General features: G+C 60.5%; 49 protein-coding genes and 3 pseudogenes (1 of these 52 cut by a window edge). 26 read left to right on the top strand and 26 right to left on the bottom strand.

The genetic code is table 11. The annotated features are described in order from the left end of the window. Window positions 1-151 precede the first annotated feature (151 nt). Window positions 152-796: an orotate phosphoribosyltransferase gene (gene pyrE, locus J1D76_RS15385; RefSeq protein ID WP_421139103.1), complete on the bottom strand. Its 645-nt coding sequence runs from the start codon at window positions 794-796 to the stop codon at window positions 152-154. 80 nt (window positions 797-876) lie between these two features. On the opposite strand from pyrE, the gene J1D76_RS15380 reads away from it, so the two are divergent. Next, entirely contained in the window at window positions 877-1,656 is a 780-nt protein-coding gene (locus J1D76_RS15380; protein ID WP_003176915.1) for an exodeoxyribonuclease III, read from the top strand. A 75-nt stretch (window positions 1,657-1,731) separates the two neighbouring features. Here the strand turns inward: J1D76_RS15380 and gltS are convergent, their stop codons facing one another. The 3 genes from gltS to rph form a co-directional block, all read right to left on the bottom strand. Then, the gene (gene gltS / locus J1D76_RS15375; RefSeq protein ID WP_421139102.1) at window positions 1,732-2,937 is read right to left on the bottom strand and encodes a sodium/glutamate symporter; all 1,206 of its coding nucleotides are present in this window, start codon (window positions 2,935-2,937) and stop codon (window positions 1,732-1,734) included. Between the two features lie 359 nt (window positions 2,938-3,296). Then, entirely contained in the window at window positions 3,297-3,665 is a 369-nt protein-coding gene (locus J1D76_RS15370; protein ID WP_421139101.1) for a DUF4870 domain-containing protein, read from the bottom strand. 28 nt (window positions 3,666-3,693) lie between these two features. Beyond that, complete coding sequence (rph, locus tag J1D76_RS15365; protein WP_421139100.1) at window positions 3,694-4,416, bottom strand: ribonuclease PH; 723 nt, start codon at window positions 4,414-4,416, stop codon at window positions 3,694-3,696. Window positions 4,417-4,684: 268 nt separating this feature from the next. Here rph and J1D76_RS15360 point away from each other — a divergent pair, with 268 nt between their 5' ends. The 8 genes from J1D76_RS15360 (at window position 4,685) to J1D76_RS15325 (ending at window position 11,193) form a co-directional block, all read left to right on the top strand. Further along, the gene (locus J1D76_RS15360) at window positions 4,685-5,548 is read left to right on the top strand and encodes a YicC/YloC family endoribonuclease (protein WP_421139099.1); all 864 of its coding nucleotides are present in this window, start codon (window positions 4,685-4,687) and stop codon (window positions 5,546-5,548) included. 12 nt (window positions 5,549-5,560) lie between these two features. Continuing rightward, entirely contained in the window at window positions 5,561-6,181 is a 621-nt protein-coding gene (gene gmk / locus J1D76_RS15355) for a guanylate kinase (protein WP_421139098.1), read from the top strand. A gap of 167 nt (window positions 6,182-6,348) precedes the next feature. Then, a complete protein-coding gene (rpoZ, locus tag J1D76_RS15350; protein WP_007921129.1) occupies window positions 6,349-6,612 on the top strand; it encodes a DNA-directed RNA polymerase subunit omega in 264 nt (87 codons plus the stop codon). Between the two features lie 57 nt (window positions 6,613-6,669). Further along, window positions 6,670-8,775: a bifunctional GTP diphosphokinase/guanosine-3',5'-bis pyrophosphate 3'-pyrophosphohydrolase gene (gene spoT, locus J1D76_RS15345; protein WP_421139097.1), complete on the top strand. Its 2,106-nt coding sequence runs from the start codon at window positions 6,670-6,672 to the stop codon at window positions 8,773-8,775. 24 nt (window positions 8,776-8,799) lie between these two features. Beyond that, window positions 8,800-9,180 (top strand): RidA family protein, encoded by a 381-nt coding sequence (locus J1D76_RS15340; protein WP_003229509.1) that lies wholly within the window; start codon window positions 8,800-8,802, stop codon window positions 9,178-9,180. A gap of 67 nt (window positions 9,181-9,247) precedes the next feature. Continuing rightward, a complete protein-coding gene (locus tag J1D76_RS15335; RefSeq protein WP_421139096.1) occupies window positions 9,248-9,988 on the top strand; it encodes a hypothetical protein in 741 nt (246 codons plus the stop codon). A 192-nt stretch (window positions 9,989-10,180) separates the two neighbouring features. Continuing rightward, window positions 10,181-10,438, top strand: a complete 258-nt coding sequence (locus J1D76_RS15330) for a hypothetical protein (RefSeq protein WP_421139095.1) — start codon at window positions 10,181-10,183, stop codon at window positions 10,436-10,438. Beyond that, window positions 10,435-11,193 (top strand): Fic/DOC family protein, encoded by a 759-nt coding sequence (locus tag J1D76_RS15325; RefSeq protein ID WP_421139094.1) that lies wholly within the window; start codon window positions 10,435-10,437, stop codon window positions 11,191-11,193. Before J1D76_RS15330 ends, J1D76_RS15325 begins: the two co-directional genes overlap by 4 nt. Before the next feature lie 25 nt (window positions 11,194-11,218). Here J1D76_RS15325 and J1D76_RS15320 read toward each other — a convergent pair whose 3' ends face one another. The 3 genes and pseudogenes from J1D76_RS15320 to J1D76_RS15310 form a co-directional block, all read right to left on the bottom strand. Then, window positions 11,219-11,602 carry a helicase gene (locus J1D76_RS15320; RefSeq protein ID WP_421139093.1) on the bottom strand — a complete coding sequence of 128 codons (384 nt, stop codon included), beginning with the start codon at window positions 11,600-11,602 and terminating at the stop codon, window positions 11,219-11,221. Between the two features lie 238 nt (window positions 11,603-11,840). Continuing rightward, a pseudogene (locus J1D76_RS15315) lies at window positions 11,841-11,984 on the bottom strand (type VI secretion system baseplate subunit TssG); the annotation flags it as partial. After that, a pseudogene (locus tag J1D76_RS15310) lies at window positions 11,948-12,781 on the bottom strand (type VI secretion system baseplate subunit TssF); the annotation flags it as partial. The pseudogenes J1D76_RS15310 and J1D76_RS15315, both read right to left, overlap by 37 nt. Here J1D76_RS15310 and J1D76_RS15305 point away from each other — a divergent pair. Together J1D76_RS15305 and J1D76_RS15300 are read left to right on the top strand one after the other, a co-directional pair. After that, a pseudogene (locus J1D76_RS15305) lies at window positions 12,782-13,144 on the top strand (DUF2931 family protein); the annotation flags it as partial. It lies immediately after the preceding pseudogene. After that, complete coding sequence (locus J1D76_RS15300) at window positions 13,131-14,027, top strand: DUF2931 family protein (protein WP_421139092.1); 897 nt, start codon at window positions 13,131-13,133, stop codon at window positions 14,025-14,027. The pseudogene J1D76_RS15305 and the gene J1D76_RS15300, both read left to right, overlap by 14 nt. Before the next feature lie 212 nt (window positions 14,028-14,239). Here the strand turns inward: J1D76_RS15300 and J1D76_RS15295 are convergent, their stop codons facing one another. The 3 genes from J1D76_RS15295 to J1D76_RS15285 all read right to left on the bottom strand — a co-directional run bounded on the left by J1D76_RS15295 (window position 14,240) and on the right by J1D76_RS15285 (window position 16,047). Then, window positions 14,240-14,515: an HU family DNA-binding protein gene (locus J1D76_RS15295; protein WP_003213368.1), complete on the bottom strand. Its 276-nt coding sequence runs from the start codon at window positions 14,513-14,515 to the stop codon at window positions 14,240-14,242. A 194-nt stretch (window positions 14,516-14,709) separates the two neighbouring features. Further along, on the bottom strand, window positions 14,710-15,858 hold the full coding sequence (locus tag J1D76_RS15290) for an NAD(P)/FAD-dependent oxidoreductase (protein ID WP_421139091.1): 1,149 nt from the start codon (window positions 15,856-15,858) through the stop codon (window positions 14,710-14,712). Window positions 15,859-15,879: 21 nt separating this feature from the next. Beyond that, window positions 15,880-16,047 carry a rubredoxin gene (locus tag J1D76_RS15285; RefSeq protein ID WP_003177199.1) on the bottom strand — a complete coding sequence of 56 codons (168 nt, stop codon included), beginning with the start codon at window positions 16,045-16,047 and terminating at the stop codon, window positions 15,880-15,882. 225 nt (window positions 16,048-16,272) lie between these two features. On the opposite strand from J1D76_RS15285, the gene J1D76_RS15280 reads away from it, so the two are divergent. Both J1D76_RS15280 and ubiA read left to right on the top strand, forming a co-directional pair. Continuing rightward, on the top strand, window positions 16,273-16,812 hold the full coding sequence (locus J1D76_RS15280) for a chorismate--pyruvate lyase family protein (RefSeq protein WP_421139108.1): 540 nt from the start codon (window positions 16,273-16,275) through the stop codon (window positions 16,810-16,812). Further along, window positions 16,812-17,702, top strand: coding sequence for a 4-hydroxybenzoate octaprenyltransferase (gene ubiA, locus J1D76_RS15275; RefSeq protein ID WP_421139090.1), 891 nt, complete (start codon window positions 16,812-16,814; stop codon window positions 17,700-17,702). The genes J1D76_RS15280 and ubiA overlap by 1 nt, the downstream gene beginning before the upstream one ends. Before the next feature lie 54 nt (window positions 17,703-17,756). On the opposite strand, the gene J1D76_RS15270 is transcribed toward ubiA, so the two are convergent. Continuing rightward, on the bottom strand, window positions 17,757-18,143 hold the full coding sequence (locus J1D76_RS15270) for a hypothetical protein (RefSeq protein ID WP_421139089.1): 387 nt from the start codon (window positions 18,141-18,143) through the stop codon (window positions 17,757-17,759). Window positions 18,144-18,296: 153 nt separating this feature from the next. Here J1D76_RS15270 and phoB point away from each other — a divergent pair, with 153 nt between their 5' ends. From phoB to J1D76_RS15255, 3 genes are all read left to right on the top strand, one after another. Then, window positions 18,297-18,986 (top strand): phosphate regulon transcriptional regulator PhoB, encoded by a 690-nt coding sequence (gene phoB, locus J1D76_RS15265; protein ID WP_095943416.1) that lies wholly within the window; start codon window positions 18,297-18,299, stop codon window positions 18,984-18,986. Window positions 18,987-19,061: 75 nt separating this feature from the next. Beyond that, complete coding sequence (phoR, locus tag J1D76_RS15260; protein ID WP_421139107.1) at window positions 19,062-20,348, top strand: phosphate regulon sensor histidine kinase PhoR; 1,287 nt, start codon at window positions 19,062-19,064, stop codon at window positions 20,346-20,348. A 123-nt stretch (window positions 20,349-20,471) separates the two neighbouring features. After that, window positions 20,472-21,812 carry a hemolysin family protein gene (locus J1D76_RS15255; protein WP_421139088.1) on the top strand — a complete coding sequence of 447 codons (1,341 nt, stop codon included), beginning with the start codon at window positions 20,472-20,474 and terminating at the stop codon, window positions 21,810-21,812. Between the two features lie 100 nt (window positions 21,813-21,912). Here J1D76_RS15255 and J1D76_RS15250 read toward each other — a convergent pair whose 3' ends face one another. From J1D76_RS15250 to J1D76_RS15205, 10 genes are all read right to left on the bottom strand, one after another. Then, on the bottom strand, window positions 21,913-22,812 hold the full coding sequence (locus tag J1D76_RS15250; protein WP_421139087.1) for a peptidoglycan DD-metalloendopeptidase family protein: 900 nt from the start codon (window positions 22,810-22,812) through the stop codon (window positions 21,913-21,915). A gap of 90 nt (window positions 22,813-22,902) precedes the next feature. Continuing rightward, window positions 22,903-23,214, bottom strand: a complete 312-nt coding sequence (locus J1D76_RS15245; protein ID WP_421139086.1) for a helix-turn-helix domain-containing protein — start codon at window positions 23,212-23,214, stop codon at window positions 22,903-22,905. Window positions 23,215-23,218: 4 nt separating this feature from the next. Further along, window positions 23,219-23,542, bottom strand: a complete 324-nt coding sequence (locus tag J1D76_RS15240; RefSeq protein ID WP_421139085.1) for a type II toxin-antitoxin system RelE/ParE family toxin — start codon at window positions 23,540-23,542, stop codon at window positions 23,219-23,221. 225 nt (window positions 23,543-23,767) lie between these two features. Then, window positions 23,768-24,685, bottom strand: a complete 918-nt coding sequence (locus J1D76_RS15235; RefSeq protein WP_421139084.1) for a response regulator — start codon at window positions 24,683-24,685, stop codon at window positions 23,768-23,770. A gap of 167 nt (window positions 24,686-24,852) precedes the next feature. Then, a complete protein-coding gene (gene phoU, locus J1D76_RS15230; RefSeq protein WP_008045526.1) occupies window positions 24,853-25,614 on the bottom strand; it encodes a phosphate signaling complex protein PhoU in 762 nt (253 codons plus the stop codon). Between the two features lie 110 nt (window positions 25,615-25,724). Then, on the bottom strand, window positions 25,725-26,558 hold the full coding sequence (pstB, locus tag J1D76_RS15225; RefSeq protein WP_160388642.1) for a phosphate ABC transporter ATP-binding protein PstB: 834 nt from the start codon (window positions 26,556-26,558) through the stop codon (window positions 25,725-25,727). 190 nt (window positions 26,559-26,748) lie between these two features. Continuing rightward, window positions 26,749-28,419, bottom strand: a complete 1,671-nt coding sequence (pstA, locus tag J1D76_RS15220) for a phosphate ABC transporter permease PstA (RefSeq protein WP_421139083.1) — start codon at window positions 28,417-28,419, stop codon at window positions 26,749-26,751. A gap of 15 nt (window positions 28,420-28,434) precedes the next feature. Next, on the bottom strand, window positions 28,435-30,468 hold the full coding sequence (locus J1D76_RS15215; protein WP_421139106.1) for an ABC transporter permease subunit: 2,034 nt from the start codon (window positions 30,466-30,468) through the stop codon (window positions 28,435-28,437). Window positions 30,469-30,880: 412 nt separating this feature from the next. Next, on the bottom strand, window positions 30,881-31,882 hold the full coding sequence (locus J1D76_RS15210; protein ID WP_421139082.1) for a phosphate ABC transporter substrate-binding protein PstS: 1,002 nt from the start codon (window positions 31,880-31,882) through the stop codon (window positions 30,881-30,883). Between the two features lie 233 nt (window positions 31,883-32,115). Next, window positions 32,116-33,414, bottom strand: coding sequence for an MFS transporter (locus tag J1D76_RS15205; protein ID WP_421139081.1), 1,299 nt, complete (start codon window positions 33,412-33,414; stop codon window positions 32,116-32,118). A 363-nt stretch (window positions 33,415-33,777) separates the two neighbouring features. Between J1D76_RS15205 and J1D76_RS15200 the strand changes: the two genes are divergently transcribed. Further along, complete coding sequence (locus J1D76_RS15200; RefSeq protein ID WP_007942704.1) at window positions 33,778-34,182, top strand: acyl-CoA thioesterase; 405 nt, start codon at window positions 33,778-33,780, stop codon at window positions 34,180-34,182. A 57-nt stretch (window positions 34,183-34,239) separates the two neighbouring features. After that, the gene (locus J1D76_RS15195; RefSeq protein WP_421139080.1) at window positions 34,240-35,139 is read left to right on the top strand and encodes a D-hexose-6-phosphate mutarotase; all 900 of its coding nucleotides are present in this window, start codon (window positions 34,240-34,242) and stop codon (window positions 35,137-35,139) included. Between the two features lie 111 nt (window positions 35,140-35,250). Here J1D76_RS15195 and J1D76_RS15190 read toward each other — a convergent pair whose 3' ends face one another. The 5 genes from J1D76_RS15190 to J1D76_RS15170 all read right to left on the bottom strand — a co-directional run bounded on the left by J1D76_RS15190 (window position 35,251) and on the right by J1D76_RS15170 (window position 39,060). Further along, window positions 35,251-35,787 carry a DUF3299 domain-containing protein gene (locus tag J1D76_RS15190; protein ID WP_421139079.1) on the bottom strand — a complete coding sequence of 179 codons (537 nt, stop codon included), beginning with the start codon at window positions 35,785-35,787 and terminating at the stop codon, window positions 35,251-35,253. An 87-nt stretch (window positions 35,788-35,874) separates the two neighbouring features. Further along, window positions 35,875-36,120, bottom strand: a complete 246-nt coding sequence (locus J1D76_RS15185; protein WP_008018299.1) for a GlsB/YeaQ/YmgE family stress response membrane protein — start codon at window positions 36,118-36,120, stop codon at window positions 35,875-35,877. A 106-nt stretch (window positions 36,121-36,226) separates the two neighbouring features. After that, on the bottom strand, window positions 36,227-37,309 hold the full coding sequence (locus J1D76_RS15180; protein ID WP_421139078.1) for a 5-(carboxyamino)imidazole ribonucleotide synthase: 1,083 nt from the start codon (window positions 37,307-37,309) through the stop codon (window positions 36,227-36,229). 11 nt (window positions 37,310-37,320) lie between these two features. Further along, complete coding sequence (gene purE / locus J1D76_RS15175) at window positions 37,321-37,812, bottom strand: 5-(carboxyamino)imidazole ribonucleotide mutase (protein WP_007942709.1); 492 nt, start codon at window positions 37,810-37,812, stop codon at window positions 37,321-37,323. 330 nt (window positions 37,813-38,142) lie between these two features. Continuing rightward, window positions 38,143-39,060 (bottom strand): LysR substrate-binding domain-containing protein, encoded by a 918-nt coding sequence (locus J1D76_RS15170; protein WP_421139077.1) that lies wholly within the window; start codon window positions 39,058-39,060, stop codon window positions 38,143-38,145. Window positions 39,061-39,240: 180 nt separating this feature from the next. Between J1D76_RS15170 and J1D76_RS15165 the strand changes: the two genes are divergently transcribed. From J1D76_RS15165 to J1D76_RS15130, 8 genes are all read left to right on the top strand, one after another. Then, window positions 39,241-40,665, top strand: a complete 1,425-nt coding sequence (locus J1D76_RS15165; RefSeq protein WP_034152112.1) for an aspartate ammonia-lyase — start codon at window positions 39,241-39,243, stop codon at window positions 40,663-40,665. A gap of 449 nt (window positions 40,666-41,114) precedes the next feature. Then, window positions 41,115-42,563 carry an alanine/glycine:cation symporter family protein gene (locus tag J1D76_RS15160; RefSeq protein ID WP_421139076.1) on the top strand — a complete coding sequence of 483 codons (1,449 nt, stop codon included), beginning with the start codon at window positions 41,115-41,117 and terminating at the stop codon, window positions 42,561-42,563. Window positions 42,564-42,684: 121 nt separating this feature from the next. After that, on the top strand, window positions 42,685-43,689 hold the full coding sequence (locus J1D76_RS15155) for an asparaginase (protein WP_421139075.1): 1,005 nt from the start codon (window positions 42,685-42,687) through the stop codon (window positions 43,687-43,689). A gap of 162 nt (window positions 43,690-43,851) precedes the next feature. Then, window positions 43,852-44,859: an AraC family transcriptional regulator gene (locus tag J1D76_RS15150; RefSeq protein WP_421139074.1), complete on the top strand. Its 1,008-nt coding sequence runs from the start codon at window positions 43,852-43,854 to the stop codon at window positions 44,857-44,859. A 233-nt stretch (window positions 44,860-45,092) separates the two neighbouring features. Continuing rightward, window positions 45,093-46,124 (top strand): histone deacetylase family protein, encoded by a 1,032-nt coding sequence (locus J1D76_RS15145; protein WP_421139073.1) that lies wholly within the window; start codon window positions 45,093-45,095, stop codon window positions 46,122-46,124. A gap of 11 nt (window positions 46,125-46,135) precedes the next feature. Beyond that, window positions 46,136-47,236, top strand: a complete 1,101-nt coding sequence (locus tag J1D76_RS15140; RefSeq protein WP_421139072.1) for a polyamine ABC transporter substrate-binding protein — start codon at window positions 46,136-46,138, stop codon at window positions 47,234-47,236. A 154-nt stretch (window positions 47,237-47,390) separates the two neighbouring features. After that, window positions 47,391-51,983 (top strand): hypothetical protein, encoded by a 4,593-nt coding sequence (locus J1D76_RS15135; protein ID WP_421139071.1) that lies wholly within the window; start codon window positions 47,391-47,393, stop codon window positions 51,981-51,983. Window positions 51,984-52,005: 22 nt separating this feature from the next. Continuing rightward, window positions 52,006-55,349, top strand: partial view of a hypothetical protein gene (locus J1D76_RS15130; RefSeq protein WP_421139070.1) — the 5' portion only. It continues 1,195 nt past the right edge of the window; only the first 3,344 of its 4,539 coding nucleotides appear in the window; its start codon is at window positions 52,006-52,008; its stop codon lies off the right edge, out of view.

The raw sequence follows: 55,349 nt of genomic DNA, 5'->3' as shown, positions 1-55,349 counted from the left end.
TACAGACAAGGTCAGGAGCAAATCCTGCCTTCAGGAGCGATCGGCCTCCCCCAGAAACGCACTTGCTGTTGTATGACGCCTTGAGCGTAACCTTTCCCCTTGGAGTCAGGGCCAACATACAAGGAGCTGGTTTGCCAGCGAAGCTTTTGGATCAAACGCCGAACTGGGCGCGGTAGGCTTCCACGGCGGGCAGGTGCTGCTTGAGCTGCGGATCATCGGCCAGGAATTCCAGCACCTGGTTCAGCGAAACGATGCTGATCACCGGAATGCCGAAGTCGCGCTCGACTTCCTGGATCGCCGATAGCTCACCGTTGCCGCGCTCCTGACGGTTCAGGGCAATCAGCACGCCGGCGGCCTTGGCGCCGTCCTGAGAAGCGATGATTTGCATCACTTCACGGATCGCGGTGCCGGCGGTGATCACGTCGTCGATGATCAGCACTTCGCCGGTCAACGGTGCGCCAACCAGGCTGCCGCCTTCGCCGTGGGCCTTGGCTTCCTTGCGGTTGAAGCACCAAGGCAGGTCACGGTTGTGATGCTCGGCCAGCGCTACGGCTGTCGTCGCCGCCAACGGGATGCCCTTGTAGGCCGGGCCAAACAACACGTCGAAAGGAATGCCGCTCTCAACGATGGCAGCCGCGTAGAAACGCCCCAGCTGCGCCAGGGCCTTCCCTGAGTTGAACAGGCCGGCGTTGAAGAAGTAAGGACTGGTGCGCCCGGACTTCAGGGTGAACTCACCGAAGCGCAAAACGCCGCGATCGATGGCAAAACGGATGAAATCGCGCTGATACGCTTGCATGAAAAACCCCAAATACCACGGATTTAGCTAATTAGCTTGACGCCGTGTATCATACACGCACGCGATTTTTGGGGCCATTTATGCGGATCATCAGTGTGAACGTCAATGGTATTCAGGCGGCAGTCGAGCGCGGTTTGCTCAGTTGGCTGCAAGCACAGAATGCCGACGTCATCTGCCTGCAGGACACCCGCGCCTCCGCCTTTGAACTGGACGATCCAGCCTTCCAACTGGATGGATACTTCCTTTATGCCTGCGATGCCGAAGTCCCCGCCCAAGGTGGCGTGGCTTTGTATTCGCGGCTGCAACCGAAGGCTGTCATCAGCGGTCTCGGTTTCGAGACGGCCGACCGCTACGGGCGCTACCTGCAAGCCGATTTCGACAAGGTCAGCATCGCGACCTTGCTGCTCCCTTCGGGGCAGAACGGCGATGAAGACTTGAACCAGAAGTTCAAGCTAATGGACGACTTCGCCCGTTATCTGGATAAACAGCGACGCAAACGCCGCGAGTACATTTATTGTGGCTCGCTGTACGTGGCGCAACAGAAGCTGGATATCAAGAACTGGCGCGACAGCCAGCAATCCCCGGGCTTCCTGGCACCTGAACGTGCCTGGATGGACGAGATTGTCGGCAACATGGGTTATGTCGATGCCTTGCGTGAAGTCAGCCGTGAAGGCGACCAGTACAGCTGGTGGCCGGACAACGAACAGGCGGAGATGCTCAACCTCGGTTGGCGCTTCGACTATCAGCTGCTGACCCCGGGCTTGCGCCGCTTCGTACGTAGCGCACGCCTGCCACGCCAGCCGCGGTTCTCGCAACACGCGCCGCTGATCGTGGACTACGACTGGACGCTGACCATCTAAGTGATTTTTCACTGATGGAGAGTCGAAAAAAATGCCCGTATCGCAAGATACGGGCATTTTTATGCGCTCTACACGTTAAGCCGCAGCGAAAAACGGCAGCGCAAGGTACAACTTGATCACGATGACGTTAACAATGTCGATGAAGAACGCGCCCACCATGGGCACCACCAGGAACGCGATCTGCGAAGGCCCGTAGCGCTGCGTCACCGCTTGCATGTTGGCAATGGCCGTTGGCGTCGCGCCCAATCCAAAACCGCAGTGTCCCGCCGCCAGTACCGCGGCGTCGTAGTTACTGCCCATCATCCTGAATGTCACGAATATCGCGAACAAGGCCATGACCAATGTTTGCGTAGCCAGGATGATGAAGATCGGCAATGCCAGTGCAGCCAGGTCCCATAACTTAAGCGACATCAGCGCGATCGCCAGGAACAGCGACAAACTGACATTGCCCAGCACCGAGACTTCTCGCTCGAATACTTGATACACCCCAAGTGCCGACAGCCCATTGCGTAAAAGCACGCCCACGAACAACACACAAACGAACGTCGGCAATTCAAAGGAAGTTCCCTGCAGCCAACCATTGAGGAGTGAGCCTGCCAGCAGGCTGACGGCGATCAGGGCCAATGTCTCGACAAGCGAAAACGAAGTAATCGAGCGTTCTTTGTTCGGCTGTTCAAAGCCCTTGGGCAACCGTGGCTTTTCCTGCCCGCATCCGGGGGTCTGGACACGGCTGATGAGCAAGCGGGCAACAGGCCCACCAATCAAGCCGCCCAGCACCAGGCCAAACGTTGCGGAGGCCATGGCCAGCTCGGAGGCAGACGTCAGGCCAAACTTCTCACTGAACGTCGCACTCCATGCCGCACCGGTACCGTGACCGCCCGCCAGCGTAACCGAGCCCGTCAGCAAGCCCATCAACGGATCAAGCCCCAAAGCGGTTGCGAGCCCGATGCCCATGGCATTCTGGATGACCAGCAGCCCGACAACCGCCAGCAAGAAGACCCCAACGACACGCCCGCCCTTCTTCAGGCTGGCGAAGTCTGCGCTCAAGCCGATCGTGGCAAAAAACGCCAACATCAAAGGCGTTTGCAGCGAGGTATCAAAGCGGACTTCAACATCCAGGGTTCTCAACGCCAAAAGCCCCAAGGCAACCACCAGGCCGCCTGCTACAGGCTCAGGGATATTGTAAGTACGTAAAAAACCGATACGTGTGACCAGTGCGCGCCCCAGCAAAAGCACTAAAGAGGCGGCGACAAGTGTTCCGTAAAAATCGAGCTGAAGCATTCTGGGTATTCTTTCTTATATATTCAGGGGCGAACTTTTTTCCTGGACACGCCTCTTGAACAGGTTGATTTGTCTCAACACTGGCTGGCATTAAATTCAGAGGCCGTCAATGGTCCGAATATATCGAAATATTTCAAGATGAATATTACTTGGGGCAACCTTATCAATCGCCAACTCTCATTGCCAAGCATACAAGCCCTGCCAGGCTTTGCAGTTTGTGTCTAAACGTGTAGAAAAATAGATATACAAAATCAAAGAGTTCACAAAGTCTTACGCAAAACAAAGATTAATCTGATGGCAAAAAACAAATGCCCCGACGAGTCAGGGCATTTGTTTTTTAACTATGCATCAAAGAAGCGTTACTTGATCAACCGCCAAGTGAAGGGATATCGGTAAGGTTGCCCTTCATTGGCCTTTACCCCGGCGATGATCGTCAACACCAGCGCACCGATGGCGATCAGGCCAAACAGGAAGAACCCGATAATCACCACCATCAGCAAGAAGCAAATGGCCGAGGCGATGGCCACCGTGAGCTGGAAATTCAGCGCTTCCTTGCCCTGCGCATCGATGAACGGGTCCATGTCGCGCTTCATCTGCCAGAGGATCAGCGGGCCGATGATCGTGCCGAACGGAATCCAGATCCCCAGCAAGGCGGACAAGTGACAAAACATCGCCCACTGCCGAACCTCTTTGCTCGGGACGGGAAGCAGCTCTTGCTCGTCACTCATGATGTCCTCCTCGCCTGGAGCGATGCGGTCAGTCGGCCAGTGCAGCCTTTTGCAGTTCGAAGATCTCGTTCATGCCTTTCTTGGCCAGTTCAAGCATGGCGTTCAGCTCTTCAGGCTGGAACGGCGCGCCTTCGGCAGTGCCCTGGACTTCGATGAAACCACCAGCGCTGGTCATCACCACGTTCAGGTCGGTTTCGGCAGCGGAGTCTTCCAGGTAGTCGAGGTCGAGCACCGGCTCGCCCTTGTACATGCCGACCGAAACAGCGGCGATCATTTGCTTGATCGGGTCACCGCCCTTCAGGCCGCCACGCTTCTTGATCACTTTCAGGGCATCGATCAGTGCAACCATGGAGCCGGTGATCGAGGCGGTGCGGGTGCCGCCGTCGGCCTGGATCACGTCGCAGTCGACGTACAGGGTGACATCCCCCAGCTTGGTCATGTCCAGCGCAGCGCGCAGGGAACGACCGATCAGGCGCTGGATTTCCAGGGTGCGGCCGCCTTGCTTGCCACGGCTGGCTTCGCGCTGGTTACGCTCGCCGGTGGCACGCGGCAGCATGCCGTACTCGGCGGTCAGCCAGCCCTGGCCCTGGCCTTTGAGGAAACGCGGCACGCCCGGTTCGACGCTGACGGTGCAGATGACCTTGGTATCACCGAACTCGACCAGTACAGATCCCTCGGCGTGTTTGGTGTAGTTGCGGGTGATGCGGATCGAGCGAAGCTGATCGGCAGCGCGACCACTTGGACGTGTCATAGGGAATACCTGTACGGAGGACGGAAAACTGCGGAGCATTATAGAGCCGCTGGCCGCGCCTGGGCACTTCTAAAAAAATCCGCCGACGATTGAAGGCTCTGAACCGCGCACCGGCGAAGGCCTTGCGCCGTTTGTCACAGCGTGTGTTTGGGCGCACCCGTGCCACTGCGCTACAATCCTGCGCCTTTGCTGCCAGTCGGCTTTAATTCATTGATAGCGGATGCCCGGAACCCCGGTTCTACGCCGATCCGCCTTGCGAGGTACCGCCATGGTGCACAGCATGACCGCCTTCGCCCGCGTCGAAAAAGCCGGCGTCCAGGGCACCCTGAGCTGGGAACTGCGTTCGGTCAACAGCCGCTACCTGGAACCCCACCTGCGCCTGCCGGAGTCCTTTCGCGACCTCGAAGGCGCGGTCCGTGAAGCCCTGCGCCAGGGCGTTTCGCGCGGCAAGCTCGAATGCACCCTGCGCTTCACTGAAGAAAACACCGGCAAGGCCCTGCAAGTAGACCAGGCCCGCGCCGCGCAACTGGTCGCCGCCGCCGAAACCATCGCCGGCCTGATCAAGAACCCGGCAGCGCTGAACCCGCTGGAAGTCCTGGCCTGGCCTGGCGTACTGGTGGGCGACGCCACCGATCCGCAAGCCTTGAACGCCGAAGCGCTGGTGCTGTTCAACCAGGGCCTTAAAGAACTCAAGGCCGGCCGCGAGCGCGAAGGTGCGGAGCTGGCGCGGTTGATCAACGAACGCCTGACGTCCATCGAAGAAGACGTGGTGACCCTGCGCGAACTGGTCCCGCAAATGCTCGCCACCCAGCGCCAGAAGGTCCTCGACCGCTTCGCCGATATGAAAGCCGAGATGGACCCGCAGCGCCTGGAGCAGGAAATGGTCATGCTCGCGCAAAAAAGCGACGTCGCCGAAGAACTGGATCGCCTGAGCACCCACATCATCGAAGTTCGCCGGGTGCTTAAGTCCGGCGGCGCTGCCGGTCGGCGCCTGGACTTCCTGATGCAGGAGCTCAACCGCGAAGCCAACACACTGGGCTCCAAAGCCTTCGACCCGCGCAGCACCCAGGCAGCGGTCAACCTCAAGGTGTTGATCGAGCAGATGCGCGAACAAGTGCAGAATATTGAGTAAGGCAACCCCGACATGACCCACAGCACTGGCACCCTGTACATCATTTCCGCCCCTTCGGGCGCGGGCAAAAGCAGCCTGGTCAAGGCATTGACCGATGCCAACCCGGAAGTCCGCGTCTCGGTTTCCCACACCACCCGCGCCATGCGCCCGGGCGAAGTGGACGGCGTGAACTATCACTTCGTCTCCCGCGAGCAGTTCGTGAAGATGATCGAGCACGGCGACTTCCTCGAGCGCGCCGAAGTGTTCGGCAACCTCTATGGCACCTCGCAAAGCCATTTGCAGCAGACCCTGGACGAAGGCCACGACCTGATCCTGGAAATCGACTGGCAAGGCGCCGAGCAAGTACGCAAGCTGATGCCGCAGGCCCGTTCGATCTTCATCCTGCCGCCGTCATTGCAGGCCCTGCATCAGCGCCTGACCAATCGCGGCCAGGACAGCGACGAAATCATCGACGGCCGCATGCGCGAAGCCGTCAGCGAAATGAGCCACTACGTCGACTACGACTACCTGATCATCAACGACGATTTCGCCCACGCGCTGCATGACGTGAAGGCGATTTTCCGCGCCAATCAGCTGATTCAGAAGCGCCAGCAGCAGCGTCACGGCAAATTATTGGCCGAATTGCTCGGTTAATCAGCGCTTCCCAAAACCGCTGCGAGGGCTTTACATTGGCACTTGCAGCGCGTTGAAGGGCTTGGTCAAAAAATCAGCGCTTCCCTAATCGCTGGTGATTTTTTAAACTGTTGAGTCCGCTCGCCCATCCGGGCAGCGCGCATATTGCATTTGCTACGAGGAAGACCATGGCCCGCGTAACCGTTGAAGACTGCCTAGAACACGTGGATAACCGCTTTGAGCTGGTCATGCTCTCTACCAAGCGTGCCCGTCAACTGGCCACCGGCGGCAAAGAGCCGAAAGTAGCGTGGGAAAACGACAAGCCTACCGTTGTCGCCCTGCGCGAAATCGCTGAAGGCCTGATCGACTACGCCGCTATCGCTGAAGCTGAAATCGTTGAAGACGAACCGCTTTTTGCTGCGTTCGAGGACGAGTCCAACGAGGCCGTCTAAGCCTATGCCTGGTCGACGTAGCACGGCGCGGGATAAAAGCTTACGGCAGGAGACATCATGCCGAGCATAGACGCCCTCGCCGATCGCTTATCGACCTACCTCGGCAAGGACCAGGTCAACCTGGTCCGCCGAGCGTATTTCTACGCCGAACAAGCCCACGACGGCCAACGCCGCCGCAGCGGCGAGGCGTACGTCACGCACCCGCTCGCGGTGGCGAATATTCTTGCCGACATGCACATGGACCATCAGAGCCTGATGGCTGCAATGCTGCATGACGTGATCGAAGACACCGGTATTGCCAAAGAGGCGCTGCAAGCGCAGTTCGGCGAAACCGTGGCCGAACTGGTCGACGGGGTCAGCAAACTGACCCAGATGAACTTCGAGACCAAGGCCGAGGCACAAGCCGAAAACTTCCAGAAAATGGCCATGGCCATGGCCCGCGACATTCGCGTGATCCTGGTCAAGCTGGCCGACCGCCTGCACAACATGCGTACCCTGGAAGTGCTGTCCGGCGAAAAGCGCCGGCGCATCGCCAAGGAAACCCTGGAAATCTATGCGCCCATCGCCAACCGGCTGGGCATGCACGCCATCCGCATAGAATTCGAAGACCTCGGCTTCAAGGCCATGCACCCGATGCGTTCCGCGCGGATCTACCAGGCCGTCAAGCGCGCCCGGGGCAACCGCAAGGAAATCGTCAACAAGATCGAAGAATCCCTCAGCCACTGCCTGGCCATCGATGGCATCCAGGGCGAGGTCAGCGGTCGCCAGAAACACCTCTACGGCATCTACAAGAAAATGCGCGGCAAGCGTCGGGCCTTCAACGAGATCATGGACGTGTATGCGTTCCGGATCATCGTCGACAAGGTCGATACCTGCTACCGCGTGCTGGGCGCTGTACATAATTTGTACAAACCGTTGCCAGGACGCTTCAAGGATTACATCGCGATCCCCAAGGCCAACGGCTATCAGTCGCTGCACACCACGCTGTTCGGCATGCACGGCGTACCGATCGAGATCCAGATCCGCACCCGCGAAATGGAAGAGATGGCCAACAACGGCATCGCCGCCCATTGGCTGTACAAATCCAGCGGCGAAGAGCAGCCAAAAGGCACTCATGCCCGTGCCCGCCAGTGGGTCAAGGGCGTGCTGGAAATGCAGCAACGCGCCGGCAACTCCCTGGAATTCATCGAAAGCGTGAAGATCGACCTGTTCCCGGACGAGGTCTACGTGTTCACGCCCAAAGGCCGGATCATGGAGCTGCCAAAAGGCTCGACGGCAGTCGACTTTGCCTACGCGGTGCACACCGACGTCGGCAACAGCTGCATCGCCTGCCGGATCAACCGTCGTCTCGCGCCGCTGTCCGAACCGCTGCAGAGCGGCTCCACAGTCGAGATCGTCAGCGCTCCTGGCGCGCGACCGAACCCGGCGTGGCTCAACTTCGTGGTCACCGGCAAGGCGCGTACGCACATCCGTCACGCGCTGAAGCTGCAACGCCGCTCCGAGTCCATCAGCCTCGGCGAACGCCTGCTGAACAAGGTCCTCAACGGTTTCGACAGCGCGCTGGAGAAAATCCCGGCCGACCGCGTCAAGGCGATGCTCGTCGAGTACCGCCTCGAACTGATCGAAGACCTGCTTGAGGACATCGGCCTGGGCAATCGCATGGCCTACGTGGTGGCCCGCCGGTTGCTCGGCGAAGGCGAACAACTGCCAAGCCCCGAAGGCCCGCTGGCGATTCGCGGCACCGAAGGCCTGGTGCTCAGCTACGCCAAGTGCTGCACGCCGATCCCGGGCGACCCGATTGTCGGCCACCTGTCCGCGGGCAAAGGCATGGTCGTGCACCTGGACAACTGCCGCAACATCAGCGAAATCCGCCACAACCCGGAAAAATGCATCCAGCTCTCGTGGGCCAAGGACGTCACCGGCGAATTCAACGTCGAGCTGCGCGTCGAGCTGGAACACCAGCGCGGCCTGATCGCCCTGCTGGCCAGCAGCGTCAACGCCGCCGACGGCAACATCGAGAAAATCAGCATGGACGAACGCGATGGTCGCATCAGCGTGGTCCAGTTGGTGGTCAGCGTGCACGACCGCGTGCACCTGGCCCGCGTAATCAAGAAACTGCGCGCCTTGACCGGGGTGATCCGCATCACCCGCATGCGCGCCTAAGCCCACCCTCACAAGGAGTCCTTCATGACCAAGACTGTTATCACCAGCGACAAGGCCCCGGCCGCCATCGGTACTTACTCCCAGGCGATCAAGGCTGGCAACACCGTCTACATGTCGGGTCAGATTCCCCTGGACCCAAAAACCATGGAACTGGTTGAAGGCTTCGAAGCCCAGACCGTCCAGGTGTTCGAGAACCTCAAGGCCGTCGCCGAAGCTGCTGGCGGTTCGTTCAAGGACATCGTCAAGCTGAACATCTTCCTTACCGACCTGAGCCACTTCGCCAAGGTCAACGAGATCATGGGCAAGTACTTCGACCAGCCTTACCCAGCGCGCGCCGCCATCGGCGTGGCCGCCCTGCCAAAGGGTTCGCAAGTTGAAATGGATGCCATCCTGGTCATCGAGTAATGCGTACGGCGCAGCCCGAGGCTGCGCCGACTGCTCTGCTGTAAAGAAAGCTTGAAAGGATTCCACCATGCGCAACGCGCTTGCTCTCTCGCTGCTCGCCCTGTTTTTGGGCGGATGTGCCAGCAACCCTGCCGACCGTGACATCAGCGGCACCTGGATCAACCAGGTGGCGATCGATGCGGCCGCCAAAGGCGTCCCCCTGCGCGAAGCGCTCCAGGCCAATGGCCCGAACCTGGAATGGGACATCAACACCAAGGCCGGTCAGGCCCGCTACACCAACGGTTTTGAAAACGTCGACGGCAAGCTCTCGGGTGAAGAATCCGGCGCCTGGAAAGTCGACTTTTATGGCAGCTCGGCCAGCGAACTGAAACGTGACGGCAAGCAACTGAGCCAGGCCGCCACCGACAACGAAGCCGAACAGCTCTTCGACCGTGCGCAGATTCCCGTGCCGGAGGGCGCACCGATTGGCGCCAGCTTCGAGCGTGCCCTGTATACGGCCTACATGGGTGGCAGCTGGATAATCGTCAGCGGCCCCGGTGAAGGCAGCACGGTGCAATTCCAGGCCGACGGCCAGGTGACTGGCCTGCCGGACGCCGATCGCTACGCCCTGTGCCTGGCCGGTGATTGCGCCTCGATGAGCGGCGGCAATGACAACATGTGGCTGCAACTCAACGGCCAGGGCAATGCCTGGATCTTTGCGCGCAAGGGCAAGGAACTGGAGATTTTCCCGGCCGTAAACCGGGCCCAGGCGGACGAGATGCCTTCGTTCATGCCGGGCGAGCGCAAGTGGTTGCTCGAGAAGCAGTAACCCGCCGCACCTGCACCCCCATCGCGGGCAACCCCGCCCCCACAGCGATTACCTGAACCCTGTGGGAGCGGGCTTGCCCGCGATGCATTTGTGGCAAACGCGCCCGCCCCGTTCATCTGCCCAGCCCCGGTTGCTGCAACGACAAAAATCAGGTGCCCTGCTATGATTTGCCTGCCAACAGAGGGCTTTGCGATGTCCCAATCAGCGGCTGTCAGTGTTGCAAATCAAGTCCGCCAACTTGCCAAAGACCACAAGATTACCGCCGAACCTGACGGCATGAGCCGCATGGCCGTGACCATCACTTGCCTGGCGGGCGACATCGTCCAGCTCGATGGCGTCGAACAATTGCTGGTCAATCTCAAGAAAAAAGGTGCCCTGAGCAAGTCGGAGGCCTTGGCGCTGCAAGGGCGTTACCTGCAGGAGAGGCGCTCGAAGAAACGCAGCGCATGACGTTCGATCCTTTCGGCGATTTCGACACGGCGGGCTACCTGCAAAATTCGCTACAGCTCAAAGACCCGACTGACGTCAAAGAGTCAGAGCATTTCGCGTTCGAATTGAGCATCGAAGAGGCCTTGGCCCATCTGGCCAAGACGAAGCCAATCGATTACGAATCGGTCCTGAAAATCCACGAAATCCTCTTCTCCGGCTTCTACCCCTGGGCGGGCAAAGACCGCAATGAGTTGGTCCCACACCTGGCCGTCTTCAAGGGCTTGCACGGCGACCCGCGAGCCACGGTGTTTGAGCATCCCAACGCCATCAGGTTGTCGGTCGACTATGCGCTAGTGCTTGCCGCAGACCACCAGCGTTTCAGAGAGCGCCCCGGCGAAGTCATGGGCCAACTGGCGTTCGCCCACCCCTTTCTAGACGGCAATGGGCGCACGATCCTGTTGGTGTTCATGGAGCTGTGCTATCGGGCCGGGTTCGCCATCGACTGGTCGAAGACCACCAAGGACGATTACCTGCGGGCACTCAGTGACGAAATTCGAGAGCCTCGCGAAAGGCACCTCGATCGTTACCTGAAACCCTTCGTTGTCGACATTGCCAGTCGAGACGAGTGGCCTGCGACCATCAGCAGCATCCGGGGCCTGGATGGCCTGGACAAGGAAGGCATCACCTACGAGAGCCTGGATGACCCGCAGGTCCAGCAAATCTACAAGACCTACCGGGCGCGACCGCTCGACCCATCAGGCCCGCAGGAGTCGTAAGGCTGAACACTGCAGGCGAATAGCCTCAAGCCTTGGGCTTGGCCTTCTTCGGCTTCAAATACTTGGTCAGCCCCTGGAACCAGATCACCAGCGCCGGGTTGCCCTTGATCTGGATCGACTTGTCCTGAATCCCCGTCATGAACGCCAGTTGCTTGTTCTTGGCCTGCATCGTGGCAAAACCGTAGGCAGCGTCTTTGAAGGCAATGGCGAACGCGGGCTCGGCGTGCACACCCGATTGACTGGTGATGCGCTGGTCCTTCACGCGGAAATGCCGCGCCACTTTGCCGTCCTGGGTCTGCAACTGAAACACCAGGTCCTTGTCACCCAATTGCTGCTGGAACGCCGGATTGGTCCGGCTGGCCTTACCCATCAGCAAACCCAGCATCCACAGCAGAAAACGAAATTTCATGCGCACAGCCTCAAGAGAAAAATGAACGGCTGGCGCAGTGTAGCGACTAAACCAAAGAACGCCACTATCGAGTTACGTTTGAAGACGATGACGTGATTTTTGACGCTGATGACTACCAAGTCACAAAACAATTGTTCCATGAAGTCATCACCCGCGGTTACAGCAACGGGGCAGCCAACGTCGAGAGTTGCGGTGAAAAATCTCCCTTAGCCGAGCAACCGTGATCTTTCGTTCAGGTATACAGATCGTCTTCGCCTAGAAGCGGGTGCGCCGAACGTAGTCGGTCCATGACCAGCAACACGGCCTGAAACAGCGAGTACTCGCGTATTGTCCGGGTCAGCCCGCTTAAAGCAGGGGCTGCAGACCCATGCGGGGTGTCCATTGGTACACCTCTCCCTGTGTGCTGATGACCCGCAACTCGTGATACGAATTGAGGCTGGCGTAGAGCGCGAAAAACTCGTTCAGGACCGAGGCGAACACAAACAGGTCGCCTTCGCCGATGTACCCTTGCGGGTTGATGGTCAGCTCGGTGCGCAGTCCACGTACCGGCAATCCCTTGTGCAAGCGGTCGACAGGCTGATGTCTGATCGAGATCAATCCGTCGAGCAGACACTTGCTGACCTTCTGAGCTTGCTGGTCGTAGTAACGCGGCAGGTCGTAGGTTTCGAGAATCACCTTCAGCGCATCGACATCGGCCAGCGACAGATAGTTGAGAGACATGTTGCTGATCAGCTTCCAAAGGAAGTCGCGGTTCAGCGGTGGCGCATAACTCGACGTAACCGGTGTGATATTGCGAAAGCTCAGGAACTCGGGGGTCTGATCACCCATCATGCAGATGTCGCCGACATTGAGCTTGCACGGCAGGTTCTGGTTGGTGCACACCAAATCGATCGACAAGGTTTCCTGGGCGTCGGCATGACGGATATCGAAGCTGAGGTAGGTATCGAGACCGTCGTGCAATAACGAGGGACGCTGACGGACGCTGTAATGCGGGCGGCTGGTGGGGACATCAAAACTGGGGTCGTGCTCAAAGGACTCGAACGGCACGTATTGCCGATAGTTGCCGCCACCGGCATCGCTGCCCGTCACGGCTTCCACCGAGAATGCGCCGCAGTTTTTCGGATCATGACTGGCGGGAAGCACCCGATACTCGTCCTGCTTGCCATCGAGACGGATGGGCTGCCTCGTTTGATCTACGTGCGCTGGCAATCCTTGGCCGAACCACAAACCTATGAGGCCTACATCGTCATTCCCGAATCCGCTCGGGAAATCATGCGAAAAAAGGAGAAGGCTTTTTGTAGTTTCGGTGCGGAATGGATTACCGAATCCCGTGACAACATCGGCATTGGTTTGGCTCCGGGTGGCATTGCCAAGGTGTGGCTGGGGGGCGCCTGCTTGAAGGCTGTGGAGATTCTTCGGGTTGAAGGAACAATCAACCCAAAAGGCCCCTATGAAGGCAAGTCCGGCGGCAAGCATCGGCCACTGTCCGAGATATCCAAAGCCTACGTAGAAAAATTCGGGATTCCTTATGGTTCTTGGTAACGACGAGGGGTACATGCCAAGGAGCCAGGTCACCCACCTCCATAAAAAATGCTTAGGTCTAATCCTCGGCTGGTTTTTCGCGGGAAGCGCGCAATCAAGCTACGACGAAACATGGTCGTTAGGCTTCGGCGCCCCGGATTACATGGAAGTCTGGATTGAGACAGCAGACGTGGTCGATGTTCGGGAGCGACTTTTTCGTCGAGCAGGTTCCGGCATCGCATCGGTCCTAACCCCTCGTGACAATAAGGGCAAGCCCGCTGGCTGGCCTATCAGCCCCGGGAGAGGAGCAGGCCGTGACATCACGGGTGCCGATCTGCCCCGCCTGATCTACGTACGCTGGCAATCCCTGGAAGTCTGGATCGAAACCGCGGACGTCGTGGATATCCACGAGCGTGTTTTACGAAGAGCCGTAGCGGGTACTGCATCGGTCCAAACCCCCAATAACAACAAGGGAAAACCTGCAGGCTGGCCCAAGAACCCCGGTAGTGGTGCTGGCCATTACATGAGGCAGGTTGACCTGCCCCGTTTGATCTATGTGCGCTGGCAATCCTTGGTTGAACCGCAAACCTATGAGGCCTACATCGTCATTCCTGAATCCGCTCGGGAAATCATGCGAAAACAGGAGAAGGTTTATTGCAGTGCAGACGGTAAGTGGATAACCGAGTCCCGCGACAATATGGGCATTGGTCTGGCTCCGGGCGGGATTGCCAAGGTATGGCTTGGAGGGGCCTGCTTGAATGCTGTCGAGATTTCTCGCGTAGTGGGCATCGTCAATAAAAAAGGCCCGTATCAGGGTAAAAACGAGGGCCGATATGCTTTGCCTCTGTCTCCTGAATCCCAGGCTTACATAGATAAATTCGGGATTCCTTACGGTTCTTGGTAGCCATAAACCAGCTCTCTTGTCCAGCAAAGGCAAGCTAGCTCTCTCGATTTGCTGTTTGCGTTCGACACGCTGGAAGTAGCGCTTTCATCGACGTCTTCGCCGGCAAGCCGGCTCCTGCAGGGGGCGGTGTTTCGGGCATAAAAAATGGGCACCCAACCTCGGTTGGCGTGCCCATTTTTATTCCGCTCCCCGCTATGCGGAGGTGAAGCGGATTAAGGGTTGACGCTGTCTTTCAACGATTTGCCTGGCTTGAACGCTACGGTGTTGCTGGCCTTGATTTTGACGGGCTCACCGGTTTGCGGGTTTTTGCCGGTGCGGGCGCCGCGATGGCGTTGCAGGAAGGTGCCAAAGCCCACCAGGGTCACGCTGTCTTTGCGGTGCAGGGCACCGGTGATTTCTTCAAGAACGGCGTTGAGGACGCGGTTGGCTTGTTCTTTGGTGAGGTCTGCTTTTTCAGCAATGGCTGCAGCGAGTTCTGGTTTACGCATATGAGTGAAGCCCCTTTGACGGTTTGTTGTTGTTATGTCCGTGCTGCCCTCTGCGGAGCAGCGCCCAAAGCGCCGCAGATGCTCTACTCTGCGGGAGACGGGAGTGAGGATGGCACCAAGTGACGAGCCGCGCCAGTATCGGCGCGGCCTTTGTGGGGGCAAAAGGGGGGTGATTCCGACAGAACGACCGGTATTTATGCCAGCAGTGCCGGGAGCTCTTTGTTCAGGGCCAGTTTTTCCATCACGGCCGCTCCGGTGAGGGCATAACCGAGCAGCTTGCCTGCGGCGTCATGGCATAAAACCTTGATGTCAGCGCCCTGCCCTTCGACGGTCCAAATGCCTTCCGAGCCCCGTGGCGGCGGGGAAACCACCAATGGGCACACCGGGGTTTTGACGGTGATCGGCATCGGCCCGTAGGTGACGACGGTCGGGTTGCCGGCCAGGGTTTGTGCCAGCGCTCGCGCACAGCTCATCAGGGGCATCACGTACAGCAAATTCAGCCCATCGACCTCGGCGCAATCGCCCAGGGCGTAGATGTTGGCGTGGGAGGTTTTCAGGTGCCGGTCGACCATGACGCCGCGGTTGACCTGCAAACCGGCCGCCGCTGCCAGGTCGATGCGCGGGCGCAGGCCAATGGCCGAGACGACCACGTCGCACGGGATCACCTGGCCATCGGACAGGTGCGCTTCGAGGCCGTCCGCCACGCGTTGCAGGCGATTGAGCACCGGCCCGAGGTGGAAGCGTGCGCCGAGGCTCTCAAGGCCGGCCTGCACAGCGGCGGCCGCCGCCGGGTGCAGCAGGGTCGGCATGACTTGTTCGCACGGCGCCACCAGTTGCACCTCAAAACCGCCCAAGGTCAGGTCGTTGGCGAATTCGCAGCCGATCAGGCCAGCACCCAGCAGCAACACACGTCGCTTGCCCGCCGCTGCCGCACGGAAACGTGCGTAGTCTTCGAGGTCGTTGATCGGGAACACACAATCGCCGGCATCGCCTTCAACCGGCACGCGCACGGTTTCGGCGCCCCAGGCCAGGATCAGGTCGCGGTAGCTCACGGCTTCTTCACCGATCCACAGGCGTTTGTGGCCCGGGTCGATGCCGCTGATGCGCGTGTGGGTGCGAATCTCGGCCTTGAGTTGCTCGGCCATGGCGCCGGGTTCGGCCATGCTCAGGCCGTCGGCGTCCTTGTTTTTGCCGAACCCGGTGGAGAGCATCGGCTTGGAGTAGGAACGCCCGTCATCGGCGGTGATCAGCAGCAGCGGGGTTTCGCTATCAAGTTTGCGAAATTCGCGGGCGACGTTATAGCCGGCCAGCCCGGTTCCCACGATGACGACAGGTGCGTTCATGCCTGACTCCTCTTGTTTTGATTAGTTGATTTCAATCATTTCGAAATCCATCTTGCCCACGCCGCAGTCCGGGCACAGCCAGTCTGCCGGGACGTCTTCCCAACGCGTGCCCGGCGCAATGCCGTCATCCGGCCAACCGTCGGCTTCGTTGTAGATCAGGCCGCAGACGATACATTGCCACTTTTTCATTCAGGTACTTCCTCAGGGTTCAGGCGTTTTGCCGGCGCGGACGGTCGATGGTTGCAGCGCTGCCGTCCGGCTCAGGGCGTTTTGTACTGGTGGGGCCGGGCAGATGCAAGCCTGTTCGGCGCAACGGCGGGCCATTTCAATCGAAATCGACGGCCGACATGGTAAGCTCGCCGCCTCATTTGCTGCCAATAATGACTCATTGTGCAACACACAAAATCCTCCGGCATGGTCCCGACCTGGCGCTCACAAGGCCAACTGACGCCCCTGCCCGACACGTCTATCCTCGATTGGCTGTTCGATCATGGCTCACTCACCAGGCGCCTTATTCAGCTGACGAATGATGCGTTCAGCGTCACGCCGCTGTTCGAAGGCTGGCAGCCCTTGCGCGCCGATGAATGCGCCGCGCTGGACCTGGCCGACGGCAGTGAAGGCTGGGTGCGCGAGGTGTATCTGCGCGGCCACGGTGAGGCCTTGGTGTTCGCCCGCAGCGTGGCGTCGCGCAGCGCATTGCAGGGCGACGGCTTGCACATGGACGAATTGGGCAGCCGCTCGCTGGGTGAATTGCTGTTTTGCGACCAGGCGTTCCTGCGCCGCGCCATCGAGGTGTGTCGTTACCCGCAAGCGTGGCTGCCAAGCGAGGTGCGGGCCAGCGACTTGTGGGGCCGCCGCTCGCGTTTTGACCGTGGCGCGCTGAGCGTGCTGGTGGCCGAAATCTTCCTGCCGACCCTGTGGGACGCCGCCCGCGCCCAATCGGAGAACCGTTGATGTACCAAAGCCTGCTCAAGTCCTTGAACCGCTTGAACCCTCGGGCGTGGGATTTCATTCAGCTGACGCGCATGGACAAGCCCATCGGCATTTACCTGCTGCTGTGGCCAACGCTGTGGGCGCTGTGGATTGCCGGCAAGGGTTCGCCATCACTGGCCAACGTGGTGATTTTCGTTCTTGGCGTGGTACTGACCCGCGCCGGCGGCTGCGTGATCAACGACTGGGCCGACCGCAAGGTCGATGGCCACGTCAAGCGCACCGCGCAACGGCCGTTGGCCGCCGGCAAGATCAGCTCGAAAGAGGCGCTGGTGTTCTTTGCCTTGCTGATGGGCGTGAGTTTCCTGCTGGTGCTGTGCACCAATGCCGCGACCATTTGGCTATCGCTGGGCGGCCTGGCACTGGCCTTCACCTACCCGTTCATGAAGCGCTACACCTATTACCCGCAGGTGGTGCTGGGCATGGCGTTTTCGTGGGGCATGCCGATGGCCTTCACCGCCGAAACCGGCTCGGTGCCGGCGGTGGCCTGGTTGCTGTGGATCGCCAACCTGCTGTGGACGGTGGGTTACGACACCTATTACGCAATGACCGACCGCGACGATGACTTGAAGATCGGGGTCAAATCCACGGCGATTTTGTTCGGTGACGCGGACCGGGCAATCATCCTCACCCTGCAAACCCTGGCACTGGGCTGCTTGTGGCTGGCAGGCTCATCGTTCGAGCTGGGGATGTGGTTCCACCTGGGGCTGCTGGTGGCCGCCGGCTGCTTTGCCTGGGAATTCTGGTACACCCGCGACCGGGACCGGATGCGCTGCTTCAAGGCGTTTTTGCACAACCACTGGGCGGGGTTGGCGATTTTCGTCGGAATTGTTCTGGATTACGCGTTGCGCTGAGGTTTGAAAACACCGTCCGAACGCGAAGATGGCCTTCGGACGGTGTTTTAACGATTACATATGCTCGTGAACCACGTGCCAAACGTCCTTCATCTTGTCGCCCGACATGTCTCCGGGAGCCTTGTCCTTCACAAAGTAATACAGCGGTTTGCCACCATAGGCCCACTGCATCGTCCCGTCGTCACGCTTGACGACTGTCCACTTGCCTTCGGCCTTGGCACCCGCCTCTGCTTTCAACGGCGGCCAGTTTTCCGCGCATTGGCCGGTGCACACGGATTTGCCGCCGGTGTCCTTGTCGAAGGTGTACAGCGTCATGCCTTTGTGGTCGGTCATCATGCCGTTTTTATCCATCATGGCCGGTGGTGCGGCGAAGGCCAATGACGGGAGGATCAGGGCAGCGGCCAGCAGCAGGCCTTTGAAGGATTGCGAATGTCGTGTCATGGAAACCTTCCTTTTGTGGTTGTCAGGATTCGGACTTAGAGCTTAGCCCAGGATCCCGCCAATCGCCGGGCGACTAAAATACTGTCACACGACTGCAATAATTCCGTTATCTAATGCGGCGCAAGACAGTTAAATGACAAGAGGATTAAGGGCATGGTTGGCAGGAGCATTCTGATCGTCGACGACGAAGCGCCTATTCGCGAAATGATCGCCGTTGCGTTGGAAATGGCCGGCTATGACTGCCTGGAGGCTGAGAACTCCCAGCAGGCCCACGCCATCATCGTCGACCGCAAGCCGGACCTGATCCTGCTCGACTGGATGCTGCCCGGCACGTCCGGCATCGAACTGGCCCGTCGCCTCAAGCGTGATGAACTGACCGGGGACATCCCGATCATCATGCTCACCGCCAAGGGTGAAGAGGACAACAAGATCCAGGGCCTGGAAGTCGGCGCCGACGACTACATCACCAAACCGTTTTCCCCACGTGAGCTGGTGGCGCGCCTCAAGGCCGTGTTGCGCCGCGCCGGCCCGTCCGATGGCGAAGCGCCTATCGAAGTCGGCGGCCTGCTGCTGGACCCGATCAGCCACCGCGTGACCATCGACGGCCGTCCTGCCGAGATGGGCCCGACCGAATACCGCCTGCTGCAATTCTTCATGACCCACCAGGAACGGGCCTACACCCGAGGCCAGTTGCTGGACCAGGTCTGGGGCGGCAACGTCTACGTTGAAGAGCGCACCGTCGACGTGCACATCCGGCGCTTGCGCAAGGCGTTGGGCGATGCCTACGAAAATCTGGTACAAACCGTGCGCGGCACGGGCTACCGGTTTTCGACCAAGGCTTGATGACCGCAGCGGTTCCACTTTCAAGGACGTATCGTTTTCGTGAACCAAAACTGGCATGGCACCCTGATTCGCCACATGCTGCTGCTGGTCACCGCCTGCCTGGTGATCGGCCTCATTTCCGGCTACTACGGCTGGAGCCTTGCCGCCGGCCTGGGCCTTTACCTGGCCTGGACCCTCAAGCAATTGCTGCGTCTGCACGAGTGGCTGCGCCTGCACAAACCCGATGAAGCACCGCCCGACGGCTACGGCCTGTGGGGCGAGGTGTTCGACAGCATCTATCACCTGCAACGCCGCGACCAACGGGTCCGCGGGCGCCTGCAAGCGGTGATCGACCGGGTCCAGGAATCCACCGCCGCGCTGAAAGACGCGGTGATCATGCTCGACACCGACGGCAACCTGGAATGGTGGAACCGCGCCGCCGAGACCTTGCTGGGCCTCAAGACGCCGCACGACAGCGGGCAACCGGTGACCAACCTGGTGCGCCATCCGCGCTTCAAGGAATACTTCGAGCAAGAGAGCTACGCCGAGCCGCTGGAAATCCCGTCGCCAACCAACGACCGCGTGCGCATCCAGTTGTACCTCACCCGCTACGGCAACAACGAACACTTGATGCTGGTGCGCGACGTGACGCGCATCCATCAGCTGGAGCAGATGCGCAAAGACTTCATCGCCAACGTCTCCCATGAACTGCGCACACCGCTGACGGTGATTTGCGGCTACCTGGAAACCCTGCTCGACAACGTCGAGGAAGTGAACCCGCGCTGGAGCCGTGCCTTGCAGCAGATGCAGCAACAGGGCGGGCGCATGCAGACGCTGCTCAACGATTTGCTGCTGCTGGCCAAGCTGGAAGCCACCGATTACCCGTCGGACAACCAGCCCGTGCCGATCGACCACTTGCTGCAATCGATCAAGAGCGATGCGCAGCAGTTGTCCGGCCAGAAAAACCAGCACATCACCCTGGAAGCCGACCCGACGATCCTGCTCAAGGGCAGCGAGGCCGAGTTGCGCAGTGCGTTTTCCAACCTGGTGTTCAACGCGGTGAAATACACCCCGGCCGAAGGCAATATCCGTATTCGCTGGTGGGGCGACGACCAGGGCGCGCACCTGAGCGTGCAGGATTCCGGGATCGGTATCGACAGCAAACACTTGCCGCGCCTGACCGAACGCTTCTACCGCGTTGATTCCAGCCGCAACTCCAACACCGGTGGCACAGGCCTCGGTCTGGCGATCGTAAAACACGTTTTGTTACGTCATCGTGCGCGGATGGAGATCAGCAGCGTGCCGGGCCATGGCAGTACGTTTACCTGCCACTTTGCGCCGGCCCAGGTCACCCAATCACGGGCTATCGGCGCCGCTGACTGATACCGGCCAGCACGCGCCACTAGGCAACGGCCAAGTCAGCCGCTACATTGGCTGACTTGTGCCTGCCCTTCAGGCACGGATTTTTCTTCCCTTTCGAATACACGGAACCCGCAAAACTCCATCATGGACCCTTCCCCTGGCTTGACCCTCGCTACCATTTTCGCCGACTTCGGCATGATTCTTTTTGCTCTGATCCTGGTGTTGCTCAACGGCTTTTTCGTTGCGGCCGAATTTGCCATGGTCAAGTTGCGCTCGACCCGGGTCGAGGCCATCGCAGACAAAAACGGCTGGCGCGGGCATATCCTGCGCACCGTGCACAGTCAGCTCGATGCGTACCTCTCGGCGTGTCAGCTCGGTATCACCCTCGCCTCCCTCGGCCTGGGCTGGGTCGGTGAGCCGGCGTTTGCCCACATCCTCGAACCGCTGCTGGACGCTGTCGGCGTGCAATCGGCCGAAGTGGTCAAGGGTGTTTCGTTCTTCACCGCGTTCTTCATCATTTCGTACCTGCACATCGTGGTCGGCGAACTGGCCCCGAAATCCTGGGCCATCCGCAAACCCGAACTGCTGTCGCTGTGGACCGCCGTGCCGCTGTACCTGTTCTATTGGGCCATGTACCCCGCCATCTACCTGCTCAACGCCAGCGCCAACACCATCCTGCGTATCGCCGGCCAGGGTGAACCCGGCCCGCATCACGAGCACCATTACAGCCGTGAAGAACTAAAACTGATCCTGCACTCCAGCCGTGGCCAGGACCCGAGCGACCAAGGCATGCGCGTGCTGGCCTCGGCGGTGGAAATGGGCGAGCTGGAAGTGGTCGACTGGGCCAACTCCCGCGAAGACCTGGTGACGCTTGAGTTCAACGCACCGCTCAAGCAGATCCTGGCGATGTTCCGTCGCCACAAGTTCAGCCGCTACCCGGTGTACGACAGCGAGCGCCAGGAGTTCGTCGGCCTGCTGCACATCAAGGACTTGCTGCTGGAGCTGGCGGCGCTGGACCATATTCCCGAGTCGTTCAACCTGGCTGAACTGACTCGCCCGCTGGAGCGCGTTTCCCGGCACATGCCGCTGTCGCAGTTGCTGGAGCAGTTCCGCAAGGGCGGCTCGCACTTCGCCGTGGTCGAAGAGGCGGATGGCAACATCATCGGCTACCTGACCATGGAAGACGTGCTGGAAGTGCTGGTCGGCGACATCCAGGACGAACACCGCAAGGCCGAGCGCGGGATCCTCGCGTACCAGCCGGGCAAGCTGCTGGTGCGCGGCGATACGCCGCTGTTCAAGGTTGAACGCCTGTTGGGCATCGACCTCGACCACGTCGAAGCCGAAACCCTCGCCGGGCTGGTCTACGAAAGCCTCAAGCGCGTTCCCGAAGAAGAGGAAGTGCTGGAAGTCGAAGGGTTGCGGATCATCATCAAGAAGATGAAAGGGCCGAAGATCGTGCTGGCCAAGGTGTTGATGCTTAATTAACCGGCTGGTCCGGTTTCGCGCGGCCCCCTTCGCTGGCAAGCCAGCTCCTACAGGTTTTGCAGGAGCTGGCTTGCCAGCGAAGGCGTCAGACCGACAACGCCTACTGCTTGCCCAACGCAAAGTTGGGCAACGCCCCCACCGGCTGGTTGAACTGATACGGAATCGATACCAGCCCCAGCCCGGTATTGCGCTGCACTACAAAGTGCAAATGCGGCCCGGTGCTGTTGCCGGTGTTGCCCGACAACGCCAGGGCACTGCCAACCTTCACCTTCTGGCCTTCGCGCACACACACCGAGCCCCTTTTCAGGTGCAGGTAAACGCCCATGGTTCCGTCATCGTGCAGCACCCGCACGAAATTGCCGGAGGCGTCGCTGCCACGCCCGTCCTGGTTGTTCTCGGTTTTCACCACCACCCCGCCCCGTGCGGCGATGATCGGCGTGCCCTCAGGCATCGCGATGTCGATGGCGTAACGGTTCTTGGGCCCAAAGTGGCTGTAGGGGCCATTGGCGCCCTGGCTGATCCGGAACGGCCCGCCACGCCACGGCAGCGGGTAGCGATAGCCGACGGTGGCCCCTGTGGGTGCGCCCAGGATGTAATTGAACTTCGGGGTGTAGGCGAGCGGCTTGCCAGCGCTGGCCGGCGTGAGCTGCGCCATGCGCACGCTGGAGCGTAGCTGTATCACCCGCCTAATCGGCCGGCCTGGCGCACCGCTGGCGTTCTTCACGCCGGTGAAACTCAATTCGACCTCGACCGGCGCATACAGGTCATTGCGCACGTACACGCTGTCCACGCCATCCTTTTTCACCACGATCAGGCGCACCTGTTGCTCCAGGTGCTCGTCCATGTCGTCACGAAAAACAAACGGCCTGGCGTCTTTGCTGGTGGGGAAATCGCTGTAGGAGACCACGCCATTGGCATCGGTGGACTTGTAGATCGTCATGGCCATCGCCGAACCGGCAGCCATGCACAGACCACAAAAAAGCAGTATTCGCGTGAACATGGGGATCAATTCTGTCGAGTGAAACCTGAGTGGGAGCCTAGCAGTTGCAATGGACCCGGGGAGTCGGCAGATGTTTCAGACTCGACAGGGTCAAGCCGGCTCAAGCGGTCCGATCGCCGACACGTTGATGTCGACCTTCAATTGCGCCGCGGCCGACAGATTCACCAATGCATCCAGGGAAAACTTGTCGATCTTGCCGCCCAGTACATCATTGAGTCGCGGCTGGCTGATGCCCAAGCGCTTGGCGGCTTCTTTCTGCGACAACTCCCAGGCGCGGACGGTTTTGCCCAGCTCGAGCATTAACCGGGACCGCAAACGCATGTTCGCCGCTTCCTGGGGCGTATCCTCCAGCGCATCCCAGATACTCTCGAAACGCTGCATACCGGTATGTTGATCCGTCATGGTATTAACCTATTTCCCTCAGCCTGGCACGTGCCAGCTCGATATCCCGCCCTTCGGTTTTTTGTGTGGTCTTGTGCATCGCATGCAGCACATAAACGGCCTCTGGCCGGTTGACCACGTAAAACACCCGAAAGGCGCCTGACTGCTCGGTGATTCTGATCTCGTTCACGCCGGGGCCGATTGTCTTCATCGGTCGCCAGCCGAAGGGTGCTTCGCCTTGCTGCAAAAGATCCAGCTGAAACCCTGCGGCCCTCCGTGCGTCGAGCGGGAAGGCCTTGAGGTCTTTGAGCGCACTCCCGACAAATACCACATCCTTGTGCCTTGGCATCGACTTCTCCTGTTGCTGACAGGAAAAGTCTAATCGGCCTGGCGACGCCCGTCGGACAGGGTTGTTTCAAGGCGTGGCGCCACCCGCCTACGAAGAGCTTATATCAAAACAGATATAAATGAAGGCAGCTGGCAGGTAAACGGATGCGCGGTCATCCCCATCAGCCTTCTTGATTGCTCATAGGATGGGCCTGACCCCGATTTTCGGGGTCAGCCGAGGCAAGGCTTATGCGCCAGGAATGAAGTGCTTCTGCGCCGTTCCCCGCGCAATCAGGCGGGAGATGTAGTCGAGTTTCTGCGCGTCCTGATCGACGAAGCGGAAGGTCAGTTGCAGCCAGTCGCTGTCGGGCTTCGGTTCGTGGGCCACGACCGCGTGCAGGTAGCCGTTGAGACGGGCGGTTTCGGCGTTGTCGCCTTGTTCAAGATCGAGCACGGCGCTATCGAGGATCTGCGGCAGCGCCTCGGTGCGTTTGACCACCAGCAGCGCTTCCTTGAGGCTCAGGGCCTTGATCACGCATTGCTGGATGCCGTTGGGCAAGCGTAATTGGCCCTGGCCGCGACCGTTGGTCAGCGCTGACGAAGCCGCTGGAGCCTTGACCGGTGGACTGTTGAGCAGGCCTCGCGAAGGCGTCGCGGCCGCTGCCGCAGGGGCTGGCGTCGCGGCAGCCACGGGTGGCTTGCCGCCCGTCAGTGCGTTCAGCGAGTCGTTGGCGAAGGCCGGAACAGTTTTGGTCGCGGCCACGTTGATCAAGGCATCGAGCTTGCCGACCTTGTGCAGCGCCTGCTTGACCTTGGTGATCAGTTGTTCATTGGTGAACGGCTTGCTGACGTAACCCGAGACGCCGGCCTGGATCGCCTGGACAACGTTTTCCTTGTCGCCACGGCTGGTCACCATCACAAAGGGCATGGCCTTGAGGTTGTCTTGCTCGCGGCACCAGGTCAGGAGTTCCAGGCCGGACATTTCCGGCATTTCCCAGTCGCACAGGACCAGGTCGAACGTTTCCTTGGCGAGCATGGCCTGGGCCTTGCGACCGTTGATCGCATCTTCGATCCGCATGCCCGGAAAATAATTGCGCAGGCACTTTTTCACCAGGTCACGAATGAACGACGCGTCGTCCACGACCAACACACTGACCTTACTCATCCACCACCCCTTTAAAAAATCCCGGCCAGCATACCGCCTTGCTGATGGCACATTGCCAAAAAACCTCAGTCACGCCGGACTTTTCGTTCGCGGGTGCTGCTTTTCGAATGCGTTCGCCACAAACAAAAACGCCCGACCAACAGGCCGGGCGCTTTACTGGGGCAACCTTACTTATCGTCAGTTTTGCCCGGAACATTAGCGCTTTCGCCGGTTGTTCCTTCGACTTCTTCCTTCATGCGCTTGAGGCCCAAGTGACGGACGTCGGTGCCGCGCACCAGGTAAATCACCAGTTCGGAGATGTTGCGCGCGTGATCGCCGATACGCTCCAGCGAACGCAGCACCCAGATGATGCTCAGAACCCGCGAGATAGAGCGCGGGTCTTCCATCATGTAGGTCGCCAACTCACGCAGGGCGGTCTTGTATTCGCGGTCGATGATTTTGTCGTACTGCGCCACCGACAGCGCCAGTTCGGCGTCGAAACGGGCAAAGGCGTCCAGGGCATCACGGACCATGTTGCGCACCTGGTCGCCAATGTGGCGCACTTCGACGTAACCGCGCGGTGCTTCGCCTTCTTCGCACAACTGGATGGCGCGACGGGCGATCTTGGTCGCCTCGTCACCGATGCGCTCCAGGTCGATCACCGACTTGGAGATGCTGATGATCAAACGCAGGTCGGACGCTGCCGGCTGGCGACGGGCCAGAATGCGCAGGCATTCTTCGTCGATGTTGCGTTCCATCTGGTTGATCTGGTCGTCGATCTCGCGCACCTGCTGGGCCAGGCCGGAGTCGGCCTCGATCAGCGCGGTCACCGCGTCGTTGACCTGCTTCTCGACCAGCCCGCCCATGGCCAGGAGGTGGCTGCGCACTTCCTCAAGCTCCGCGTTGAACTGCTGGGAGATGTGGTGAGTAAGGCCTTCCTTAGAAATCATGTTGTCTGCTCCGCAAAAGCTGTGAGCTGCAAGCTACAAGCTGCAAGCTGTTGTGTGTCGAACCCGAACCGCTCTTGTTGCCGCTTCAAACGGGCGGCTGGTGGCGGCTGCTAGCCGTAACGACCGGTGATGTAGTCTTCGGTCTGTTTCTTCGCCGGGTTGGTGAACAGGGTGTCGGTGTCGCCAAACTCGACCAGCTTGCCCATGTACATGAACGCGGTGTAGTCGGACACCCGCGCCGCCTGTTGCATGTTGTGGGTCACGATGACGATGGTGAACTTGGATTTCAGTTCGTAGATCAGCTCTTCGACTTTCAGCGTGGAGATCGGGTCGAGTGCCGAGCACGGTTCGTCGAGCAGCAACACTTCCGGCTCGACGGCGATGGTGCGGGCGATCACCAGACGCTGCTGCTGACCACCGGACAAGCCGAGTGCCGACTCGTGCAGGCGGTCCTTGACCTCGTCCCACAGTGCCGCGCCTTTCAACGCCCACTCGACGGCTTCGTCGAGCACGCGCTTCTTGTTGATCCCCTGGATGCGCAGGCCGTACACCACGTTTTCGTAGATGGTCTTCGGGAACGGGTTGGGCTTCTGGAACACCATGCCGACGCGACGACGCAGCTCGGCCACGTCTTCGCCCTTGCGGTAGATGTTGTTGCCGTACAGGTTGATTTCGCCTTCTACGCGGCAACCGTCAACCAGGTCGTTCATGCGGTTGAAAGTGCGCAGCAGCGTGGACTTGCCGCAGCCGGACGGGCCGATGAAGGCGGTCACGCGCTGTTTCGGGATGTTCATGCTGACGTCGTACAGCGCTTGTTTTTCGCCATAGAACAGGCTCAGGCCCGGCACTTCGATGGCCACGGTTTCCTGCTCGAGGTTCAGGCTCTGCTTGTCGCGACCCAGGGCCGACATGTTGATGCCGTGGGTGTGTGTTTCGTGCTGCATGGGAAGCTCCCTGTGCTAACAAATTCGGTTTGTTTAACCACTAGCCTGGTGTTCGGGCCAGCGGCTTACTCAAAATCTCTGTCTGACACCGGTCCCCTGTAGGAGCTGGCTTGCCAGCGAAGGCGTACTCACTGACGCCAGAGGCTTCGCTGGCAAGCCAGCTCCTACAGGGGGGGCGTGCCGACCTCAATCAGCTATCCAGCGCTTTGTACTTCTCGCGCAGGTGGTTTCGAATCCACACCGCCGACAGGTTCAATGTCGCGATCACCAGCACCAGCAGCAGCGCCGTGGCGTATACCAACGGCCGTGCAGCTTCGACGTTCGGGCTCTGGAAGCCGACGTCATAGATGTGGAAGCCCAGGTGCATGATCTTCTGGTCCAGGTGCAGGTACGGGTAGTTACCGTCCACCGGCAGCGACGGCGCCAGTTTCACCACGCCCACCAGCATCAGCGGCGCCACTTCACCGGCGGCGCGGGCCACGGCGAGGATCATGCCGGTCATCATCGCCGGGCTGGCCATGGGCAGCACGATCTTCCACAAGGTTTCAGCCTTGGTCGCACCGAGGGCCAACGAGCCTTCACGCACGGTGCGGGGAATCCGCGCCAGGCCTTCTTCAGTGGCCACGATCACCACCGGCACCGCCAGCAGCGCCAGGGTCAACGAGGCCCAGAGCAGACCCGGCGTACCGAAGGTCGGCGCCGGCAGTGCTTCGGGGAAGAACAAACGGTCGAGCGATCCACCCAGCACGTAGACGAAGAAACCCAGGCCGAATACGCCGTAAACGATGGCCGGAACGCCCGCCAGGTTGTTCACCGCGATGCGGATGATTCGGGTCAGCGCGTTCTGCTTGGCGTATTCACGCAGGTACACCGCGGCCAACACGCCGAACGGGGTCACGATCATCGCCATGATCAGGGTCATCATCACGGTGCCGAAGATCGCCGGGAAAATCCCGCCTTCGGTGTTCGCTTCACGCGGGTCGTCGCTCAGGAACTCCCAGACCTTGCCGAAGTAAAAACCGACCTTGGTCAGGGTGCTCATGGCGTTCGGCTGGTAGGCGTGAACCACTTTGCCGATGCCGATCTCGATTTCCTTACCGTTCGCATCGCGGGCGGTCAGGCTGTCGCGGTTGAACTGCGCATGCAAATCGCTCAGGCGTGCTTCGATGTCCTGATAGCGAGCGTTGAGCTCGGCACGCTCGGACTCCAGGTCCGCTTGCGCGGTGGCGTCGAGCTTGCCTTCCAGCTCCAGTTTGCGACCGTGCAAGCGGATGCGTTCGAGACCGGCGTTGATCGCGCCGATGTCGGTTTTTTCCAGGCTCTTGAGCTGCGCAGCCAGCTTGTTCACGCGCTCGACACGGGCCTGCAGTTCCGGCCAGGCGGCTTCGCCTTCAGCGATGACCTTGCCGCCTTCCTTGACGTTGACCAGGTAACCGTAGAAGTTGCCCCACTCGCGACGTTCGATCGCCATCAACTCTGGCGGCGTGGTCTGGTTGGTCAGCCACTCGCCGACAATCCAGGTGAAGTCGTTTCCGTTCAGGTCACGGTTGCCGACTTTGATCAGCTCGCGGGTCATGAACTCCGGACCTTGGTCCGGCACCGGCAAGCCGGCGGTTTTCAGACGGGCACGGGGCACTTCTTCCTTCTGTACCACTTCGCCGATGACCAGGTGATTGGCCTGGCCCGGTACGTCGTAGTTGGCGTGGATCAGGTCCGCCGGCCAGAAGTGACCCAGGCCGCGCACGGCAATCACGGCCAGCAGGCCAATGGTCATGATGACCGCGATGGACACCGCGCCACCGCTGATCCAGACGCCGGGGGCGCCGCTCTTGAACCATCCATTCAGGGAGTTCTGTTTCACAGACTTCTACCTTTCTTAAAGCGACGAGTATTTCTTGCGCAGACGCTGACGAATCAGTTCTGCGAGGGTGTTCATGACGAAGGTGAACAGCAGCAGCACCAGCGCCGAGAGGAACAGCACGCGGTAGTGGCTGCCGCCGACTTCCGATTCGGGCATTTCCACCGCAACGTTGGCCGCCAGGGTGCGCAGGCCTTCGAACAGGTTCATTTCCATGACCGGGGTATTACCGGTGGCCATCAACACGATCATGGTTTCACCGACCGCACGGCCCATGCCGATCATCAGCGCCGAGAAAATGCCCGGGCTCGCGGTGAGGATCACCACGCGGGTCATGGTCTGCCACGGCGTGGCACCGAGGGCCAGGGAGCCCAGGGTCAGGCCGCGAGGCACGCTGAACACGGCGTCTTCGGCGATCGAGTAGATGTTCGGGATGACCGCGAAGCCCATGGCCAGGCCGACCACCAGTGCGTTGCGCTGGTCGTAGGTGATGCCCAGGTCGTGGGAGATCCACATGCGCATGTCGCCGCCGAAGAACCAGTTCTCCATGAACGGGCTCATGTACAGCGACAGCCAGCCCACGAACAGGATCACCGGGATCAGGATGGCCGACTCCCAGCCGTCCGGCACTTTCAGGCGGATCGACTCAGGCAGGCGACTGAAGATGAAACCGGCGACCAGGATGCCAATCGGCAGCAACATCAGCAGGCTGAAGATGCCGGGCAAATGCCCTTCTACATACGGTGCGAGGAACAGACCGGCGAAGAAACCGAGGATCACCGTCGGCATCGCTTCCATCAGTTCGATCACCGGCTTGACCTTGCGGCGCATGCCCGGGGCCATGAAGTACGCGGTGTAGATTGCAGCGGCAACGGCCAGTGGTGCGGCCAGCAACATGGCGTAGAACGCGGCTTTGAGGGTACCGAAGGTCAGCGGCGACAAGCTCAGCTTGGGTTCAAAATCAGTATTGGCGGCGGTCGATTGCCAGACATATTTAGGCTCGTCGTAGTTCTCGTACCAGACCTTGCTCCACAGCGCGCTCCACGAGACTTCCGGGTGCGGATTGTCGAGCAGCAGCGGTTCCAGCTTGCCGCCGGCTTCCACAATTACGCGGTTGGCGCGAGGCGACAGGCCGAAAATGCCCTGGCCTTCGGCGACCGGCTGCACCAGCAAGGTGCGGTGCGCGGTGCTGTGGAACACGCCGAGCTTGCCGGAAGCGTCGAGGGCCAAAAAGCCCTTGCGGCGCTCTTCAGCAGTGATTTCAACGATCGGCGTGGTGCCCATCTGGAAGGTACGGATTTGCTTCAGGCGCTGTTCGCCATCCGTGTCACGGGCCATGAACCACTGGGCCAGGCCACCTCTGGAGTCACCGATGATCAACGAAATGCCGCCCACCAGCTGGGTGCTGGCGGTGACTTGCGCTTCACCGTCTTCCAGCAGTTTGTAGCGACCGTTGAGGCTCTTGTCGCGCAGGCTGAACACGTCGGCCTGGGCACGCCCGTTGATCACGTACAACCACTGCTGACGCGGGTCGACGAAGATGTTCTTCACCGGCTCGGTCATCTGCGGCAGCTCAATGCGCTTCTGCTCGTTGGTGACTTCGCCGGTCATCATGTTCTCTTCGCTGGTCAGCGACAGCACATTGAGTTGCGAACCGGTGGAGCCGACCAGCATCAAGGTCGAATCGTTGGCGTTGAGGCTCACGTGCTCCAGCGCACCGCCGGCTTCGTTGACTGCGATTGGCGCTTCGCCATACGGGTACTCGACGGCCGGGGTAATGGTTTTCTTGCCTTGCGGGTAGCTGACCTTATAGGTGTGACGGAAAACCAGTGCCTGGCCGCTGGACAGGCCCACGGCCACCAGCGGGTGACCTGGCTGGTCTTCAGCAATGGAGGTCACGGTGGTGCCGGCCGGGATCGGCAAATCGACGCGCTTGAGTTCAGCGCCACTGTCGATATCGAAGAACAAGGCCTGGCCTTTATCGGAAACCCGCATGGCGACCTGGTTTTGTTCTTCCAGGGAGATCATCAGGGGTTTGCCGGCGTCTTGCATCCAGGCGGGCGTGATGGATTCCTTGGCAGTCAGGCTGGCACCCTGGAACAGGGGAGCGACGACGTAGGCAAGGAAAAAGAAGATCAAGGTGATCGCACCCAGTACAGCAAGGCCGCCAATGAGGACGTACCAGCGGGTCAGGCGATCTTTAAGCGCACGAATGCGGCGCTTGCGTTGCAACTCAGGCGTATTGAAATCAATGCGTTTGGGGGGATTAGTAGTCATGTTGGAATTGGCCAGATCATTCATTCGCACACCCTAGCGATCCTGTATGACAGAAAGATGACAGCACAGTGACGCAGCAAATCCGCCGCTAGCAGTCGCCAGCAGTGGATAGAGGAGTAGAAGTGAATGGGGGCGGCGCTTGCCGCCCCCATCGGGAGTCCAGAGGGTTCACCCTAGACTCAATTTGTTACTTTTTTGCGACTTCAGCGCCACCTTCCGACAGACCCAGGTCAGCCAGTGCTTTGGCTGCGACTTTGGCTGGCAGTGGGATGTAGCCGTCTTTCACCACAACTTCCTGGCCCTGTTTGGACAGAACCAGTTTCACGAACTCGGCTTCCAGCGGGGCCAGAGGCTTGTTCGGGGCTTTGTTCACGTAAACGTACAGGAAGCGCGACAGTGGGTACTTGCCGTTCAGGGCGTTCTCTTCGCTGTCTTCGATGAACTCGGTGCTGCCTTTCTTCGACAGGGCAACGGTTTTCACGCTAGCGGTCTTGTAGCCGATACCCGAGTAGCCGATGCCGTTCAGCGAGGAGCTGATCGACTGAACAACCGAAGCCGAACCTGGTTGTTCGTTCACGTTTGGCTTGTAGTCGCCTTTGCACAGGGCTTCTTCTTTGAAGTAGCCGTAGGTGCCGGATACCGAGTTACGACCGAACAGTTGAACCGGCTTGTTGGCCAGGTCGCCGGTCACGCCCAGGTCGCCCCAAGTCTTGACTTCGGTTTTAGCGCCGCACAGACGAGTGGACGAGAAGATCGCGTCAACTTGTTCCATGGTCAGGTGCTGGATCGGGTTGTCCTTGTGCACGAATACCGCCAGGGCATCCACGGCAACCGGGATAGCAGTTGGCTTGTAGCCGTACTTCTGCTCGAAGGCAGCCAGTTCGGTGTCCTTCATCTTGCGGCTCATCGGGCCCAGGTTCGAGGTGCCTTCAGTCAGCGCAGGTGGCGCGGTGGCGGAGCCAGCGGCCTGAATCTGGATGTTTACGTTCGGGTATTCTTTCTTGTAGTTCTCAGCCCACAGGGTCATGAGGTTGGCCAGGGTGTCGGAACCAACGCTGGACAGGTTGCCCGACACACCAGTGGTCTTGGTGTAGCTCGGGATCGACGGGTCAACAGCGGCGACCGCGTTGGCAGTTGCAACGCCAGCAGCGACAAAAGTCATTGCCGCCATCAAACGCTTCAGTTTCATGCCTTACTCCTAGCAGATAGGGTGTGTTAAGTCGGGGCCAAGTATCAGCAGGCCGTGTGAACACTCTATGGCTGAAATATGACAATTGGATGAAAGGCCAGTATCCGAGGTTTTGCAGGATGATTCGTGGGCCCTCAATCGCGAGCAGACTCGCTCCCACAATTTGAAATGCAGTCAACTGTAGGAGCGAGCCTGCTCGCGATTGGGCCAACACAGACAATAAAAAGTCGAGACTAACGCCCCTTTTTCCAGAGATAAGCCCCCACCACAATCCCGACTCCACACAGCACCGCCACATAATAAGCAGGCCCCATGGCACTTTCCTTGAGCAACAGGCTGACGATCATCGGTGTCAAGCCGCCGAAAATCGCGTAGGCCACGTTGTAGGAGAACGACAAGCCGCTGAAGCGCACCACGGGCGGGAAGGCCTTGACCATGACGTACGGCACCGCGCCGATGGTGCCGACCAGCAGACCGGTCAGGGCATACAGCGGGAATAGCCAGTCCGGGTGATCGGCGAGGCTGTGGTAGAAAGTCCAGGAACTGGCCAGCAATGCCGTGCAGCCAATCACGAAGACGCGCCCGGCACCGAAACGATCGGCCAGTGCGCCGGCCATGATGCAACCAAAACTCAGGAACACGATTGCCAGGCTGTTGGCCTGCAGCGAAGTAGTGGCCGAGAAGTGATAGACCGTCTGCAACACGGTCGGGGTCATCAGGATCAACACCACGATGGCGGCCGACAGCAGCCAGGTCAGCAGCATCGAAATGGCAATCGCACCGCGATGGTCACGCAGCACCGCACGCAGCGGCACTTCTTCGGCCAGGGCCTTGCGCTGTTGCAGCTCGGCGAACACCGGGGTTTCGTGCAACCAGCGGCGCAGGTAGACCGAGAACAGGCCAAACACGCCACCGAGCAGGAACGGGATCCGCCAGGCGTAATCCGCCACTTGCGAAGGCGTATAGAGGCTGTTGATTGCCGTGGCGACCAGCGAACCGAGCAGGATGCCCGCCGTCAGGCCGCTGGTCAGGGTGCCGCAGGCGTAGCCGACATGCCGTTGCGGCACGTGCTCGGAAACGAAAACCCATGCCCCCGGCACTTCACCACCAATGGCCGCGCCCTGGATCACCCGCATCAGCAGCAACAGGATTGGAGCCCACATGCCGATCTGCGCGTACGTCGGCAGCAGGCCCATGATCAGGGTCGGCACGGCCATCATGAAGATGCTCAGGGTGAACATTTTCTTGCGGCCCAGCAGGTCGCCGAAGTGCGCCATTACGATGCCGCCCAGCGGCCGTGCTAGGTAGCCGGCGGCGAAAATGCCGAAGGTCTGCATCAGGCGTAGCCATTCGGGCATGTCGGCCGGGAAGAACAGTTTCCCCACCACTGTGGCAAAGAACACGAAGATGATGAAATCGTAGAATTCCAGCGCGCCGCCCAGGGCAGACAGCGACAGGGTCTTGTAATCGTTGCGGGTCAGCGGACGTGCGGGTTGGTCTGGCTGCGCGATGCTCGAGGGCGCTGTGGTCATGTCGGGGGCTTCTCTTATAGTCGGATCTGCAACCTCAACAACGCAGGCGGAGGTTTGGGCAGGTCCGGCACCATAGCAAATTGTTCGAAAAAGCACATAGAGGCGCGCTTTTGACAGTCAAAATGAGAACCGGACGGTCGTCGCGGAGTCTACCGACCGATATACTCGCAGCCTTGCTCCGGTTTTTGAGGGTTGCTGTGCGAAAACGCCTGTCAGGTTCATAGGCGATTTCGCAGAGTTTCCCTTTAGGCGCCTTATGGAAAACGTGACGAACGTAGTATGTTCGGTGCTGAATCGTTTTTCCCGAAGACGGCTACCACCCGCACTACCAACGAAGAGTCACGGGTCAGAGGCACCCCCGGCATGATAGAGCTCGAACAAGAAGATCCGATCCCGCAAGGCGACCTGGCCCTGCAAATCACCGCGCTCCCACGCGAAACCAACGGCTTTGGCGATATTTTCGGCGGCTGGCTGGTGGCGCAGATGGACTTGGCAGGCACCGCGATGGCCAGCAAGGTCGCCGGCGGCCGCGTGGCTACCGTTGCGATCGACCGCATGGCGTTTCTGGTGCCGGTGGCCGTGGGCGCCCAGCTCTCCTTTTATACCCAGGCCCTGGAAATCGGTCGCAGCTCGATCAAGATGATGGTCGAGGTCTGGAGCGACGATCCACTGTCCAGCGAGTGGCGTAAAGTGACCGAAGCGGTGTTTGTGTTCGTGGCCATAGACGGCAGCGGCCGCACCCGTTCGGTTCCGCCCCGCGCCCGTTAAACCTCGCAGCCGTTTTGCGGTCGATAGTCGTCCACGTTATTGATTGAGAGCTGTCCCATGAGCACGCCCACTGTTGAAGCCGTCAAACTGGATGAACTGAATTGCTGGCGCATCCGCCACGGTCAGGCCGAATTACTGGTGGCCCAGCAAGGCGCGCACATCCTCAGCTATCAATTGGCCGGCCAACCGCCACTGATCTGGCTCAATGACGAAGCCGTGTTCAAGACCGGCAAGAGCATTCGGGCCGGTGTGCCGGTGTGCTGGCCGTGGTTCGGCGTCTTCGAGCGCAACCCGCAAAGCGTCAAGGCGATGCGGGTCAGCGATCAAGCGCCGGCGGCTCACGGTTTCGTGCGGGCGATGGATTGGGAACTGGGCGGCATCGAGACCGAAGGCGAAAGCGTCAAGGTCGCGTTCCTGCTGCCCTACCCCGAAGGCGGCTTTGCTGGCTGGCCACACCAGGTCGATTTGACCCTGACCATTCGCCTCGACGAGCAACTGCATATCCAGTTGACCAGCCACAACCGTGGCGCAGACACCGTCAGCATCAGCCAGGCGTTGCACAGTTACTTTGCCGTCAGCGACGTGCGCAATGTGCACGTCGAAGGCGTGGATGGCTTGAGCTACATCGAAACCCTGGAAGACTGGACAACCAGGCAGCAGTCCGGTGATCTGCACTTTACCGGCGAGACCGACCGCATCTACCTCGATGCCCCGTCACAATTGAGCATCGTCGATCCGGCCTGGGAGCGGCGCATCGTGCTGACCAGCACCGGCTCGCGCACGGCAGTGATCTGGAACCCGTGGATCGACCGTGCCGCCGCATTCAGCGACATGGCCGATGATGGCTGGCAGCGCATGCTGTGCATCGAGACCGCGAACGTGATGGACGATGTGGTGCATCTTGCATCGGGTGCCAGCCACACGATGGCCGTCAGCGTCGGTAGCGCACCGCTCTAACACCATCATCTTTGTAGGAGCGGGCTTGCCCGCGAAGGCGGCGTAACAGACAACAAGAATGTTGAATGTTATGGCCCCTTCGCGGGCAAGCCCGCTCCTACATTTGAATCATTACAAGTCGGATTCTTTGACGACCCTGACCTTCTGCGCATCCAGCGCATACGCTGCATCGGCCAGGTCATTGCTGACCTTCTCGACCTTCAGCGTGCCGGTCACCCACAACGGTGTGTAGATATCGTTGAGCTTCAGGCCCTTGGGATAGCGCACCAGCACCAGTTGGTTAGGCGGTGGCGGCGGCACGTGGATACAGGCGCCCGGGTACGGCACCAGGAAGAACAAGGTGCTGCGGCCCTTGGCGTCGGACTCCAGCGGCACCGGATAACCGCCGATGCGGATGTCCTTGTCATTCATCGCCGCCACGGTCTTGGTCGAGTACATCACGGCCGGCAAGCCTTTGGCCTGCTTCATGCCACCCTTGTCAGTAAAAGTGCCATTGGCCTCCGGGGAGTTGTGGTCGATTTCGGGCATGGCCTCGAGGGCTTTCTGGTCCGACTTGGGCATCAGTTCGAGCCAGTCGGTTTCCGGCAGTTCGCCGGCATGGGCGAGGCCCGCACCCAATAAAAGAAAAGTCAGCAAAATACGGCGCATGTAAGTGCTCGGTATAGGAAGGATCAGGAAACGCCGAGCATTCTAGCCCTCCCGGCACACGCAGCCGAGAGGACTTTGTCGCTGGCTTCAGTTCTTTTTGACCAGGCCGTAGATCACCAGCAGGATCACCGCGCCCACCAGCGCACCGATGAAGCCTGCGCCCTGGCCAGCCTGATAGATGCCCAGAGCCTGGCCGCCGTAAGTGGCCGCCAGCGAACCGCCGATACCGAGCAGGATGGTCATGATCCAGCCCATGCTGTCATCGCCCGGTTTCAGGAACCGCGCCAGCAGGCCGACGATCAAGCCGATAAAGATGGTTCCGATGATTCCCATGGCATTTCCCTCTGAATGAAGTGGCTATGCGAAAGCCTAGTCAGACTTTGGCATCCTGCCATGAGAGAACGGCGCAACCTGAAGGTTCCGCCGCTGCCACATGAAACTATTCGGCGATCAGTGCCTCGACCTTGAGGATCTGCGCGGTCAGCGTTTCGCGATCGGCGCAACGCAAGTTGGCGTGACCGACCTTGCGGCCGGCCTTGAACGCCTTGCCGTAGTGGTGCAGATGGCAATCGGCGATGGCCAATACCTTGTCGGCGTCCGGCACCTTGCCGATGAAGTTGAGCATGGCGCTCTCGCCGACCTTGGCCGTCGAACCCAACGGCAGACCGGCGACGGCCCGCAGGTGGTTTTCGAACTGGCTGCACTCGGCGCCTTCGGTGGTCCAGTGCCCGGAGTTATGCACACGCGGGGCAATTTCGTTGGCCTTGAGGCCACCGTCGACTTCAAAGAACTCGAATGCCATCACGCCGACGTAATCCAGCTGCTTGAGCACACGACTGGAGTAGTCTTCGGCGAGCGCTTGCAGCGGGTGATCGGTACTGGCCACGGACAGCTTGAGGATGCCGCTGTCGTGGGTGTTGTGCACCAGCGGATAGAAACGGGTTTCACCGTCGCGGGCACGTACAGCGATCAGCGAGACCTCGCCGGTGAACGGCACGAAACCTTCCAGCAGGCAGGCCACGCTGCCCAACTCGGCAAAGGTGTCCACCACGTCTTCAGGGGTGCGCAGGACCTTCTGGCCCTTGCCGTCGTAACCCAGCGTACGGGTTTTCAGCACCGCCGGCAGGCCGATGGCGGCCACGGCGATGTCCAGGTCAGCCTGGGACTGGATGTCGGCGAACGCCGGGGTCGGAATCCCCAGGTCCTTGAACATGCTTTTCTCGAACCAACGATCGCGGGCGATGCGCAGGGCTTCGGCGCTGGGGTAGACCGGCACGAATTGCGAGAGGAACGCGACGGTTTCCGCCGGCACGCTTTCGAACTCGAAGGTCACCAGATCGACTTCATCGGCCAGTTGGCGCAGGTGATCCTGATCGCCGTAATCGGCCCGCAGGTGTTCGCCCAACGCGGCTGCGCAAGCATCCGGCGCCGGGTCCAGGAAAGCGAAGTTCATGCCCAGCGGAGTGCCCGCCAGCGCCAACATGCGACCCAACTGGCCGCCACCGATTACACCGATCTTCATCGTCAACAACCTCAGGCGATGCGTGGGTCTGGATTGTCCAGGACGCTGTCTGTCTGCTCAGCACGGAACGTTTTCAACACGTCGTGGAACTGTGGATGCTTGGCGCCCAGGATGCTCGCCGACAGCAGCGCGGCGTTGATCGCGCCCGCCTTGCCGATGGCCAGGGTGGCCACCGGAATGCCGGCTGGCATCTGCACAATAGAGAGCAGCGAGTCGACGCCCGACAGCATGGCGGACTGCACTGGCACGCCCAGCACCGGCAGGTGGGTCTTGGCCGCACACATGCCTGGCAAGTGGGCCGCGCCACCGGCACCGGCGATGATCACCTCGATGCCACGCGCCTCGGCTTCTTCAGCGTACTGGAACAGCAGGTCCGGGGTGCGGTGGGCGGAGACCACCTTCACCTCGTAGGGAATGCCGAGCTTTTCCAGCATATCGGCGGTGTGGCTAAGGGTGGACCAATCGGACTTGGAGCCCATGATCACGCCAACCAATGCACTCATCGTCGTGCCTCTTCTCTCTGGGCGCCCGCAGGCGCGTCAAAAAACAACAAGCCACGCAATATGCGTGGCTTGATTGTACGAATAATGGTCGGACGTAACCGACCGAAGGCCGCGCAGTATACCTCAATAAAGAAGATAAACAGCCCCTGTTGCGACCATCTGTCAAATGACTGAAAGCCCCGGTTTTATTGACTTTTAGGTCAGACCAGGCACGCCACAGTTCCCCTGTAGGAGCGAGCCTGCTCGCGATTGCGTCGGGACAGTCTCCCTTGATGTTGAATGTCGGTCCGTCATCGCGAGCAGGCTCGCTCCCACAGTTTTTTGCCTGTCTCAAGCGCCCGTTGTGCCTTGGGCTGCACCGCCCTCCAGTTTGCGCCACAACAACCGCACATTCGCCTTGCGCACCAGTGCACAGCGGTACAAGCGAATCTCCAGCGGCACATGCCATTGCGGGCCGCCGCACACCACCAGCTCACCGCGCGCCAGTTCGGCGCGCACGCTCAGTTGCGGTACCCAGGCAATGCCCAGGCCTTCCAGGGCCATGCTTTTGAGGCTGTCGGCCATGGCCGTTTCGTAAATGGTGGTGAAGCGCAGCGCCCGCTGGCGCAGCAGCATGTTCACCGAACGACCGAGAAAGGCCCCGGCGCTGTACGCCAGCAACGGCACGCTGCCTTCGCCCTCCAGATCGAACAGCGGCTTGCCGTCGGCGTCGGCGGCACACACCGGCAGCATTTCAGTGTGGCCCAGGTGCAGCGAGGGAAAGATTTCCGGGTCCATCTGCATCGCGGCGTCGGGGTCGTAGAACGCCAGCATCAGATCGCAACCGCCTTCACGCAGCGCATGCACGGCGTCGCCGACGTTGGTCGCCACCAGCCGCGTGGCGATATTCAGGCCTTCGTTGCGCAGTTGCGCGATCCAGCGCGGGAAGAAACCCAGCGCCAGCGAGTGCGCGGCCGCGACCTGCATCACTTCGCCCTGCCCGCCTTCGAGGTGATGCAAATGGCGCAGCACTTCGCCCAGTTGCTCGACCACGGTACGTGCGGTGACCAGGAACAATTGCCCCGCCGCGGTCAGCTCCACCGGCGTGCGCGAGCGGTTGACCAGGGTCAGCCCGAGCGCCGCTTCCAGGCTGCGAATGCGCCGGCTGAAGGCCGGTTGCGTCACGAATCGCCGCTCGGCGGCCTGGGAAAAACTGCGGGTGGCGGCCAGGGCACTAAAGTCCTCCAGCCATTTGCTTTCCAGATTCATCACGCCCTCCCGGACACGCACCAATTTAGGTCACACGCTCGCCGTCAAGTCGGCGTCACACCGGCATTATGCCGAATATGCATAGCCTAGTGTTTAACAGCATTGGCCCAAAAATCCGCACAGGCCTAGCATTCGCAGCGTTCCGGCACAGACCGGGTCCATATTGAGATGATTTCTATCATGTCCTCCGCTGCATCATTCCGCACAGAAAACGACCTGCTTGGCGCACTCGAAGTACCCGCACAAGCGTATTACGGCATCCAGACCCTGCGAGCGGTGAACAACTTCCGCCTCTCGGGCGTTCCGATTTCGCACTACCCGAAACTGGTTGTCGGTCTGGCCATGGTCAAACAGGCCGCTGCCGACGCCAACCGTGAGCTGGGTCACCTGAGCGAAGCCAAGCACGCTGCCATCAGCGAAGCCTGTGCACGATTGATCCGCGGTGATTTCCACGAAGAATTCGTGGTCGACATGATTCAAGGTGGCGCCGGCACCTCCACCAACATGAACGCCAACGAAGTGATCGCCAACGTTGCCCTGGAAGCAATGGGTCACCAGAAAGGCGAGTACCAGTACCTGCACCCGAACGACGACGTGAACATGGCGCAGTCGACCAACGATGCCTACCCAACGGCGATCCGCCTGGGTCTGTTGCTCGGTCACGACACCCTGCTCGCCAGTCTCGACAGCCTGATCCAGGCGTTCGCGGCCAAGGGCAAGGAATTCGATCACGTCCTGAAGATGGGCCGTACCCAGCTGCAAGACGCTGTACCGATGACCTTGGGTCAAGAATTCCGTGCCTTCGCCACTACCATGGGCGAAGACCTGGCCCGTCTGAAGACGCTGGCCCCGGAACTGCTGACTGAAGTGAACCTGGGCGGCACCGCGATCGGCACCGGCATCAACGCCGACCCGCGTTATCAAGCGCTGGCCGTACAGCGTCTGGCACTGATCAGCGGTCAACCGCTCGTACCGGCTGCCGACCTGATCGAAGCGACGTCCGACATGGGCGCCTTCGTACTGTTCTCCGGCATGCTCAAGCGCACCGCGGTCAAGCTGTCGAAGATTTGCAACGACCTGCGCCTGCTGTCCAGCGGCCCACGCACCGGCATCAACGAAATCAACCTGCCAGCGCGTCAGCCAGGCAGCTCGATCATGCCCGGCAAAGTCAACCCGGTGATCCCGGAAGCCGTTAACCAGGTGGCATTCCAGGTGATCGGTAACGACCTGGCGCTGACCATGGCAGCCGAAGGCGGCCAACTGCAACTGAACGTGATGGAGCCGCTGATCGCCTTCAAGATCTTCGACTCGATCCGCCTGCTGCAACGCGCCATGGACATGCTGCGCGAGCACTGCATCGTCGGCATCACCGCCAACGAAGCGCGCTGCCGTGAACTGGTCGAGCACTCGATTGGCCTGGTGACTGCGCTGAACCCGTACATCGGCTACAAGAACGCTACCCGCATTGCCGGCCTCGCCCTTGAAAGCGGCCGCGGCGTGCTGGAACTGGTGCGCGAAGAAGGTCTGCTCGACGAAGCCATGCTCGCCGACATCCTGCGCCCGGAAAACATGATTGCTCCGCGTCTGGTGCCTCTGAAGGCCTGACCCGACGCGTTGACGAGCACCGCTCACCAGGTCGAGGGACTAGACACCTCTCACCTTTTGAGGGCCTGGAGATCATTCTCCAGGCCCTTTTTTTGTCTGTGATTCGGTGTGGGCAGGACCAATGCCTTCGCTGGCAAGCCAGCTCCTACAAAAGCGATGCGATACCTGTAGGAGCTGGCTTGCCAGCGAAGAGGCCCTACTAACGCCCCAGCTCGCACCAATTGTGTGCAGACGAACGGCATGCTCATCGGTATAGTGCCGCCCCTCTTCGCGTGAGCGGTCGTCGGTAGCGAGGCCACAACCCATGCGAAACCCGAACTAATAACAAACCCGCGAAATGAAACCGGGACGATCTTCGAACCGCCTGTTGTGCCATGCGCACAACGGTGTAACTCGATATGTCAGTCCGGCCAGCATTTGCCTACACAAAAAACAGCGAGGAATACTCCATGCTCGAAGTCATTAACGACTTCCTCTCAGGGAAAGTACTGATCGTGCTCATTGTCGGGCTCGGTAGCTACTTCACGATCCGCTCGCGTTTCGTTCAATTGCGTCACTTCTTCCACATGTTCGCGGTGTTCCGCGACAGCCTCAAAAGCAGCGCCGGGCAGCTCAGTTCGTTCCAGGCCCTGATGCTCAGCCTCGCCGGCCGCGTTGGTGCGGGCAACATCGCCGGCGTCGGCATTGCCGTGACCCTCGGTGGGCCGGGTGCGGTGTTCTGGATGTGGGTGACCGCGCTGGTGGGCATGTCCAGCAGCTTCTTCGAATGCTCCCTGGGCCAGCTCTACAAACGCACCGATTCTGACGGCACCTTCCGTGGCGGCCCGTCCTATTACATCCAGCACGGTCTGCAAAAGCGCTGGTTGGGCATGGTGATGGCGTTCCTGTTGCTGGTGACCTTCGGCTTTGCCTTCAACGGCCTGCAAGCCCATGCCGTGACCCACTCACTGAACAACGCCTTCGGCCTCGATACCACGTACGCCGGCATCGGCCTGGCCGTGCTGCTGGGCCTGGTTTTCATCGGCGGGATCAAGCGCATCGCCAAGGTCGCCGACCTGCTGGTGCCGGTGAAAACCCTGGTGTACATCGGCGTGACGATCTACGTGATCGTGCTGCAGTTCGACCAGGTGCCGGGCATGCTGATGACCATCGTCAAGAGCGCCTTCGGTCTGGACCAGGCCTTTGGCGGCCTGATCGGCAGCGCTATCGTCATGGGCGTGAAACGTGGCGTGTTCGCTAACGAAGCGGGCCTGGGCAGTGCGCCGAACGTGGCGGCCGTCGCGTCGGTCGAGCACCCGGTGGCGCAAGGTGTGGTGCAGGCATTCAGCGTGTTCCTCGACACCTTCGTGATCTGCACCTGCACTGCGTTGCTGATCCTGCTGTCGGGCTTCTACACCCCAGGCTTCGAAGGCGATGGCATTGCCCTGACCCAGAACTCGCTGGCGGCCGTGGTCGGTGACTGGGGCCGGATCTTCATCTCCGTGGCCCTGGCGCTGTTCGTGTTCACCTCGATCCTCTACAACTACTACCTGGGCGAAAGCAACCTGCGCTTCTTGATCGGGGAAAACCGCAAGGCACTGATGGGCTATCGCACGCTGGTGCTGGCGCTGATTTGCTGGGGCTCCATCGAGAACCTCGGCACCGTGTTCGCCTTCGCCGACATCACCATGACCCTGCTCGCGTTCGTCAACCTGATCGCGCTGTTCCTGTTGTTCAAGGTCGGCATGCGCATCCTGCGTGACTACGATGACCAGCGCGCCGCCGGAATCAAGACCCCGGTGTTTGATTCGAGCAAGTTCCCGGACCTGGATCTGGATCGCCAGGCATGGCCGGCCAATCCGCCAGCCGCTGCGCCGGTGCAAACAGCGCCGCAAGGCGTGACCGCAGCGCAACGCTGATCGGTTACAGTGCGGCAATTGCTGTAGGAGTGAGCCTGCTCGCGATATCGATCTGTCGTTGAAGGAAGGACTATCGCGAGCAGGCTCACTCCTACCTGTCATCTCTTGTGGAGAGGTTCAGATGATTGCTAATTCTTTCCCCGCCGCCCAACACGTCATGGTGCTCTACACCGGCGGCACCATCGGCATGCAGGCCAGTGCCAACGGCCTGGCCCCGGCGTCCGGTTTTGAAGCGCGGATGCGCGAGTATCTGTACAGCCAGCCTGACCTGGTGGTACCGCCGTGGCGTTTTCGCGAGATGTCGCCACTGATCGACAGCGCCAACATGACCCCGGTGTACTGGCAGCAATTGCGTGAAGCGGTGGTCGATGCGGTGGAGGTGCAGGGCTGCGACAGCGTGCTGATCCTACATGGCACCGACACCCTGGCCTACAGCGCCGCCGCCATGAGTTTCCAGTTGCTTGGCTTGCAGGCCCGCGTGTGTTTCACCGGCTCGATGTTGCCGGCCGGCGTGGCCGACAGTGACGCCTGGGAAAACCTCGGCGGTGCGCTGGTTGCCCTGGGTCAAGGCCTGGCGCCGGGTGTGCACCTGTACTTCCACGGCGAACTGCTGGACCCGACCCGTTGCGCCAAGGTCCGCAGTTTCGGTCGACATCCGTTCAAGCGACTGCAGCGTCAGGGCGGTGGCGTAAAGGCGTCGTCGATACCATCGCCACTGAATTACAACCAGCCCAAACATCTGGCGAACGTCGCGGTGCTGCCGCTGTTTCCGGGCATCAGTGCAGGCGTTCTGAATGGCCTGATCGACAGCGGCATTCAGGGGATGGTGCTGGAGTGCTACGGCAGCGGCACCGGGCCGAGCGACAACCCCGAGTTCCTCGCCAGCCTCGGCCGTGCGCAGGACAACGGCGTGGTGGTGGTCGCTGTGACGCAGTGCCATGAAGGCGGTGTGGAACTGGATGTGTACGAGGCCGGCAGTCGTTTGCGTGGTGTCGGCATGCTTTCCGGTGGCGGCATGACCCGCGAGGCGGCGCTCGGCAAGTTGCACGCGTTGCTGGGTTCGGGGCTCGACACGCAAGAGGTTCGGCGGCTGGTCGAACTCGACCTGTGTGGCGAACTGAGCTGACGCAACACGAACCTGTAGGAGCGAGCCTGCTCGCGATGACGTCTGCTCAGTCGAAGCAAATGTTGAATGATCAACCGCTATCGCGAGCAGGCTCGCTCCTACAGTGACACCGCCCGGCATGCAACTTGCTGCACTCCAGCCATCCCAAGGCTGGAAGTCCTTATGCTCCACTCCCACCTCACCACCCTCAACGCTGTCTCGCTGATCCTCAACACCTTCAAGGCCGAAGGGTTGTCCAGCGACGCGCTACTGGCCGGCAGCGGCATCAGTGCGGCGGACCTGAACCGTGCCGACACGCACATCACCACCAATCAAGAGATGCAGGTGTGCGCCAACGCCGTCGCGCTCAAGCGCGACATCGGCCTGGAACTGGGTCGGCGGATGCACGTTTCCTGCTACGGCATGCTCGGTTACGCCCTGCTCACCAGTGCCACCTTCGGTGACGCTTTGCGTCTGGCGATGCGTTATCCGGCGCTGCTGGGAACACTGTTCGAACTGACTTTGGAAGACGACGGTGAGCGCGTGTGGTTTGCCGCCGCCGACTACCGCGAGAGCCCCGCGATGGCAACGTTTAACGCCGAGTTCTGCCTGGTGTCGCTGAAAGTCACCTGCGACGACTTGCTCGGCCATTCCCTGCCTTTGCTCGGTGCACGCTTCGAACACGCCGCGCCCGACTACGAATCCAGCTACGCCGAACACTTCAACTGTCCCTTGCACTTCGGGGCGCTGAACAACGCCTTCGCCTTCGACAAGCGCTGGCTCGACCAGCCGTTGCCGCTGGCGGATGTCATCACCCATCAAGCCATGGCCGAACGTTGCCGCAAGCAGAACATCGAGTTCACCGGGCGCCAGGCGTGGCTGGGGCGGATCCGCCAATTGCTGCGCGCGCAATTGAATGCCGCACCGGGGCTGGAGGGCCTGGCCGAGCAGATGAACTGCTCGGCGCGGACCTTGCGCCGACACCTCAAGGACATGGGTTGCAGCTATCAGGAACTGCTCGACGAACTGCGCTTCGAGCAGGCCAAGCAGATGCTCTGTGAAGACCAGTTGCCGATCTACCAGATCGCCGAGGCGTTGGGCTTCAGCGAAACCGCGAGTTTCCGCCATGCCTTCGTGCGCTGGAGCGGCGTAGCACCCAGCCAGTTCCGCCCCCAACACCGACCTCTGTAGGAGCTGGCTTGCCGGCGAAAGCGGTGTGTCTGCCAACAGAAATGCTGCGATGTACTGGCCTCTTCGCTGGCAAGCCAGCGCCTACAGCGGCGCGTTCCGTGTATTGGGTAGGGGCGAATTTCGGTCAAACGTTTTGGCCATATCGATCCCCTTTTGGCCTTTCCTGCCGTTCTCCGATTCGCCGTGCACCGCAACACTGGAGGCAACCGAATCAGCCCTGCGGAGAACAACAAATGCTGACGATCTACTCGGACGATCACCACCTGCACCACGGCCGTTGCGAACTCATCGACGGGCAACTCAAGCCCTGCTTCGAGATGCCTTCGCGCGCCGACCACGTTTTGCAACGGGTGAAGAACCAGAACCTGGGCGCCGTCGAAGCACCAAAGGACTTTGGCCTGGAGCCCATCGCGCGCATCCACAGCCGCGACTACCTCGACTTCTTCAAGGGTGCCTGGGCACGCTGGACCGAATTCAACACCGACGGTGACCTGCTGCCCTACACCTGGCCCGCCCGCACCTTGCGCCAGGTCAAACCGACCAGCCTGCACGGCCAGCTCGGCTACTACAGCTTCGACGGCGGCGCGCCGATCACCGCCGGCACCTGGCAAGCCGCCTACAGCGCCGCGCAAGTGGCCCTCACCGCCCAAGCACACATCCAGCGCGGCGCCCACAGTGCCTTCGCCCTGTGCCGTCCACCGGGACACCACGCCGCTGGCGACTTGATGGGTGGTTATTGCTACCTCAACAACGCCGCCATCGCGGCCCAGGCATTCCTCGACCAGGGCCACAAGAAGGTCGCGATCCTCGACGTCGATTACCACCATGGCAACGGCACCCAGTCGATTTTCTACGAGCGCAGCGACGTGCTGTTCACCTCGATCCACGGCCACCCGGAAGCGGAATTCCCGTTCTTCCTCGGCTATGAAGACGAACTCGGCGAAGACGCCGGTGAAGGCTTCAACTTCAATTATCCGTTGCCTGCCGGCAGCGGCTGGGACACCTGGAGCGCGGCGCTGGAACAGGCCTGCAAAGAGATCGAAAGCTATGGCGCCGACATCATCGTCGTGTCCCTGGGCGTCGACACCTTCAAGGACGACCCGATCTCGCAATTCAAGCTCGACAGCCCGGATTACCTGGCCATGGGCAAGCGCATCGCGGCACTCGGCAAACCGACGCTGTTCGTGATGGAAGGCGGCTACGCCGTGGAAGAAATCGGCATCAACGCGGTGAACGTGCTTGAAGGCTTCGAAAGCGCTCAGTGAGGAAAACACGAATGAACACGCTCAAGCGCTTTATCGCGCCCGCCTTGTGCGCCACGCTGCTCAGCGGTGCCGTGCACGCTGAAGAACGCACGCTGCGCGTCTACAACTGGTTCGACTACATCACGCCCAAGGCCCTGGAAGACTTCAAGGCGCAGAACACCCAGACCAAACTGGTCTACGACATTTTCGACACCAACGAAGCACTGGAAGCCAAGCTCCTGACCGGCAACTCCGGCTACGACGTGGTGGTGCCGTCCAACGTGTTCCTCGCCAAGCAGATCGAGGCCGGCGTGTTCCAACCGCTGGACCGCAGCAAGTTGCCGAACTGGAACCACCTCGATCCCAAGCTGATGAAGCTGATCGAGGCCAACGACCCGGGCAACAAATTCGCCGTGCCATACATGTACGGCACCATCCTGATCGGTTTCAACCCGGACAAGGTCAAGGCCATACTCGGCGACAATGCGCCGGTGGACAGCTGGGACCTGATCTTCAAGGAAGAAAACATCAGCAAGCTCAAGCAGTGCGGCGTCGCCCTGCTCGACTCGCCGTCGGAGATCCTGCCGCTGGCCCTGCAACACCTCGGTCTCGATCCCAACAGCAAGAAGCCTGCGGACTACGACAAGGCTGAAGCGCTGCTGATGAAGATCCGCCCGTACATCACCTACTTCCACTCGTCCAAGTACATGGCCGACATTGCCAACGGTGACATCTGCGTCGCGGTCGGTTACTCCGGCAGCTTCTCGCAAGCCGCCAACCGCGCCAAGGAAGCCAAGAACGGCGTGGTCGTCGACATGCGTTTGCCGAAAGAAGGCGCGCCAATCTGGTTCGACATGCTGGCGATTCCGAAGGGCGCGAAAAACACCGAGGACGCCTACACGTTCATCAACTACCTGCTGCAACCGCAGGTAATTGCACCGGTCAGTGACTTCGTCGGCTACCCGAACCCGAACAAGGACGCCACGGAACTGGTTGACCCGGCGATCCGCCACAACCCCAACCTGTACCCGACCGATGCGGCAATGAGCACGCTCTACACCCTGCAACCGCTGCCGCGCGATGCCGAGCGTGCACGGACCCGGGCCTGGACCAAGATCAAGTCCGGCACCTGACAGCCGTCTCGTTTCACAAGGACCTGCGCCCGCGCAGGTCTTTTTTTGCCTGCGGTATTTATATACCGCCAACGCCGCACCGCCGGTCACTACCTTGCAACGGATCGCGCACCGAACCTTCGACGGTGCCTGTCGCCCCTGCAAGGATGTGACCATGACCGACGCTTCCAGCCCTCCCGCCGAAACCGGCCTTTCCCCAGATCAAGATGCCCTGCTCACTCAATTGGTGGCCGGGCCATCGATCCGGGAGGTCGCCACCCATGTGCTGCAACCGGCCTTGAAAACGCTGTATCCGCAGTTGTCGATCGACCCCCGTCTGGCGATGGTGGTCACGCCGACCTGGACACTCAGCGGGCAACGCGTCGCCGCCGGCCCCAGATACTTCGAATCACTGACCGATGCCCTGGTACGCCACGGTGTCGCACAATCACCGGTGGTTTACCTGGAGGGCGAGCATTACCTGACCTTGCAACCGCAGGCGGCCATACCCGCGCAGTTGCCCATCAGCATCGAAGCCATCGGACGCTTGCTCAATGAATTGGCCCCCCTGTTGTTCGATGCATTTCAAGAGCAACAGGTCGACTATTGGAACCAGTTCACCGGCCCCTCGACCCCGCGCTGGAAAGGCTTGTCCCACTCGCTGCGCGAGTTGTGGGACGTAGAGACCAACCCGAACTGGGAGAACGACCAAAGCGCCATGGCGCGCAGCCTGTTCGCCTACCCGGACAAAACCACACGCGCGACTCACGACCGTTACCGGTCCCGCGCCTGCCTGGTCGACCTGGACTACAAAAACAATGGTGTATCGACTCACCTCAACACCCTGGACATGGCCGTGTTGATCGGGACCGTGGGTCAGCGCACATTGATCCTCAGCCACACCATTACCCATGGCTTCCAGACCTACGACTCATTAGCGCAACTGGGTAAATCCCTGCTGGCGTACACCGATGGGGCAGTACCGGGCAATACCTTGCAATGGCGCCTGATCGAGCCAGAGGGTAATTTTTTCGACCACCTGGCCTGCACCCTGATCGCCCTGCAAGCGGACTCGATTGCCGCGCTGGCCAACGATAGCGCCGAGGCAAACCCCGACCTTTCGCCGCACATCAGTCGCACCACCCAGGAACTCGCCTCCTCGGACCCGTCAACGCCTTCGCGTTACGACCTGGTCGAGCAGGCGCTGCCGGACTGGATGGCCAATGCCTCCTCGGGCGATCTCACCGCCTACAGCCGTCACCTGATGGACCTTGTGAACGTACAAAATCAAAACGCGGGCAAGTCTTTCCAGGACGGTATCAAGCCAATCCGCGAATTCACCCTCGATCGGCTGCGCGAGACGATGCTCGCCGAGCACCCCGAGGCGACGGACCTGGTGTTGGCCGATATCGACATCGTGATCGACAGCGTCGTGGTCTGGGGCAGCTTTCTACCGCCAGTGGCGCCCGAAACCACCACCCTGAGCCTGGTCGACCTGGCGCTGCAAAACCTGATCGCCCTGCCGTTGGGCAACAAATCCGTGAAGAGCAAGGGCACCACGTCATTGCCGACGTGGATGACGGTCAGCTATCTGGAAGCGTTGATCGTCAGCGTCAACATCGGTCAGACCTATCCGGCGTTGATCAAAGGCAAACTGCTCGATGATCCCCTTGAAAGCCTGCGCCGTCAGAACCTGTTCACCAGCCGGTTGCGCGTCGAGCTTCCGCTGTTGGCTTTGCAGCAAAAAATCCGCGCACAGGACGGGGTCGATGAATTGGGCTACCGCTACGTCGCGGCCGTGGTCCAGGTGCTCGACGCCCACCGTTGGGTCGACGGCCAGGAAATTGTCATTCGCCCGCTGGCATTTACCCCCACTTGGCGCCTCGGAACGTCCACGGACGAAGTGAGCAACATGTTCGTGATCGGGCCACGGCAAATGGACAAGGGACCGTGCCTGCTCTATCGGCCGATGCTCGACCTGCCCTTGAGCCAGTACCCGACGCCGGCGAATCTGATCTATGCCATCCGGCACGCGCCAAAACTGCGCCAATCCGTGCTGGCCTGGCTGCCGGACGGAGTTCGCGCCAACTACAAAAATTATGTGTTCACCGGCCAATTGCCTTCGGTGTGGAGCGTCTCCCAATTGCTCGCCGACCCGCTGACGTCCCTGCAAATGAGCGGGCCGCTGACGCTGGGCTCGCGGGTCATCGCCACCGATTACCTGACCAACCTGTACAAGGCCAACGTCAATGCACTGGTCGAGCTGGCCCAGCGGCAATCGGTGTCCAACGCGCAGAATCGCTGGGAGACGTTCAAGCAGGCGGCCTGGACAATCCTCAACGCAGCGCTGCCCTTCCTGGGCCGAACGGTCGGCACCGCCGCCTGGATTTACCAGGTGCTCGATGACCTGCAACAGACCCTCGAGGCAAGCGAGACCGGCAACACCGATCAACAGAAAACCGCCATCACCGACCTGTTGCTGACCTTGGCCATGGTGCTCGCCCATCATGCCAGTACGCGCCGAATGACGGCCCGCAGGCCCGAGGAAAAGCCCTCGATAACGCCCACCGACTACGCCGCGGAAAAACCGCCGGCCACGCCGATTACCGTGATTCAACGGGCCGACATCATCGGCGCGCCCACGGCCGCGCAGCACCGAATTTCGGTCGCAACCGATGCCGTCCTGAGCCTGACCAAAACCCTGGATCGCTTGAAGGTCGCCAAACCCGACAACCTCACGGCCCCCACCCACAATGGCGGCCTGTATCAACACCTGCATCGGCTTGAAAACCGCTACTACGCCCAGGTCGGCGAGCGTTGGTTCGAGGTGGCCGTCGAAGACACCGGTGAAGTGTCGATCATTGATTCAAGACCTGAGTCCCCGGGCAATGGTCCGCCACTGATCGGCAATCAACGCGGTCAGTGGTTCATCGACACGCGACTGCGCTTGCGGGGCGGCGGCTTGTCGACCCGGCGCAAAGCGTTGAAACAGCAAAACCTGCAACGCATTGCCGAGCTCAAGCGACAACTGGCCGATTTCGATAACGAACGTGAAAGCGCACGGGATGAACTGACCAGCACCTACACCCAATTGAAAGCGGCCAGCGACGAGGCTCGCGCTGAAATAAAACAGCAGTTTCTGGACAAGCTCGACCGGCGCACCGGCGACTATGCTGCCCCCATCGAGCAACTGAAATCACTGAACCTGCTGGACACAGTCCCTCACTACCGCACCGCCATGGTCGAGATGCTCGGCACCCAGTTGTTCTTCAACCAGACCTGGCTCGATCAACAAAACGCGGTATTCGCACAGACCTTGCGCGAAACCCTGGCGTTACTCGAAGCGGAGGAGACGACGGGCGCTCCGGGTGATCACGCGACGTATCAGAAAATGATCGACCTGACCGAAGGGGTGATCGACAAAATCCAGTTTGCCCAATCGCGGTTCGAGGAATTGAGCCGGTTGGGCAGGAGCGCCGCCGAGGTCGCCAGCACCTACAAGAGCAAACTGCCGGTGTTCAGCCTCAACGATCTCAAGTCGCTGCAGGTTTCGCTGGCTCGTGAGGTGTGCCTCAAAGAAGGCGACAGCGTCGCCCTGACTGAAGCCCGAAGCGCATTCGTGCGTTTGCTCGACACCACCAACCTGGTGATCCAGACCTCCCAGGAGCTGATGCTTGAAGAGCACTTTTGGAGCGACAGTGAACACACCGAAGCACTCAACGGCATGCTCGAACAGTTTGCCGCCATCGACCAGTTCTTCGAAGACTTCGCTGCCAGCCACAAGGACGCCGTGCTGGAGCAGCCGTTCGAGCATTTGCGTGGACGGGTCAGCGAATTCCAGCAACTTACCGAAAGCTACCTGGCGCAGTTACTGCGCGAACACGTGCCACAGGCCGGCCCTTCACGACCCGCATCCGCATCAGGCAAACGGGTGATCAAGACACGTTTCAAAGGCACGGTCGTGGGCGAGGTGCGACCAGCGGCAACCGGAGGGCCGGTGCTGCTGGATGTGCGTGCACCGGTAACTGGCAAGGTCATCGCCACCTTCCATGAAAAGACGCCCGGCGTCTGGCTCGAGCGAGTGCCCGCCAGACGGCGTCGGCCAACCCCGACAGCGCCCGCGCTCGAGGTGCAAGTCACCCAGGCCAGGGCACAGCTCGAAGGTGTGGACAGCTTTATCCAGCAAACCGAAGCCAGTTCGAAAAAAACCGGACGAATCCCGGTGGAAATCGAGGAGCTGTTTCAACAAAAAGCCGATCTGCTCGACCAGGCTGCACGAACACTGGAACGATCCCCGATCGAATCGAATACCATCGACACGCCAGCGGCTGTGACAACCCTGGTTCGCGAACTCAGCGAGGCTCGCGACCGGTTGTACACCGAGGGCAATCGGGTACGCGTCGCCATGATCAAGCAGCAACCACCTACCGCCTCCCGCATCGAATGGCTGGTGAGCAAAGATGAAGTCGACATTGTGCGCAACGGTGAACGGCGACGTCTCAAAGGCCCGCGCAAGGATTTTCTGCAGGAGTACGAGATCCGTGAACGCCGTTCCGGGCACGTGCTGTGGTACGCGCATTTCCACTACGCCAGCCAGAACGCACCGCTCGATACGTTCACCGCGGCCCATCTGAAACTGCGCGAACAACGGCTGCTGGCCGGCGCCATGGATTTGCGTTCGGCCACCAGCAACCCGCAAGTGATCGCCATCTATCGCAGCGAAATCAGCCCGCCATTGGCGCGTGCCCTGTTCTTCGCACAGCGCTGAAACGTCAAAAAGGAATATGACGATGACCTCCCCCGAGAACACCGAGTCCCCGGTCCTGCTGAAAAAAAGCCAGGTTATCCACCAGACGAGCCAGGGCCCGACAGTCGATGAAGTCGCCGCTCAACTGCTGCGCAAGGCCTTGAAGGCGCTGTACCCAAATCAGGATCTGGAGCCCGGCCATGTGCTGGTCGGCACGCCGCAGTGGCAATGGCTCGACGGCGCACTCGTGGCCCTGCCGAGCCGATTCGAATCGCTGATCCAAATACTGGTGCGACAGTTCTTTACCGGCGCGCGCGCCAACTACCTGGAAGGCGAACACTTCCTGACATCAAACCCGCTGGCCACCCCCGTGGTGCATCTGGACGTCAGCATCGAGGCCATCGCCGAACTGCTCAACGACTACACGCCGTTGCTGTTCGTCGGGTTTGGCGAGCGCCAATTGGCGTATTGGAACAGTAGCGCAAAACACCTGCCGCGCTGGCAGGAGCTGTCCGACGCCTTGCGTAAAACCCTCGACGTGCAACAGGTCGACGGTTGGGATGAAGTGCAATGCCGCGTGGCCCGCGCCGTCTCGCTCCACCCTGACAAGTCGAAGCGCCAAGCCCATGATCAGGCGTTGTCGGCCATTCGCGTCGGCCTGATCGACGTCGACACCGTCGATGCCGATGGCAAAACCCGGCACCTGCTAGTGGGCGGCGCCGCCGTGCTTACAGGGCGCTACGGAACACGGGACCTGGTGATGATGTACACCGTGAAGGGCGGATACGAATCGTTCGATACCCTGAAACAACTGGGTGATTCGTTACCCGCGCGCCTCGGAACGCGCCTGGCCGGGCGCAATATGAACTGGCAACTGTTCGAACCCGAAGGCAATTTTTTCGACCACATGGCCTGGGCGCTGGTCGCTAGCCAGCTCGACGCCATCGCCGCGATTACCGCCGAGAGCGTGGCCGCCGAAGCGGATGATCCGGTCGAAGCGCAAGCCCACACCGACCAAGCCAACGCACGTGAGAAAACCAGCCTTGCCGAACTGGACAACGCCATTCCCGACTGGCTGTTCGGTGCCTCGGCGGTCGACCTGGACGATTACAGCCGATCCATCAATGCGCTGGGCAAGTTGTACAAGCAAGTCGACAACGACCTGTTCAGGATTGAGCCCATCACCACCTTCGCCCAGCAACGCATGCGCGAAGCCATCGTTGCCGATCAGCCAACGGCGACCGCACTGCCTCTCGACAAGTTAGAGATCAGCATCACCAACAGTTTCGAGTCCGGCGGTTTGACGCTGCCCAACCCGCACGACGTCCACAGCGAGACCCTGGGCGAGTACGCCTTGCAAAACAGCGCACCGTACCAGGCCAGTATTCGTTTCAAACCGTCACAGTCAGTGCCCCAATGGCTCACCGTGGCCTACCTGACGAAAATGGCGAGCCAGGTCGATATCGGCCAGCACTATCCTGCACTGATCAAAGACAAGTTGATCGACGACACCGTGCAGGCGGGCTTGCAACAGCGCTTCTACATCAGCCAGTTGCGCGCGCTGCTGCCGCTGATTGCGCTGGAGGGCAAGATCCGCCGCCGTGGCGGCATCGATGAACGGGGTTATAACTATGTTCGCCAATGGCTCAATCCGACACCGGGTCACCCGCAACCGATTACCATCCGCCCGCTCACTTTCGTCCACAACTCAGAGGCCAACGGCGACACCGTGGACAACATGTTTATCATTGCCCCGCGCCAGCCGGACGGTGGGCCTTGCCTGTTGTATCGCCCACTGTTCGAACAGTCACTGCTGCAATTTCCTTCGGGGCAAAACCTGCTGTACGCCTTGCATCAACCGGGTGAATTGAGAGACTCGGTACTGGCCTGGCTGCCTGACTCGGCCAGCAGTTTTAAATACGCCCAATACAGCTTCCCGGTCGGCCTTCCCAGCCCCTGGCTGGCCACACAACTGCTTTCCGAACCCTGGACCCCCGTCGACTGGGCCGGGCCGGTCGAGTTGTCGACAAAAGAGCTGACGGGCGATATGTTCCCCGTCCTGTTCAAGACCCATGCCCAGGCCATGGCTGAACTCGCTGATCGCCAGTCCCTGTCGAATGCGCAACGCCGTTGGGACTTGTTGCGAGACAGCGGTTGGGCACTGTTCAACGTCGCCGCCAATTTTCTCAGTGGTCCGGCCGGGGCTGCGGTGTGGGTCTGGCAAAGCATCAGCGAAATCGATCAAGCGCTGCAAGCCCGCCAACATGGCGACAATGTCGGTGAATGGAGTGCCGTCGGCGATATGCTGCTGAACCTGGGCATCCTGCTCGCTCACCGTGCCGCGGTTCGGCGCAAGACCGGTACCCGACAGGGAGCACGGCCAATCGAACCTGGAATGCCTGGGCCCAAAACACCAAACATCGAGCCAACGTTGCCCACTGCCACCCTGATTCCCACCCCGTTGACCGGTGAGCTGCCTTCCAGCCATTACTCCTCACTGGAGGCCAACGGCTCGGTACCTCGGCGCTCCGTGACGGCATTGATCACGTATCTGGAGACGTTGACCGTACCGGCCCCTGACCTCACGTCCACGGAACTGGAGACCCTGTTGCGCGAGACCGCGCCCTTGTATCGGCTGGGCGAGCGAACCTATGCACAGGTCGGCGAACGCTGGTTTTGCGTGAAAGAAAACGACGATCAACAGGTACAACTGGTGCATCCGCGCGAGCCGGAAAAGACCGGCCCGCTGCTGGTTCACGATCAGCAAGGCCACTGGTTCGTCGATACGCGCCTGCGCCTGCGCGGCGGCGCCGGTGGCAGCAGCCTGCAAAGCCAACTCAGGGCACAGCGCCGGGAAAAAGCCCAGCAGAAGAAAACGCTGGGCCTGGCAATCGAAGGTTTCAAACGCCGGGAAGCGGCGGGTAATGCCACGCTGCAAAAAGCGCAAACCGACATGATGGCGGCGACCGGATCAGCGCACGAGCTGGCGACCGGGCAATACCTGGGACAGGTCGAAACGTTGATCAGCGACTACAGCGAGGCCCTGAAAAACCTGCACCAATGGCGCCTCATGGGCGGCAGCGAAGGTTATCTCAATGATCTGTTGAGCATGACCACCCACCTGCAGAAGAACCTCAGCCTGTGGTTCGTCCTAAAGCGCAACGCCTATGCAACGTTGACCCGTCGCCTCGCGGCGAGCACGGTCATTGATTCGAACGTGTTATTGCAGACCCACATCGAAGGCGTACGCCAGGCGCTGGCGCTGAGCAAGGACATGATCGCCCGCCTGCAATTGTCAGCCACGTCCCTGGCGTCACTCGACACCATCGGCAGTGCCGGCATGGCCGCTGCGCAACGCCTTCGGCAACTGCTGCCGAGTTTCAATGA

Origin of the sequence: Pseudomonas sp. NFX15 (genome assembly GCF_049132105.1) — a bacterium.
In the GTDB taxonomy this organism is placed as follows: Bacteria; Pseudomonadota; Gammaproteobacteria; order Pseudomonadales; family Pseudomonadaceae; genus Aquipseudomonas.
The sequence above is the reverse complement of the archived record's forward strand: the minus strand, read 5'-3'. Positions and strand labels throughout refer to the sequence as shown.

What these genes read in the sequence shown, in the direction of transcription:
- J1D76_RS15235 (WP_421139084.1), bottom strand. Translation starts at nt 24,685, where the DNA reads ATGAGTAAGGTCAGTGTGTTGGTCGTGGACGACGCGTCGTTCATTCGT.
- J1D76_RS15255 (WP_421139088.1), top strand. Translation starts at nt 20,472, where the DNA reads ATGGACCCTTCCCCTGGCTTGACCCTCGCTACCATTTTCGCCGACTTC.
- J1D76_RS15325 (WP_421139094.1), top strand. Translation starts at nt 10,435, where the DNA reads ATGACGTTCGATCCTTTCGGCGATTTCGACACGGCGGGCTACCTGCAA.
- J1D76_RS15250 (WP_421139087.1), bottom strand. Translation starts at nt 22,812, where the DNA reads ATGTTCACGCGAATACTGCTTTTTTGTGGTCTGTGCATGGCTGCCGGT.
- J1D76_RS15180 (WP_421139078.1), bottom strand. Translation starts at nt 37,309, where the DNA reads ATGAAGATCGGTGTAATCGGTGGCGGCCAGTTGGGTCGCATGTTGGCG.
- J1D76_RS15370 (WP_421139101.1), bottom strand. Translation starts at nt 3,665, where the DNA reads ATGAGTGACGAGCAAGAGCTGCTTCCCGTCCCGAGCAAAGAGGTTCGG.
- J1D76_RS15140 (WP_421139072.1), top strand. Translation starts at nt 46,136, where the DNA reads ATGAACACGCTCAAGCGCTTTATCGCGCCCGCCTTGTGCGCCACGCTG.
- J1D76_RS15215 (WP_421139106.1), bottom strand. Translation starts at nt 30,468, where the DNA reads ATGCAAGACGCCGGCAAACCCCTGATGATCTCCCTGGAAGAACAAAAC.
- J1D76_RS15210 (WP_421139082.1), bottom strand. Translation starts at nt 31,882, where the DNA reads ATGAAACTGAAGCGTTTGATGGCGGCAATGACTTTTGTCGCTGCTGGC.
- J1D76_RS15160 (WP_421139076.1), top strand. Translation starts at nt 41,115, where the DNA reads ATGCTCGAAGTCATTAACGACTTCCTCTCAGGGAAAGTACTGATCGTG.
- purE (WP_007942709.1), bottom strand. Translation starts at nt 37,812, where the DNA reads ATGAGTGCATTGGTTGGCGTGATCATGGGCTCCAAGTCCGATTGGTCC.
- J1D76_RS15185 (WP_008018299.1), bottom strand. Translation starts at nt 36,120, where the DNA reads ATGGGAATCATCGGAACCATCTTTATCGGCTTGATCGTCGGCCTGCTG.
- J1D76_RS15330 (WP_421139095.1), top strand. Translation starts at nt 10,181, where the DNA reads ATGTCCCAATCAGCGGCTGTCAGTGTTGCAAATCAAGTCCGCCAACTT.
- J1D76_RS15150 (WP_421139074.1), top strand. Translation starts at nt 43,852, where the DNA reads ATGCTCCACTCCCACCTCACCACCCTCAACGCTGTCTCGCTGATCCTC.
- pyrE (WP_421139103.1), bottom strand. Translation starts at nt 796, where the DNA reads ATGCAAGCGTATCAGCGCGATTTCATCCGTTTTGCCATCGATCGCGGC.
- J1D76_RS15240 (WP_421139085.1), bottom strand. Translation starts at nt 23,542, where the DNA reads ATGCCAAGGCACAAGGATGTGGTATTTGTCGGGAGTGCGCTCAAAGAC.
- J1D76_RS15335 (WP_421139096.1), top strand. Translation starts at nt 9,248, where the DNA reads ATGCGCAACGCGCTTGCTCTCTCGCTGCTCGCCCTGTTTTTGGGCGGA.
- J1D76_RS15200 (WP_007942704.1), top strand. Translation starts at nt 33,778, where the DNA reads ATGATAGAGCTCGAACAAGAAGATCCGATCCCGCAAGGCGACCTGGCC.
- J1D76_RS15290 (WP_421139091.1), bottom strand. Translation starts at nt 15,858, where the DNA reads ATGAACGCACCTGTCGTCATCGTGGGAACCGGGCTGGCCGGCTATAAC.
- J1D76_RS15360 (WP_421139099.1), top strand. Translation starts at nt 4,685, where the DNA reads ATGGTGCACAGCATGACCGCCTTCGCCCGCGTCGAAAAAGCCGGCGTC.
- J1D76_RS15145 (WP_421139073.1), top strand. Translation starts at nt 45,093, where the DNA reads ATGCTGACGATCTACTCGGACGATCACCACCTGCACCACGGCCGTTGC.
- J1D76_RS15190 (WP_421139079.1), bottom strand. Translation starts at nt 35,787, where the DNA reads ATGCGCCGTATTTTGCTGACTTTTCTTTTATTGGGTGCGGGCCTCGCC.
- spoT (WP_421139097.1), top strand. Translation starts at nt 6,670, where the DNA reads ATGCCGAGCATAGACGCCCTCGCCGATCGCTTATCGACCTACCTCGGC.
- J1D76_RS15320 (WP_421139093.1), bottom strand. Translation starts at nt 11,602, where the DNA reads ATGAAATTTCGTTTTCTGCTGTGGATGCTGGGTTTGCTGATGGGTAAG.
- J1D76_RS15295 (WP_003213368.1), bottom strand. Translation starts at nt 14,515, where the DNA reads ATGCGTAAACCAGAACTCGCTGCAGCCATTGCTGAAAAAGCAGACCTC.
- J1D76_RS15155 (WP_421139075.1), top strand. Translation starts at nt 42,685, where the DNA reads ATGATTGCTAATTCTTTCCCCGCCGCCCAACACGTCATGGTGCTCTAC.
- J1D76_RS15195 (WP_421139080.1), top strand. Translation starts at nt 34,240, where the DNA reads ATGAGCACGCCCACTGTTGAAGCCGTCAAACTGGATGAACTGAATTGC.
- J1D76_RS15280 (WP_421139108.1), top strand. Translation starts at nt 16,273, where the DNA reads ATGGTCCCGACCTGGCGCTCACAAGGCCAACTGACGCCCCTGCCCGAC.
- ubiA (WP_421139090.1), top strand. Translation starts at nt 16,812, where the DNA reads ATGTACCAAAGCCTGCTCAAGTCCTTGAACCGCTTGAACCCTCGGGCG.
- J1D76_RS15205 (WP_421139081.1), bottom strand. Translation starts at nt 33,414, where the DNA reads ATGACCACAGCGCCCTCGAGCATCGCGCAGCCAGACCAACCCGCACGT.
- phoB (WP_095943416.1), top strand. Translation starts at nt 18,297, where the DNA reads ATGGTTGGCAGGAGCATTCTGATCGTCGACGACGAAGCGCCTATTCGC.
- gmk (WP_421139098.1), top strand. Translation starts at nt 5,561, where the DNA reads ATGACCCACAGCACTGGCACCCTGTACATCATTTCCGCCCCTTCGGGC.
- J1D76_RS15170 (WP_421139077.1), bottom strand. Translation starts at nt 39,060, where the DNA reads ATGAATCTGGAAAGCAAATGGCTGGAGGACTTTAGTGCCCTGGCCGCC.
- J1D76_RS15340 (WP_003229509.1), top strand. Translation starts at nt 8,800, where the DNA reads ATGACCAAGACTGTTATCACCAGCGACAAGGCCCCGGCCGCCATCGGT.
- pstB (WP_160388642.1), bottom strand. Translation starts at nt 26,558, where the DNA reads ATGCAGCACGAAACACACACCCACGGCATCAACATGTCGGCCCTGGGT.
- J1D76_RS15285 (WP_003177199.1), bottom strand. Translation starts at nt 16,047, where the DNA reads ATGAAAAAGTGGCAATGTATCGTCTGCGGCCTGATCTACAACGAAGCC.
- J1D76_RS15270 (WP_421139089.1), bottom strand. Translation starts at nt 18,143, where the DNA reads ATGACACGACATTCGCAATCCTTCAAAGGCCTGCTGCTGGCCGCTGCC.
- J1D76_RS15165 (WP_034152112.1), top strand. Translation starts at nt 39,241, where the DNA reads ATGTCCTCCGCTGCATCATTCCGCACAGAAAACGACCTGCTTGGCGCA.
- rpoZ (WP_007921129.1), top strand. Translation starts at nt 6,349, where the DNA reads ATGGCCCGCGTAACCGTTGAAGACTGCCTAGAACACGTGGATAACCGC.
- J1D76_RS15135 (WP_421139071.1), top strand. Translation starts at nt 47,391, where the DNA reads ATGACCGACGCTTCCAGCCCTCCCGCCGAAACCGGCCTTTCCCCAGAT.
- J1D76_RS15300 (WP_421139092.1), top strand. Translation starts at nt 13,131, where the DNA reads ATGGTTCTTGGTAACGACGAGGGGTACATGCCAAGGAGCCAGGTCACC.
- J1D76_RS15380 (WP_003176915.1), top strand. Translation starts at nt 877, where the DNA reads ATGCGGATCATCAGTGTGAACGTCAATGGTATTCAGGCGGCAGTCGAG.
- phoR (WP_421139107.1), top strand. Translation starts at nt 19,062, where the DNA reads ATGCTGCTGCTGGTCACCGCCTGCCTGGTGATCGGCCTCATTTCCGGC.
- rph (WP_421139100.1), bottom strand. Translation starts at nt 4,416, where the DNA reads ATGACACGTCCAAGTGGTCGCGCTGCCGATCAGCTTCGCTCGATCCGC.
- J1D76_RS15245 (WP_421139086.1), bottom strand. Translation starts at nt 23,214, where the DNA reads ATGACGGATCAACATACCGGTATGCAGCGTTTCGAGAGTATCTGGGAT.
- gltS (WP_421139102.1), bottom strand. Translation starts at nt 2,937, where the DNA reads ATGCTTCAGCTCGATTTTTACGGAACACTTGTCGCCGCCTCTTTAGTG.
- phoU (WP_008045526.1), bottom strand. Translation starts at nt 25,614, where the DNA reads ATGATTTCTAAGGAAGGCCTTACTCACCACATCTCCCAGCAGTTCAAC.